This is a genomic window from Sporosarcina sp. resist (assembly GCF_014302295.1).
Classification (GTDB): Bacteria; Bacillota; Bacilli; order Bacillales_A; family Planococcaceae; genus Sporosarcina; species Sporosarcina psychrophila.
The window spans coordinates 57,672-114,610 of the sequence record NZ_CP060287.1; the positions used below are offsets into that span (position 1 = coordinate 57,672).

The 56,939-nt window shown below is 42.6% G+C and carries 62 protein-coding genes, 1 riboswitch and 1 other annotated feature (2 of these 64 cut by a window edge); of the genes, 52 read left to right on the forward strand and 10 right to left on the reverse strand.

Annotation, left to right across the window (positions count from 1 at the left end; genetic code table 11):
* A protein-coding gene (locus H7992_RS00255) for an amino acid ABC transporter permease (protein ID WP_067204259.1) crosses the window boundary here: on the forward strand, nucleotides 1-180 show its end. Its footprint begins 489 nt before the window's first position; only the last 180 of its 669 coding nucleotides appear in the window; the start codon falls outside the window, past its left edge; it ends in the stop codon at nucleotides 178-180.
* A 12-nt stretch (nucleotides 181-192) separates the two neighbouring features.
* A complete protein-coding gene (locus H7992_RS00260) occupies nucleotides 193-918 on the forward strand; it encodes an amino acid ABC transporter ATP-binding protein (protein WP_067204261.1) in 726 nt (241 codons plus the stop codon).
* A gap of 61 nt (nucleotides 919-979) precedes the next feature.
* On the opposite strand, the gene rluF is transcribed toward H7992_RS00260, so the two are convergent.
* Entirely contained in the window at nucleotides 980-1,684 is a 705-nt protein-coding gene (gene rluF / locus H7992_RS00265) for a 23S rRNA pseudouridine(2604) synthase RluF (RefSeq protein WP_067204263.1), read from the reverse strand.
* A 346-nt stretch (nucleotides 1,685-2,030) separates the two neighbouring features.
* Nucleotides 2,031-2,257: a binding site (T-box leader), on the forward strand.
* 67 nt (nucleotides 2,258-2,324) lie between these two features.
* On the opposite strand from rluF, the gene H7992_RS00270 reads away from it, so the two are divergent.
* From H7992_RS00270 to trpA, 6 genes are read left to right on the forward strand one after another with little or no spacing between them, the layout of a single operon-like run.
* Nucleotides 2,325-3,698 carry an anthranilate synthase component I family protein gene (locus H7992_RS00270; RefSeq protein WP_187046323.1) on the forward strand — a complete coding sequence of 458 codons (1,374 nt, stop codon included), beginning with the start codon at nucleotides 2,325-2,327 and terminating at the stop codon, nucleotides 3,696-3,698.
* 50 nt (nucleotides 3,699-3,748) lie between these two features.
* Nucleotides 3,749-4,780, forward strand: a complete 1,032-nt coding sequence (gene trpD, locus H7992_RS00275; protein ID WP_187046324.1) for an anthranilate phosphoribosyltransferase — start codon at nucleotides 3,749-3,751, stop codon at nucleotides 4,778-4,780.
* On the forward strand, nucleotides 4,777-5,565 hold the full coding sequence (trpC, locus tag H7992_RS00280; RefSeq protein ID WP_187046325.1) for an indole-3-glycerol phosphate synthase TrpC: 789 nt from the start codon (nucleotides 4,777-4,779) through the stop codon (nucleotides 5,563-5,565). Before trpD ends, trpC begins: the two co-directional genes overlap by 4 nt.
* Entirely contained in the window at nucleotides 5,562-6,176 is a 615-nt protein-coding gene (locus H7992_RS00285; protein WP_187046326.1) for a phosphoribosylanthranilate isomerase, read from the forward strand. Before trpC ends, H7992_RS00285 begins: the two co-directional genes overlap by 4 nt.
* A 3-nt stretch (nucleotides 6,177-6,179) precedes the next feature.
* On the forward strand, nucleotides 6,180-7,394 hold the full coding sequence (gene trpB, locus H7992_RS00290; protein WP_187046327.1) for a tryptophan synthase subunit beta: 1,215 nt from the start codon (nucleotides 6,180-6,182) through the stop codon (nucleotides 7,392-7,394).
* The gene (gene trpA / locus H7992_RS00295) at nucleotides 7,387-8,175 is read left to right on the forward strand and encodes a tryptophan synthase subunit alpha (RefSeq protein ID WP_187046328.1); all 789 of its coding nucleotides are present in this window, start codon (nucleotides 7,387-7,389) and stop codon (nucleotides 8,173-8,175) included. The genes trpB and trpA overlap by 8 nt, the downstream gene beginning before the upstream one ends.
* 107 nt (nucleotides 8,176-8,282) lie before the next feature.
* Here the strand turns inward: trpA and H7992_RS00300 are convergent, their stop codons facing one another.
* Nucleotides 8,283-9,113, reverse strand: a complete 831-nt coding sequence (locus H7992_RS00300; protein ID WP_187046329.1) for an AAC(3) family N-acetyltransferase — start codon at nucleotides 9,111-9,113, stop codon at nucleotides 8,283-8,285.
* Nucleotides 9,114-9,231: 118 nt separating this feature from the next.
* Here H7992_RS00300 and H7992_RS00305 point away from each other — a divergent pair, with 118 nt between their 5' ends.
* The 14 genes from H7992_RS00305 (at nucleotide 9,232) to H7992_RS00370 (ending at nucleotide 23,088) form a co-directional block, all read left to right on the forward strand.
* Entirely contained in the window at nucleotides 9,232-10,206 is a 975-nt protein-coding gene (locus H7992_RS00305; RefSeq protein WP_187046330.1) for a DUF4003 family protein, read from the forward strand.
* A gap of 449 nt (nucleotides 10,207-10,655) precedes the next feature.
* Complete coding sequence (locus H7992_RS00310) at nucleotides 10,656-11,672, forward strand: ABC transporter ATP-binding protein (RefSeq protein ID WP_187046331.1); 1,017 nt, start codon at nucleotides 10,656-10,658, stop codon at nucleotides 11,670-11,672.
* A complete protein-coding gene (locus H7992_RS00315) occupies nucleotides 11,659-12,591 on the forward strand; it encodes an ABC transporter ATP-binding protein (RefSeq protein ID WP_187046332.1) in 933 nt (310 codons plus the stop codon). Before H7992_RS00310 ends, H7992_RS00315 begins: the two co-directional genes overlap by 14 nt.
* A 5-nt stretch (nucleotides 12,592-12,596) precedes the next feature.
* Nucleotides 12,597-13,559 (forward strand): oligopeptide ABC transporter permease, encoded by a 963-nt coding sequence (opp4B, locus tag H7992_RS00320; protein WP_187046333.1) that lies wholly within the window; start codon nucleotides 12,597-12,599, stop codon nucleotides 13,557-13,559.
* A 35-nt stretch (nucleotides 13,560-13,594) separates the two neighbouring features.
* Nucleotides 13,595-14,497, forward strand: coding sequence for an ABC transporter permease (locus tag H7992_RS00325; RefSeq protein WP_187047742.1), 903 nt, complete (start codon nucleotides 13,595-13,597; stop codon nucleotides 14,495-14,497).
* Nucleotides 14,498-14,515: 18 nt separating this feature from the next.
* Nucleotides 14,516-16,369 (forward strand): oligopeptide ABC transporter substrate-binding protein, encoded by a 1,854-nt coding sequence (opp4A, locus tag H7992_RS00330; protein WP_187046334.1) that lies wholly within the window; start codon nucleotides 14,516-14,518, stop codon nucleotides 16,367-16,369.
* 202 nt (nucleotides 16,370-16,571) lie between these two features.
* Nucleotides 16,572-17,495, forward strand: a complete 924-nt coding sequence (locus H7992_RS00335) for a S66 peptidase family protein (protein ID WP_187046335.1) — start codon at nucleotides 16,572-16,574, stop codon at nucleotides 17,493-17,495.
* A 454-nt stretch (nucleotides 17,496-17,949) separates the two neighbouring features.
* Nucleotides 17,950-18,252, forward strand: coding sequence for an urease subunit gamma (gene ureA, locus H7992_RS00340; RefSeq protein ID WP_067204300.1), 303 nt, complete (start codon nucleotides 17,950-17,952; stop codon nucleotides 18,250-18,252).
* Between the two features lie 15 nt (nucleotides 18,253-18,267).
* Nucleotides 18,268-18,636 carry an urease subunit beta gene (locus tag H7992_RS00345; RefSeq protein WP_187046336.1) on the forward strand — a complete coding sequence of 123 codons (369 nt, stop codon included), beginning with the start codon at nucleotides 18,268-18,270 and terminating at the stop codon, nucleotides 18,634-18,636.
* Nucleotides 18,633-20,348, forward strand: a complete 1,716-nt coding sequence (ureC, locus tag H7992_RS00350; RefSeq protein ID WP_187046337.1) for an urease subunit alpha — start codon at nucleotides 18,633-18,635, stop codon at nucleotides 20,346-20,348. Before H7992_RS00345 ends, ureC begins: the two co-directional genes overlap by 4 nt.
* A gap of 102 nt (nucleotides 20,349-20,450) precedes the next feature.
* Nucleotides 20,451-20,954 carry an urease accessory protein UreE gene (locus H7992_RS00355; RefSeq protein WP_067204309.1) on the forward strand — a complete coding sequence of 168 codons (504 nt, stop codon included), beginning with the start codon at nucleotides 20,451-20,453 and terminating at the stop codon, nucleotides 20,952-20,954.
* Nucleotides 20,896-21,636: an urease accessory protein UreF gene (locus H7992_RS00360; protein WP_255428544.1), complete on the forward strand. Its 741-nt coding sequence runs from the start codon at nucleotides 20,896-20,898 to the stop codon at nucleotides 21,634-21,636. Before H7992_RS00355 ends, H7992_RS00360 begins: the two co-directional genes overlap by 59 nt.
* 23 nt (nucleotides 21,637-21,659) lie before the next feature.
* Entirely contained in the window at nucleotides 21,660-22,289 is a 630-nt protein-coding gene (gene ureG, locus H7992_RS00365; protein WP_067204312.1) for an urease accessory protein UreG, read from the forward strand.
* 67 nt (nucleotides 22,290-22,356) lie between these two features.
* Nucleotides 22,357-23,088, forward strand: coding sequence for an urease accessory protein UreD (locus H7992_RS00370; protein WP_255428545.1), 732 nt, complete (start codon nucleotides 22,357-22,359; stop codon nucleotides 23,086-23,088).
* Between the two features lie 47 nt (nucleotides 23,089-23,135).
* On the opposite strand, the gene H7992_RS00375 is transcribed toward H7992_RS00370, so the two are convergent.
* Nucleotides 23,136-23,528 (reverse strand): hypothetical protein, encoded by a 393-nt coding sequence (locus H7992_RS00375; protein WP_067204317.1) that lies wholly within the window; start codon nucleotides 23,526-23,528, stop codon nucleotides 23,136-23,138.
* Nucleotides 23,529-23,631: 103 nt separating this feature from the next.
* On the opposite strand from H7992_RS00375, the gene H7992_RS00380 reads away from it, so the two are divergent.
* The 3 genes from H7992_RS00380 (at nucleotide 23,632) to H7992_RS00390 (ending at nucleotide 26,659) form a co-directional block, all read left to right on the forward strand.
* The gene (locus H7992_RS00380) at nucleotides 23,632-24,108 is read left to right on the forward strand and encodes an acyl-CoA thioesterase (RefSeq protein ID WP_067204320.1); all 477 of its coding nucleotides are present in this window, start codon (nucleotides 23,632-23,634) and stop codon (nucleotides 24,106-24,108) included.
* A gap of 197 nt (nucleotides 24,109-24,305) precedes the next feature.
* Nucleotides 24,306-24,419, forward strand: a riboswitch (SAM riboswitch).
* A 227-nt stretch (nucleotides 24,420-24,646) separates the two neighbouring features.
* Entirely contained in the window at nucleotides 24,647-25,384 is a 738-nt protein-coding gene (locus H7992_RS00385) for a cyclase family protein (RefSeq protein WP_187046339.1), read from the forward strand.
* A 162-nt stretch (nucleotides 25,385-25,546) separates the two neighbouring features.
* Nucleotides 25,547-26,659 carry a 5-methyltetrahydropteroyltriglutamate--homocysteine S-methyltransferase gene (locus H7992_RS00390; protein WP_187046340.1) on the forward strand — a complete coding sequence of 371 codons (1,113 nt, stop codon included), beginning with the start codon at nucleotides 25,547-25,549 and terminating at the stop codon, nucleotides 26,657-26,659.
* A 47-nt stretch (nucleotides 26,660-26,706) separates the two neighbouring features.
* Here the strand turns inward: H7992_RS00390 and H7992_RS00395 are convergent, their stop codons facing one another.
* Complete coding sequence (locus H7992_RS00395; protein ID WP_187046341.1) at nucleotides 26,707-27,186, reverse strand: immunoglobulin-like domain-containing protein; 480 nt, start codon at nucleotides 27,184-27,186, stop codon at nucleotides 26,707-26,709.
* Nucleotides 27,187-27,376: 190 nt separating this feature from the next.
* Here H7992_RS00395 and H7992_RS00400 point away from each other — a divergent pair, with 190 nt between their 5' ends.
* Both H7992_RS00400 and H7992_RS00405 read left to right on the forward strand, forming a co-directional pair.
* Entirely contained in the window at nucleotides 27,377-28,327 is a 951-nt protein-coding gene (locus tag H7992_RS00400; RefSeq protein ID WP_187046342.1) for a hypothetical protein, read from the forward strand.
* 61 nt (nucleotides 28,328-28,388) lie between these two features.
* Entirely contained in the window at nucleotides 28,389-28,667 is a 279-nt protein-coding gene (locus H7992_RS00405) for a hypothetical protein (RefSeq protein ID WP_187046343.1), read from the forward strand.
* 174 nt (nucleotides 28,668-28,841) lie between these two features.
* On the opposite strand, the gene H7992_RS00410 is transcribed toward H7992_RS00405, so the two are convergent.
* Nucleotides 28,842-29,210 carry a VOC family protein gene (locus tag H7992_RS00410; protein ID WP_067204336.1) on the reverse strand — a complete coding sequence of 123 codons (369 nt, stop codon included), beginning with the start codon at nucleotides 29,208-29,210 and terminating at the stop codon, nucleotides 28,842-28,844.
* Between the two features lie 172 nt (nucleotides 29,211-29,382).
* Between H7992_RS00410 and H7992_RS00415 the strand changes: the two genes are divergently transcribed.
* The 7 genes from H7992_RS00415 to H7992_RS00445 all read left to right on the forward strand — a co-directional run bounded on the left by H7992_RS00415 (nucleotide 29,383) and on the right by H7992_RS00445 (nucleotide 34,717).
* Complete coding sequence (locus tag H7992_RS00415; RefSeq protein WP_067204339.1) at nucleotides 29,383-30,117, forward strand: sulfite exporter TauE/SafE family protein; 735 nt, start codon at nucleotides 29,383-29,385, stop codon at nucleotides 30,115-30,117.
* A gap of 135 nt (nucleotides 30,118-30,252) precedes the next feature.
* A complete protein-coding gene (locus tag H7992_RS00420; RefSeq protein ID WP_187046344.1) occupies nucleotides 30,253-31,035 on the forward strand; it encodes a hypothetical protein in 783 nt (260 codons plus the stop codon).
* Between the two features lie 5 nt (nucleotides 31,036-31,040).
* On the forward strand, nucleotides 31,041-31,811 hold the full coding sequence (locus H7992_RS00425) for a hypothetical protein (protein ID WP_187046345.1): 771 nt from the start codon (nucleotides 31,041-31,043) through the stop codon (nucleotides 31,809-31,811).
* Between the two features lie 2 nt (nucleotides 31,812-31,813).
* A complete protein-coding gene (locus tag H7992_RS00430) occupies nucleotides 31,814-32,182 on the forward strand; it encodes a GntR family transcriptional regulator (protein ID WP_187047744.1) in 369 nt (122 codons plus the stop codon).
* Nucleotides 32,175-32,873, forward strand: a complete 699-nt coding sequence (locus H7992_RS00435; protein ID WP_187046346.1) for an ABC transporter ATP-binding protein — start codon at nucleotides 32,175-32,177, stop codon at nucleotides 32,871-32,873. The genes H7992_RS00430 and H7992_RS00435 overlap by 8 nt, the downstream gene beginning before the upstream one ends.
* 1 nt (nucleotide 32,874) lies before the next feature.
* Nucleotides 32,875-33,798: an ABC transporter ATP-binding protein gene (locus H7992_RS00440; protein WP_067204354.1), complete on the forward strand. Its 924-nt coding sequence runs from the start codon at nucleotides 32,875-32,877 to the stop codon at nucleotides 33,796-33,798.
* On the forward strand, nucleotides 33,767-34,717 hold the full coding sequence (locus tag H7992_RS00445) for an ABC transporter permease (RefSeq protein WP_255428546.1): 951 nt from the start codon (nucleotides 33,767-33,769) through the stop codon (nucleotides 34,715-34,717). The genes H7992_RS00440 and H7992_RS00445 overlap by 32 nt, the downstream gene beginning before the upstream one ends.
* A gap of 923 nt (nucleotides 34,718-35,640) precedes the next feature.
* Here H7992_RS00445 and mscL read toward each other — a convergent pair.
* Nucleotides 35,641-36,027, reverse strand: a complete 387-nt coding sequence (mscL, locus tag H7992_RS00450) for a large-conductance mechanosensitive channel protein MscL (RefSeq protein WP_187046348.1) — start codon at nucleotides 36,025-36,027, stop codon at nucleotides 35,641-35,643.
* Nucleotides 36,028-36,216: 189 nt separating this feature from the next.
* On the reverse strand, nucleotides 36,217-36,546 hold the full coding sequence (locus tag H7992_RS00455) for an MGMT family protein (RefSeq protein WP_187046349.1): 330 nt from the start codon (nucleotides 36,544-36,546) through the stop codon (nucleotides 36,217-36,219).
* Between the two features lie 113 nt (nucleotides 36,547-36,659).
* Between H7992_RS00455 and H7992_RS00460 the strand changes: the two genes are divergently transcribed.
* Nucleotides 36,660-37,157 carry a hypothetical protein gene (locus H7992_RS00460; RefSeq protein WP_187046350.1) on the forward strand — a complete coding sequence of 166 codons (498 nt, stop codon included), beginning with the start codon at nucleotides 36,660-36,662 and terminating at the stop codon, nucleotides 37,155-37,157.
* Nucleotides 37,158-37,447: 290 nt separating this feature from the next.
* Here the strand turns inward: H7992_RS00460 and H7992_RS00465 are convergent, their stop codons facing one another.
* Entirely contained in the window at nucleotides 37,448-38,107 is a 660-nt protein-coding gene (locus H7992_RS00465) for a phosphatase PAP2 family protein (protein ID WP_187046351.1), read from the reverse strand.
* Nucleotides 38,108-38,261: 154 nt separating this feature from the next.
* On the opposite strand from H7992_RS00465, the gene H7992_RS00470 reads away from it, so the two are divergent.
* From H7992_RS00470 to H7992_RS00540, 15 genes are all read left to right on the forward strand, one after another.
* Entirely contained in the window at nucleotides 38,262-38,834 is a 573-nt protein-coding gene (locus tag H7992_RS00470) for a glycerol-3-phosphate acyltransferase (RefSeq protein ID WP_187046352.1), read from the forward strand.
* A gap of 4 nt (nucleotides 38,835-38,838) precedes the next feature.
* Entirely contained in the window at nucleotides 38,839-40,452 is a 1,614-nt protein-coding gene (locus tag H7992_RS00475; RefSeq protein ID WP_187046353.1) for an aminotransferase class V-fold PLP-dependent enzyme, read from the forward strand.
* Nucleotides 40,453-40,471: 19 nt separating this feature from the next.
* On the forward strand, nucleotides 40,472-40,801 hold the full coding sequence (ytxJ, locus tag H7992_RS00480) for a bacillithiol system redox-active protein YtxJ (protein ID WP_187046354.1): 330 nt from the start codon (nucleotides 40,472-40,474) through the stop codon (nucleotides 40,799-40,801).
* Nucleotides 40,802-41,042: 241 nt separating this feature from the next.
* On the forward strand, nucleotides 41,043-41,783 hold the full coding sequence (gene fabG, locus H7992_RS00485; RefSeq protein WP_187046355.1) for a 3-oxoacyl-ACP reductase FabG: 741 nt from the start codon (nucleotides 41,043-41,045) through the stop codon (nucleotides 41,781-41,783).
* Entirely contained in the window at nucleotides 41,780-43,033 is a 1,254-nt protein-coding gene (locus H7992_RS00490) for a GGDEF domain-containing protein (RefSeq protein ID WP_255428547.1), read from the forward strand. The genes fabG and H7992_RS00490 overlap by 4 nt, the downstream gene beginning before the upstream one ends.
* 214 nt (nucleotides 43,034-43,247) lie before the next feature.
* A complete protein-coding gene (locus H7992_RS00495) occupies nucleotides 43,248-44,300 on the forward strand; it encodes a Delta(5) desaturase DesA (protein ID WP_187046356.1) in 1,053 nt (350 codons plus the stop codon).
* A gap of 94 nt (nucleotides 44,301-44,394) precedes the next feature.
* Nucleotides 44,395-45,525, forward strand: coding sequence for a sensor histidine kinase (locus H7992_RS00500; RefSeq protein ID WP_187046357.1), 1,131 nt, complete (start codon nucleotides 44,395-44,397; stop codon nucleotides 45,523-45,525).
* Between the two features lies 1 nt (nucleotide 45,526).
* A complete protein-coding gene (locus H7992_RS00505; RefSeq protein ID WP_067204387.1) occupies nucleotides 45,527-46,138 on the forward strand; it encodes a response regulator transcription factor in 612 nt (203 codons plus the stop codon).
* An 843-nt stretch (nucleotides 46,139-46,981) separates the two neighbouring features.
* Nucleotides 46,982-48,247 (forward strand): kynureninase, encoded by a 1,266-nt coding sequence (kynU, locus tag H7992_RS00510; RefSeq protein ID WP_187046358.1) that lies wholly within the window; start codon nucleotides 46,982-46,984, stop codon nucleotides 48,245-48,247.
* Nucleotides 48,244-48,891 (forward strand): arylformamidase, encoded by a 648-nt coding sequence (kynB, locus tag H7992_RS00515; RefSeq protein WP_187046359.1) that lies wholly within the window; start codon nucleotides 48,244-48,246, stop codon nucleotides 48,889-48,891. Before kynU ends, kynB begins: the two co-directional genes overlap by 4 nt.
* Complete coding sequence (gene kynA / locus H7992_RS00520) at nucleotides 48,888-49,706, forward strand: tryptophan 2,3-dioxygenase (RefSeq protein ID WP_187046360.1); 819 nt, start codon at nucleotides 48,888-48,890, stop codon at nucleotides 49,704-49,706. The genes kynB and kynA overlap by 4 nt, the downstream gene beginning before the upstream one ends.
* A 482-nt stretch (nucleotides 49,707-50,188) precedes the next feature.
* Nucleotides 50,189-50,359 (forward strand): hypothetical protein, encoded by a 171-nt coding sequence (locus H7992_RS00525; RefSeq protein WP_156475935.1) that lies wholly within the window; start codon nucleotides 50,189-50,191, stop codon nucleotides 50,357-50,359.
* A gap of 110 nt (nucleotides 50,360-50,469) precedes the next feature.
* Nucleotides 50,470-51,357, forward strand: coding sequence for a D-alanyl-D-alanine carboxypeptidase family protein (locus H7992_RS00530; protein ID WP_187046361.1), 888 nt, complete (start codon nucleotides 50,470-50,472; stop codon nucleotides 51,355-51,357).
* Between the two features lie 99 nt (nucleotides 51,358-51,456).
* Entirely contained in the window at nucleotides 51,457-52,320 is an 864-nt protein-coding gene (locus H7992_RS00535; protein WP_187046362.1) for an Rpn family recombination-promoting nuclease/putative transposase, read from the forward strand.
* Between the two features lie 149 nt (nucleotides 52,321-52,469).
* The gene (locus tag H7992_RS00540; RefSeq protein WP_370569989.1) at nucleotides 52,470-53,780 is read left to right on the forward strand and encodes a D-serine ammonia-lyase; all 1,311 of its coding nucleotides are present in this window, start codon (nucleotides 52,470-52,472) and stop codon (nucleotides 53,778-53,780) included.
* Between the two features lie 101 nt (nucleotides 53,781-53,881).
* Here H7992_RS00540 and H7992_RS00545 read toward each other — a convergent pair whose 3' ends face one another.
* Nucleotides 53,882-54,619 (reverse strand): YqcI/YcgG family protein, encoded by a 738-nt coding sequence (locus tag H7992_RS00545; protein WP_187046364.1) that lies wholly within the window; start codon nucleotides 54,617-54,619, stop codon nucleotides 53,882-53,884.
* Between the two features lie 132 nt (nucleotides 54,620-54,751).
* Between H7992_RS00545 and H7992_RS00550 the strand changes: the two genes are divergently transcribed.
* Complete coding sequence (locus H7992_RS00550) at nucleotides 54,752-55,603, forward strand: dimethylarginine dimethylaminohydrolase family protein (protein ID WP_187046365.1); 852 nt, start codon at nucleotides 54,752-54,754, stop codon at nucleotides 55,601-55,603.
* 123 nt (nucleotides 55,604-55,726) lie between these two features.
* Here H7992_RS00550 and H7992_RS00555 read toward each other — a convergent pair whose 3' ends face one another.
* Nucleotides 55,727-56,353, reverse strand: coding sequence for a flavodoxin family protein (locus H7992_RS00555; RefSeq protein ID WP_067204408.1), 627 nt, complete (start codon nucleotides 56,351-56,353; stop codon nucleotides 55,727-55,729).
* A gap of 275 nt (nucleotides 56,354-56,628) precedes the next feature.
* On the opposite strand from H7992_RS00555, the gene H7992_RS00560 reads away from it, so the two are divergent.
* Nucleotides 56,629-56,939: the 5' portion of a DUF4183 domain-containing protein gene (locus H7992_RS00560; RefSeq protein WP_187046366.1), read on the forward strand. The gene runs 103 nt beyond the window's last position; 311 of the gene's 414 nt are visible here — the first part of the coding sequence; the start codon lies at nucleotides 56,629-56,631; its stop codon lies off the right edge, out of view.

The following is a 56,939-nucleotide window of genomic DNA, read 5'->3' on the forward strand; positions in this document are numbered from 1 at the left end:
TCACTTGTGTACGTTATTGGTGTTTCGGAAATGTTCGGACTGGCAAACAGGGAAGCGGCAGCATCATTCCAACCATTCGAAACATTCCTAGTCGTCGGGGTTTATTATCTCGTACTTGTACTAATCTTCTCCGCACTGCTGAAATGGTATGAGAAAAAGCTGGATGTTGACAGTATATGAGGAGGAAATTAAATGATTAAAACAAAAAACCTCCACAAGTCATTCGGCGATCTTGACGTGCTGAAAGGAATCGACCTAGATGTGGAGACCGGAGAAGTTGTTGTGCTTATCGGAGTCAGTGGATCGGGTAAAAGTACGTTGCTTCGCTGTCTGAACTTCCTTGAAATGCCGAATGAAGGTGAAATTATAATTGATGGACGACAAGTCGATCTGAAGAAAGATGACTTGTCGAATGTGCGGGCCGAAGTAGGAATGGTGTTCCAGCATTTTAACCTTTTCCCACATAAGACAGTGCTTGAAAACATCACGGAGGCACCCATCATTGTCAAAAAGATGAAAAAGGAACGCGCAGAGAAAGAGGCGCGTGTAATCTTGGAAAAAGTCGGCTTATCTGATAAAGCAGACGTCTATCCAGGTAAACTATCAGGCGGACAAAAACAGCGTGTCGCTATTGCTCGGGCACTCGCAATGGAACCCAAAGCGCTCTTGTTCGACGAACCGACATCAGCGCTTGACCCAGAACTTGTCGGGGAAGTACTTCAAGTAATGCAGGATCTCGCCAATGAGGGTATGACGATGGTCGTTGTTACCCATGAAATGAAGTTTGCAAAAGAAGTTGCCGACCGAATTGTTATGCTGGACGAAGGCTGTATCATTGAAAATACAGATCCGCATACATTTTTCAACCATTCGACCAACGAACGGACACGCCAATTTTTAGAGATGGTTGACGTATAAGGCAGTGAATAAAAAAGATATCCAACACCGGTGTTAGTAGGTGCGGGATATCTTTTTTATATTAGCGTTTCGGTTCATAATTCAACATCTTGAACATTTCCGACAGTTCCTCGTCGGTCAAGTCACGCCACTGACCATTCGGCAAGTCACCAAGATGGATGTTCATAATGCGCGTACGTTGTAATTTCCGAACATTATAACCAAGTGCGGAACACATGCGGCGGATTTGGCGGTTTAAGCCTTGCGTCAATGTCATGTTGAATTTACGTGGTCCTAGTTGTTTTACTTTACATGGTTTTGTTACCGTATCTAAAATCGGGACGCCTGACTCCATCTGTCTGATGAATTCCTTCGTGATTGGTTGGTCGACAGTGACGATATATTCTTTTTCATGGCCATTTTCTTCGCGCAAGATTTCATTGACGATATCGCCGTCATTTGTCAGAAGAAGAAGTCCATCTGAGTCTTTGTCGAGTCGACCGATATGGAAAACACGTAGAGGGTGGTTGACGAAATCGACGACATTACCTTTAATATGGCGTTCCGTCGTGCTAGTAATGCCAACGGGTTTATTGAGCGCAAGATAAACGAGTTGCTCTTCCGTCTTCACTAGTTTTCCATCAGCATGGACTTCGTCGCCATCTTCGACTTTACTGCCGAGCTCGGCAAGTTGCCCGTTAATCGTAATGCGTCCATCTTCTATCCATTTATCCGCGCCACGACGGGAAACAATCCCGGCTTCGCTTAAATACTTATTAATTCTCATGTATGTCATCCTATCTAAGAAAGTTCTTTCTTCTATTGTAGCGCGTCTACGGAAAATGTTCAAAACCGTGGAGTTGGTATTAGAAGTGCAGAGTTGCTATTAGAATCAAGAAGTTGACATTAGAAGTTCGAAGTTGCAATTAAAACCAAAAAGTTGCAATTAGAATTCGGAATTTGCAATCGGCGCAAAAGAAGATGCCCCGATTTTAAATCAGATACGAATGAAACAGAAAAGATTGACAACTAACTCGCCTTGTAATACGATGGGAATAACATTTTACCAAAGACGGGCAGAAGGTACCGAGAGCGGTGCCGCCCACGATAGACGAGTTGAGAAGAGCATAGCTGAGAAATTGATGAATAAGAAGAGTAGCACAGGAGCGCGATTGTAGAGAGTCAGTGGGTGGTGAAAACTGATTCGCGGCCGGTGTGAATGGACTTATGAGAGTCTACTTGAATCGTTTTTCAAGTAGGACGTGAGATCCCACGTTACGGGATGTGTCTTATGGGCACGCTAAGTGGAAGCAGCAATGCTTCAATTAGAGGTGGCAACGCGGTCTATTCCGTCCTCTGCAATCGGACTAATCTGTCCTTTTGCAGAGGACTTTTTTTATACCTAAAAAGAGGAGAGTTGAGCTGAGATGAGTAGAGAACAGACGAGTTTACGGACGACAATGAAGAAGTTAAATGGGGATTCATTAACACCCATATTGATTTTCAGAAGAATGCAGGGGCAGCGAAAGTTTTTATTAGAAAGTTCTTCGAAACATGAGGGATCAGGGCGCTACTCCTTCCTTGGGATGGATCCACTGAAGTCTTATAGCGGACGCGACGGAAAACTTGAAGAACATGTTTATGCTACTGGCAAGAAATATGTACACGAGGGCGATTTGTTTGTGCTGTTGAAACGATTGATGCCGCGAATTACGGATGATATCGATTTTCCTTTCACAGGCGGAGCGGTCGGCTACGTTGGTTACGGAGCGGGTTCCGACAGTGTGACGCGTTCCCATGACGATATGGGATTTCCGGATGTTAATTTTAATATTTACGAAACCATTATTATTTTCGACCATGTGTTGAATGAAGTGACATTGCTGCATACGGAAATTAATCCGGAACAAAGTGCTCCTGATTTGGACGCACTGGCAGAAAGTATGTTATCCGGACCGGAAAAAGAAGAGTTGGCTTTTGCGCTCTCGGATTATAGCTGTTCTGTCACACAACAACAATTTGAAAATTTGGTACGCGAAGCAAAAGGGTATATCGAGCAAGGAGAGGCTGAGCAAATCGTACTGTCTAGACGTTTAGTGGCGGACTTTAACGGCGATCCATTTTCATTATACCGAAAGCTAAGAAAGCGTAATCCTTCACCCTATATGTATTATATGGAATTCGATGATCACGTCGTTTTAGGTACGTCCCCGGAAAGTATCGTAAGTGTATCAAATGGCAAAGTGATGACGAATCCAATTGCAGGGACGCGCCGACGTGGTGTAGATAAAGCAGAAGATTTAGCACTTGAAAAAGAGTTGTTGGCGGATCCAAAAGAACTCGCGGAACACGATATGTTGGTCGAACTTGGCCGTAATGATTTGAAGAAAGTATGCCTTCCAGATTCGGTGCAAGTCACAAGTTATATGGAAGTCGTCCGTTACGAGCATGTTATGCACATTGTATCAGAAGCAGAGGGAACATTGTCGCCAGTGCTACATTCATTGGACGCGTTAACGGCATGCCTTCCTGCGGGTACGGTAACAGGTACACCGAAAAAACGAGCAATGGAATTGATTGATGAATTGGAGAAAATGGACCGGGGTATTTACGGCGGGGCAATCGGGTATATCGGTTTCAACGGTAATATGGATTTTGCGTTGACGATCCGCACGATGGTTGTGAAAGACGGTAAAGCATACGTCCAGGCAGGAGCAGGAATTGTGCAAGCGTCAGATCCAACAGCAGAATTTATGGAAACGGCCAATAAAGCCAAGTCCTTGTTGGAAGTCATTAACTAAATCGATGATGAATTGATTATGAGAAAGAGCAGAGCAGAGGAGAGATTGAGATGAGAAATTTTGTTAGAAGAGTAGAGTTGGGCCAGCATTTGATGTATGAAGAAATGGTGGAAGCTTCTAAGTTGATGTTTAATGAACAAACCGCATCGCAGGACATAGTCGATTTCCTTGTGGCGTTGTCACGAAAAGAAGAAACGGCCCATGAAGTAGCGGCACTTGCTTCGGTTATGAAATCGTTCGCGCTGCGGGTAAATGTTCCACGGGAAACATTTATGGATAACTGCGGAACAGGCGGAGACGGCTCAAATACGTTCAATATTAGTACAGCATCCGCGTTCGTATTGGCAGGAGCCGGCGCATCCATCGCTAAGCATGGTAATCGGAAAGTTTCGAGTGCCGCGGGAAGTTCTGATGTATTGGAAGCCCTTGGCATTCATATAGACTTCAGCTTAGATGAAACCATCGAACTTCTTCAACAGGAAGGAATCACCTTCTTATATGCGCCAAATGTTCACCCGAAAATGAAACGAATTGGTGCAATCCGGCAGCAAATTGGCAAGTCGACTATCTTTAATCTAGTAGGTCCTTTGACAAATCCAATCCCATTGAAAACACAGTTCACGGGTATTAACAGACCGGACTTCACGATGGAATACGCATCCGTATTGCGCATGCTTGGCAGAGAGCGGGCAATTGTCGTATCGGGAGCGGGAGGAATGGACGAAGCGTCACTTGCGGGACAAAATGCATTTGTTCTTCTTGATAAAGGCGATTTGATCCCATTTTCGCTAACCGCAGATGATGTGGGGCTTGCATATGCTCCGATTTCAGCTATACGTGGAGGCGACGCAAAGGAAAATGCAGCAACCATTCGGGCAATTTTCAATGGACGACGCGGTCCTCATTTCGATACAGTCGTTTTCAATGCAGGCATCGGATTATTTGCAAATGGGCGAGCAGCGACAATTCAAGAGGGCGTAAAACAGGCGACTGAAAGTATTTTATCTGGCAAAGCATTGCAAAAGCTTGACGCTGTCGTAGCATTCAGTCAGAAAATCGGTGCAAAGGCGGTGGCAAGATGACGATTTTAGACAAGATTTTACACGAGAAACGGCGTGAAGTACAAGACATGTTGGCAGAGCAGGATGTACGACAAGAAGCACGTCCAGCGCGTCCGTCTTTATTCAACAAGCTATATAAAACAGAGCATTTGCAAGTCATCGCGGAAATGAAGCGCGCATCTCCTTCGAAGGGGCTTATCGCGGAAGGCGCTGATCCCGTTGCACAGGCAATTTCTTACCATCGCGCAGGTGCAGCGTGCATCTCTGTATTGACGGATAGTCACTTTTTCAAGGGGTCATTCGAAGACCTAGCAGCTGTCGCAGACAATGTTCCTATTCCGTTGCTATGCAAGGATTTTATCATCCATCCTGTACAGATTGACCGAGCAAAAAGGGCCGGAGCCTCTGTCATCCTGTTGATTGTTGCTGCACTTACTGAAGATGAGCTCGCTGAATTTCATACCTACGCGCTGCAATCTGGCTTGGAAGTATTGGTAGAAGTACATGATGAGGCGGAACTGAAACGCGCAATCGCCATCAACGCAAAATTGATTGGTGTAAATAATCGTGATCTCCGCACATTTAAAGTGGATTTAAAGAGAACAGAAGAGATTGCAGCCATTTTTCCGTTCGATGAAGAACGTGTCCTCATCAGCGAAAGTGGTATCTGGGAATCGGAAGATGCGTTATTTGTAGCAGATGCTGGTGCAAGTGCAGTGCTCGTCGGCGAATCGTTGATGCGAAGTGGTGAAGTCGCTACAGCTATCCAATCACTGCAAGTCGCATTACCGAGGGTAGTCCGATGACGAAGGTGAAAATTTGTGGACTAATGGAATCACAACACGTGAAAACGGCAGTCGATGCTGGAGTAGATGCAATCGGCTTTGTCTTTGCTCCAAGCCGACGACAAGTGACAATTGCCAAAGCGCAAGAGTTGGCAAAGAATATTCCACCTGGAGTGCTGAAGATAGGGGTATTTGTTGATGCATCACAAGATGATATTGAGCAAACTTTCCGAGAAGTACCGCTAGATTTTGTTCAATTTCATGGTGATGAAAGTTCAGATTTCATCGAAAAAGTCGGACTTCCTTCCATTAAAGTGTTATCAGTTTACAGTGATGAAGATGCAAAGCGATTTGCACACTATGAAACAGACTACTTTTTGTTTGATACACCTGGAACAGACTTTAAAGGTGGAAGTGGAAAAACTTTTGATTGGCAACTAATGAAAGATGCTGGTGTACAATCGGACAAAGTTATTCTGGCGGGTGGACTGAACGCGGACAATGTTGCACAAGCAATCAGGACGGTACAACCATATATGGTGGACGTTTCAAGCGGAGTAGAAGTTATGAGAAGAAAAGATGACAAGTTGATTCGCGCATTCATTAAAGCAGTCAAAGATGAGGAGAGATAAGCAATGGTACAAGAATTGGGTGCAACTCAAACTACACAGGCAGGACGATATGGACGATTTGGTGGGCAGTTTGTTCCTGAAACATTAATGACAGCACTTATCGAACTGGAAGCTGCTTATGATGATGCGATTGCCGATCCAGCTTTCACGGACAAAGTAAATTATTACTTAAAGGATTTTGTCGGACGGGAGACGCCGCTGTACTTTGCAGAAAGACTTACTAAAGAAGCGGGCGGTGCGAAGATTTATCTCAAACGGGAAGATTTAAACCATACCGGCGCACATAAAATTAATAATACGGTTGGGCAGGCACTCCTTGCGATGCGCATGGGCAAAAAGAAAATCGTTGCGGAAACCGGGGCGGGTCAGCACGGAGTAGCGACAGCAACAGTATGTGCTTTGTTTAATCTCGAATGCGTTATTTACATGGGGAAAGAAGATATTCGCAGGCAGGAATTGAATGTGTTCCGTATGGAGTTACTTGGAGCGAAAGTCGTTTCAGTCGATAAAGGATCAGGCACACTGAAAGATGCAGTCAATGAGGCGCTGCGTTACTGGGTGGCAAATGTGGAAGACACGCATTATATATTAGGATCTGCGCTTGGTCCGCATCCATTCCCGAGAATTGTTCGTGATTTCCAACGTGTAATCGGTGTGGAAACGAGAGGACAAATTATGGAGAAAGAAGGGCGTTTGCCGGATGCAATTGTGGCGTGCATCGGCGGTGGGAGTAATGCAATCGGCATGTTCCATCCTTTTATTGATGATGAAGACGTTGCTTTGTATGGTGTTGAGGCGGCGGGAAGTGGTATTGAAACAGGACTTCACGCAGCTGCAATTGCGGATGGCAAAGAAGGCGTTCTACACGGAGCATATATGTATGTATTGCAAGACGCCGATGGATTTATCCAGGAGGCGCATTCCATTTCAGCGGGTCTCGATTACCCCGCAGTTGGTCCGGAACATAGCCATTTATATGATATCGGGCGCGTTACATACTCGTCTGTCACGGATGCGGGTGCATTGGAAGGATTGCAGTTATTGGCGAAAGTGGAAGGAATCATCCCTGCCCTTGAAAGTGCACATGCGGTTCACTATGCAGTCGAATTGGCAGGTACGATGGGGGAGGAAGAAATTCTCGTTATTTGCCTTTCAGGACGTGGCGATAAAGATGTCCAAACGGTACGCGATGCTTTAGGAGGTGGCTTGAATGACTAAGCAAGACTTAACTAACGCGATTACTGATTGTGTAACCCGAGGCGATAAAGCATTTGTGCCCTACATAATGGCGGGCGACGGCGGTCTTGAAACGATTAAGAAAAACATATTATTTCTCCAACAAACAGGTGTGACTGCAATCGAACTGGGTATTCCTTTTTCGGATCCGGTCGCAGATGGCCCAGTGATTGAACAAGCGGGAGAACGAGCACTTGCTAAAGGGGTAACACTTCGTAAGGTATTGAAAGAACTCACTTTATTCAAGGATGAAGTCACTGTTCCGCTTGTAATCATGACTTATTTGAATCCGATTTTGAGCTATGGCATTGATCAATTCGCGAAGGATTGCCAGAACAGCGGTATCAGTGGACTTATTGTGCCTGACTTGCCACACGAAGAAAGTGGACTATTGCAGAATTCTCTTACAAAATCCGAGATTGCACTCATTCCACTAGTCTCGCTAACGAGCCCACCAGAACGGATTAAGAAAATAACAGCGGCAGCTGAAGGCTTTGTGTACGCAGTGACGGTAAACGGTATTACAGGGGTGCGAGATGGATTTGGCGATGATCTTGCTGCCCATTTGGAGCAGCTGAAAGCGGTAAGTCCTGTCCCTGTACTAGCAGGGTTCGGTATTTCAACACCTGAACAAGTCCGGTCAATTGGTGCGCTTGCAGACGGAGTCATTGTTGGAAGTGCAATTGTTGCTGCTTTTCATAGAAATGACTTAACAGCAGTCGAGGCATTAGTAAAAATGTCGAAAAAAGAAATATATAGTTAAGAAAAACGCCCTTCCTTGCGTGAGAAATCACACGAGGAGGGGCGTTTCTTATACAGTGACGTTGCTTTGTCGTATAGTGCTAGAATAGGGTTGTACAGTTTCTATTTTTAGTCAACGACCACTTCTGACATTCTTTTTTCAGTTATCCATACAGTCCCAAACTCAACAAGCGGTTTCATCGGAACGACTTTGCAAAGGGCTTGTCCTAACTTGCCGTCGATAGCAACGCCGGGGTTCATTTCCTCGAACGCGGTACCCAATTCGGGGAAAATATCCGAATCGACATCGACCATATCAAAAGTGGCCCAAATTCGTTCACCGTCTTGCATGATGGCTGCACCTTGAGGAGAGACTGTATATTCAGGAGCTAGGTATTCAGCTAAATGAAGTGCGGTGCATGATTCATAACTGACTCCAATCATAATGACCTTCACATCCACATTCAACATTTTTCCGAGTGGAGAACTCGTTCCGAATGAATCATCGAGCGGATGTTCACTCATCCAGTCATCTGCGTGGCGGCCCCACGCCATGAACGAATGGGCGGGGTGAGAACTTCGAATTGTTTTTGGATGGCGATGGAAGCAGTCAGCGATTTTCCCCATTCCACGTAGATGGGTTAAGTTCGGGTCGTAAGCGGGAATAGATTGACGTATAGGTTCATGCCACGCTTCTGGGACAGGGGGAAGCATCCAGTAAGATGGTTCCGAATTGTCGGCAGACTGCGCGGGCATGATGATTGTCCCGTTTAACGTCACTGTTTCCATCAGCGCTTCGACGACGGCTTGTGCACCACCTGCAATCCACCCCATCAATTTAAGGGATGAATGGACAATAATATGATCACCCGATTTAACACCAAGTAAGTTAAGCTGCTCTTTTAGTGTCTCTTTCGATTGGAATGAATGGGTATCGAGAATCGTTTCAAATTCGGTCATGTGGATCACTCAATTCTATAGATATTTTCGAAAAGCATAGCAAGCAAGAAAGGTTTTGCCAAGTTTTATGAAACCTTTCTTGCGGACGAGCGTACATATATAAAAGGAGATGTGTTCAATGGATGCGAATGTGATTAGACAGGAAGTTGAAACGACATATGAAAAAGTGAAGTCGTTGGCAGGTTGGACGGTGGATAAAAACGTCGTGCTGACAATTACATCGTACTATGTCACATCTGAAAGGGAGTTTGACGCGGAAAGTTTGAGTCGAGTAATGGATGCACTAAAAAGTAAATCCAGCTGGCTTTCTCCACTACGCGGCAATCTACTTCCGATGATGGCTGCATTTCTAGATAAGCCTGGGACAGATATCGACAAAGAGGTGAATCGTTTATTCGCGAAGCAACAAGTCTTAAAAGGTATAGGCTTCCGTAATACAATCCATTCATATTTGGCTGCGCTCCTGTTGACCAACGATACAGAGCTCTATGAAAACGAGGCGCGTCAAGCTAAAAAACTATATGATGCGATTAAGAAACGGCATTTTTTCCTGACGTCAGACGATGATTACGCATATGCAGTATTGTTAGGGAAAAGGGGCGCTGATCCAATGGAGCATGCGAAGTCGATGCGTGCGTATTATGACTCATTGCGAACCGAGGGATTCCGTTCGGGAAATGAACTACAATGGCTGTCACAAGTGATGACTTACATACAGATCAAGTTTGATCCAAGTCTCATAACCAGGGCTGTGGAAGTACTAAATCATTTCAAGCGCAATACGAAAGTAAGACCTGTGCATTATCCGATGATTGGATTTCTTACAGTATTTGGAATAGATGATATAGAACTGCAGAATATTGTCGAACTTACGCATTCATTGGAGGAATCTAAACCTTTTAAATGGAATCGGGAAATGGCGTTGTCTATCGCAATTGGGTACATTATGCATAAATTGACTGAAAGTGCAGAAGCAGAAAGTGTTAGTCTTGCGACGTCTGTGGAATTGATTATACAAGCACAGCAAGCGGTGATGGCTGCGACAATTGCAGCGATGGTTGCGTCTACGTCAGCAAATTCAGCAAATAATTGATTGTGATTCGCTTAATTCCCATCCAGTTTCGATTGGCTTTTCCATCGTGGGAAAAGTAGACCACCAAAACTCGATTTCAACTCCGTGTACCTCGACGATGAACTGGTAACACCTAAAAAGTTTTTAATGATGAACACGTCTTGTTGAACATAAAAAAAGATTTCATTCCAAATCGGAAATGGAATCTTTTTTGCGTTTTATAAATAAAATGACAAATTTTTATTTTTAAAAAGCTAAAAGTATTTCGGGTCAGGAAATGCTTTCAGGTCAACGTTTGTAACCTATTTGTAACCTAATTGTCACACGCGGAGTTTTTTATGTATTTGGTATTCTGGAAAAATAGTGTTGTCATCCATAAATTTGTATAGTATATTGGTGCAAGTGATTCAATATCAGAAAATTTACTATTAATAGTTTGGGATTTTAAGTAATGTAGGGAGGAAGTTTTCTTGGGAAAGCCGGTATTGGAAATTAAAAATCTCCGCACATCGTTTCGAATTAAAGATAACTACTATGCAGCAGTTGATGATGTATCATTGACTGTTGAAAAAAATGAACTGCTAGCCATCGTAGGAGAATCGGGTTGTGGGAAGAGTGCATTTGCCTTTTCAATAATGGGTCTGCATAGTCAAGCAAAAGTGGAAGGGAATATTTACTTTAAGGATCAGAATATAGTGAATATGTCTCCAGCTAAGCTAAATGAATTGCGTGGGAATAAAATGGGGATGATTTTTCAAGACTCGCTTTCCGCATTGAATCCATTAATGACTATTGGCGATCAAATTGATGAGATTATATATATCCATAACAATAAGCTACCGAAAAAGGAACGGAAAGAAAGAGTCATTGATTTGCTGAATAAGGTTGGAATTGTCAATCCAGCATTTACTTACGATCAATACCCCCATGAATTATCAGGTGGAATGAGGCAGCGGGTAGTGATCGCGATGGCGATTGCCAATGAACCGGAGCTATTGATCGCCGACGAGCCGACGACCGCCCTGGATGTGACCATTCAATCTCAAATACTTGATTTAATAAAAAAGCTCAAAGAAGAGATTCACGCGGGGATTATTTTGATTACCCATGATTTAGCGGTTGTTGCTGAAATGGCGGACCGAGTTGCTGTCATGTACGCAGGTCAAATTGTTGAGATTGCAGATGTTTATACGTTATTCGAAAACCCTTTGCATCCTTATACAAGGTCGTTACTGAACTCAGTTCCGAATTCAAATGAAGAGCAATCTGAACTTCATGTAATTGAGGGTATTGTCCCGTCCTTGCAGAAGTTGGTCCGTAATGGTTGTCGGTTTAGCCCTAGAATTCCTTGGGTGGATGAGTCAGCTCATGAGGAGAATCCGGTATTGCACGAAGTAACCCCGGGTCACTTCGTACGCTGTACCTGTTACCGACAGTTTAGCTTCCCTGATAAAAGCAAGGAGGATCAGTACCATGGCGTTTCTTGAAGTAGAAGATTTAAAAGTCCATTTTCCGATTCAAGGTGGCGTATTTGGTAGGACTATTGACCATGTCAGAGCAGTTGATGGTGTCTCATTTTCGATTGAAAAAGGGAAAACATATGGGCTTGTTGGTGAATCTGGGTCCGGTAAAACAACAACTGGACGGGCAATCATCGGTTTAAATAAAATTGCTTCAGGAAAAGTTACTTTTGACGGACAGGACATAACTGATATGAGCCGTTCAAAAGTGGGTGCACGTAGGGATATACAGATGATTTTCCAAGATCCCTATTCCACATTGAATCCCAAAAAACGAGTACTTGATATTGTATCTGAACCGCTTCGTAATTACGAAAATCTTTCAAGAAGTGAAGAAAAGAAGCGTGTCGGGGAACTATTAGAGCTTGTCGGTTTAAGTCCAGAAAGTATACATAAATACCCGCATGAATTCTCAGGTGGACAACGCCAACGGATTGGGATTGCTCGGGCAATTGCTCTAAAGCCAAAGCTAATTATTGCCGATGAACCTGTGTCAGCGCTTGATGTTTCCGTTCAAGCACAGGTCTTGAACTTTATGCAGGAGATTCAGAAAGAGTTGGGTCTTACTTATCTTTTTATCAGCCACGATCTTGGAATTATCAAGCATATGTGTGATCGAATTGGGATTATGTATAAAGGACGTTATGTGGAGGAAGGGACTCCGGAAGATATCTTTAAAAATCCACAGCATATTTACTCAAAACGACTGGTTGCTGCAATCCCTGATATTGATCCTAGAAAACGTGAACAACAGGTACAATTCCGCCAAGCGGTAAAAGAAGAATATGAGCAGTCGTACGACAATTATTTCGATGACTTGGGCTTGGCCTATAAATTACAGCCTGTATCGGACACACATTTAGTGGCTTTGCCTGGGAAAGGGTGAATGGTATGTGGAAATTCACTGTACGTCGAATTGGAATAATGATTCCGCAAATTGCATTACTCAGTATTTTGATATTTATCATGGCAAAAATGATGCCTGGTGATGCGTTAAGTGGTTTGATCGATCCGAATATTGATCCAGCTACGATTGAAGCGATGAGACAAAGACTTGGCCTAGATAATCCTTGGTATATTCAATACATGGACTGGGTTAAAGCGTTGTTTCAAGGAGATTTAGGACAATCCTTCCGCTTTAAAATGCCAGTCACCGAATTAATTTCTCAACGACTTGTTAATACATTTTGGCTGTCTCTAGTTACGTTAATTTTGACTTATTTAATCGCGATTCCTCTTGGCATAACAAGTGGACGGTATAACGATTCATGGGCCGACCGATTAATAACTGGTTATACGTACGTAGGATTCGCGGCTCCATTATTTATCTTTGCTCTTGTTATGGTTTGGGTCTTTGGTTTCCAATTTGGTTGGTTCCCTACTGGTGGTAGTGTAACTCCGGGGCTTAGTCCAGGTTCGTTCGAATATGTACTAAGTAAAATAAATCATTTATTGCTCCCTTCATTATCAATGGCTCTCATCGCAACGGTTTCGACCGTTCAGTATTTGCGAAGTGAGATTATTGATACAAAACAGAAGGAATTTGTGGTGACAGCACGGGCGAAAGGTGCATCTGAGTCAAGGGTCTATAACCGCCATATTTTAAGGAATTCATTATTGCCAATTGCTGCATTTTTCGGATATGAAATTACGGGATTAATCGGAGGAACTATTTTTATTGAAAGCATCTTTGGGTATCCAGGAATGGGTCAGCTGTTCCTAGAATCAATTTCACTACGTGACTTCAGTGTGGTGACATCAGTTGTTCTAATATTTGGGATTGCAGCGATTTTAGGTGCTTTGCTTTCAGATATTATATTAAGTATTGTTGACCCACGTATTCGTATAAAATAAGAACTCGATAGACTTTGAGGTGGTTAAGGTTGGAAATGAAAAATGTCCATTTACCCGACAGTACACTGGATGCAGATAGAAGCCCATCCGGTTGGAGTATTATCTGGCGCGAAATTGTTCGAGATAAACTAGCTTTTATATCATTAGTTTTTCTTACACTCATTATGGTATTTGTATATGGTGTATCCCTGTTTTTAGATCAGAAAGAAATTGTGACAGTAGACTTGTTTTCTATTCATAAACCTCCGTCCAAGGAGTTTTGGTTAGGCACAGATTATGGGGGACGAGATGTTTTTGGGCAGCTGATTATCGGGACACGGAATTCACTTTCGATTGGGATTCTTGTAACAGTAATGACAGGCGTCATTGGAATTACTGTTGGCTTAGTTTCAGGTTATTTTGGCGGGAAGATTGATAATATAGCCATGCGGATTGTTGACTTTTTCATGATTTTACCGTTTCTGATGGTTGTTATTGTGTTTGTATCAGTTTCGCCTAAATATACCATTTTGACGTTTTCCTTGATTATGACAGCCTTTTTATGGATGGGAAAAGCGCGTTTAATCCGTTCGAAAGCATTACAAGAAACAGAACTAGATTATGTGCAGGCCTCGAAGACGCTTGGTTCCTCTAATCTGAAAATTATGTTTACGCAGGTGTTACCGAATTTAAGTTCAATTATTATTGTTTCGATGACATTGAGCTTAGCTGCAAACATTGGTTTGGAATCCGGGCTGTCATTTTTAGGCTTTGGTTTTCCGGAAAGTACGCCAAGCCTTGGGACACTTGTCAGTTATGCAAGAAACCCACAAACTTTGGAGTATAGATGGTGGATCTGGTTACCTGCATCACTGCTGATTTTGGTGCTGATGTTAAGTATAAATAATGTCGGTCAAGCGTTAAAGCGTGCGACTGATGCAAGGCAAAGAAGAGGATAAGAAGGGGGAGAAATTTATATGGTAGGGAAGAAAAGTGTAAGTAAAGTTCTATTCGCAATGATGCTTGTTCTATTACTTGCGTTAGCCGCTTGTAATAAAGCAGAAGACGCGGAACCAGCGGATTCTGGAACTAAGAAAGAAGAAGGTAAGAAGGAAGAGACCAAGAAAGAGGAAGTCGCAGATGATGGACTCTATTCGATCGATGATTTTAGTAACATTAAAACCAATGAAGGTGAGGCAATCGATGGGGGTTCATTTACATTCGGACTCGTTTCGGATACCGCTTTTGAAGGAACGTTGAACTGGAATTTCTATTCAGGCGATCCTGACTCACAAGTTCTTGAATGGTTTGATGAAGGCTTATTAACATGGGATTCAAGTTTTGTGTATACACAGGATGGTGCTGCAACATATGAGCCATCTGAAGATGGAAAAACATTCACGTTTAAGATTCGTGATAATGTAAATTGGCATGATGGTAATCCAGTTACAGCTGAAGACTGGTTATTTGCACATGAAGTTCTTGGTCATGCCGACTATGATGGTCCGCGTGCTGGAGATGTTCTTAACATTGTAGGTATGGATGAATTCCAAGCAGGTACATCGGAAACAATTTCTGGTATTGAAGTAGTAAATGATAAAGAATTAAAAATCACATATAAAGAAGCAACACCATCACTTATCACAGGTGGTATTTGGACATACCCACTTGCTAAGCATATCTTTGGTGAAATGGATGTTAAAGATATTTCTTCTTCTCCAGAAGTACGTCAGAACCCAATTGGTTTTGGTCCATTTAAAGTTGACACAATCGTACCTGGTGAATCAGTTACGTTTACTAAAAACGAAGACTATTGGCGCGGGGCACCAAAGCTCGACACAGTTACTTTAAAAGTAATCAATCCAAACGTCGTTGTTCAATCACTTGAAAAAGGTGATGTAGACACAGTAAGTGATTTCCCAGTACCTCAGTTCCCTGATAATGCTGAGATGTCAAACGTCGAATATTTAGGCGCTGTAGATCGCGCGTATTCGTATGTTGGCTTTAAACTTGGTACTTGGGATAAAGAAAAGAAAGTAGTGAAACCTAATCCCGATGCGAAGATGGGGGATGTGAATTTACGTAAAGCAATGTGGCATGCGGTTGATAATAATACGGTAGGTGAGAAGTTCTATCACGGCCTACGTTGGTCTGCAACAACATTGATTCCACCATCACACCCAGAATATCATGATGCTACAAATCCTGGTACTCCTTATGACCCTGAAAAAGCGAAACAATTGCTTGAAGAAGCTGGATTTAAAGATGTTGATGGTGATGGTATCCGTGAAGATAAAGAAGGAAAACCATTGGTTATCAATTATGCTTCTATGTCAGGCGATGACATCGCTGAACCATTGGCACAATATTATATTCAAGCATGGGAAGCTGTTGGCTTGAAAGTAGCACTGTTAGATGGTCGTTTACAAGAATTTAATACATTTTATGAAGGTGTTGGCCAAAATGGAGATGACAATCCTGAAATTGATATTTATTCAGCTGCTTGGGGTGTAGGTATCGACGTAGATCCAAGTGGTCTATACGCTAAAAACGTATTATACAACTTCGCGCGTTGGGAAAATGCAGACAATGAGCGCCTGTTAGCTGAAGGTATCTCTGAAGATGCATTCGACGTTGAGAAGCGTAAAGAAATATACAATGAGTGGCAACAACTGATGACAGATGAAGTTCCTGTATTCCCTACGTTGTATCGTGCAAAATTAGTACCAGTTAACAACCGTGTGCTAAACTATGCAATTGGTGATGGAACGGAAATGTATAAGAGTGATATCGCAGTAACGCAAGACAAGCCTATGTCGGCGAAAAAGTAAGTTAAGACGTATATCTGTAACTTGTAGAGGAAAAGAGTCGTTTTTCTTCTACAAGTTTTTTTATTGTTAAAAGAAAGTGTGAATACACTTGAAAGTAACCTGAATCTGAACAGGAAAACATGATTGGATAGCGGAATATGATAAGCTTATAAGGACATTAAAAATAGGCGTAACAGCTTCTTAATGAAAGGAAGTTAGCAATATGAAAATAAGACCACAGCGTCTCCAAAAAGGAGACACAATTGGCATTATTGCACCGTCGAGTCCGCCTAATCAGGAAAACTTAGAGCGCTCACTCGCGTTTCTTGAACAGCTAGGATTGAAATGGAAGTTTGGGCAACATGTCTTGAATGTGCACGGATATCTGGCAGGGACGGACGAAGAACGACTTCAAGATTTGCATGACATGTTTGCCGATCCTACTATTAAAGGAATCATCTGTGCGGGCGGAGGATACGGCTCAGCTCGCTATACGGATAAAATCGATCTGCAGCTTATGAAAGAGAATCCGAAAGTCCTTTGGGGATTCAGTGATATCACATTCCTTCATACAGCGATGGGTCTGTATTCCAACCTTGTCACATTCCATGGCCCGATGCTTGCATCATGTGTTGGGAAAGACACGTTCCACGAATTGTCTGCGAAAATGTTCCAGCAGTTATTTGAGCCCATGGAACTTCATTACACGGAAGCGATTTCACCCCTTGAAACCATTACAGCGGGCGTCGCACAAGGTGAACTTGTTGGTGGGAATCTGTCGTTGCTCGCCAGTGGAATCGGCACTAAGTTTGAAGTGGACACGAAAGGCAAGCTTCTCTTTATAGAAGATGTCGGAGAAGAGCCATACAAAGTCGATGGTCTTCTCAATCAATTACGCATGGCTGGAAAACTTAAAGATGCAGTGGGAATTGTCATAGGCGACTTCTCGGATGCGGAACCCAAAAAACGAAAAGAAACACTAACTCTTGATGAAGTATTCGCAGATTACACGGCTAATCTTGGAATACCGGTTGTCAAAGGATTCAAAATTGGCCATTGTCAGCCGCACTTTGCCATACCACTTGGTGTCGGTGCAAAGCTCGATGCTGATAACAAGACGCTGACGATATTACCTGGCGTCGAGTGAAACTAGATACGAAAGCGGTTTACGCAATTCAATCACATGGAGATTTGCCGCTAAATTGAGGCGGCTCTATGTGTTTGGGCAATAATGCTTTTGGGTATCATATAGGAGAGCGGAACCAAGTAATGAAGCTGAAAATACAAGTATTTATTTGTGATAGTTAAAAGTAAAGTTTCCAGTAGAATTGTAAAAAAACAATTCCATTTTCCTATGCCTTTTTAAGTCATTAAGTTGAAAAAAAAGCCATAAACCATTATAATAGTTTAGTCATCGACATTCTTCGACACATTCCGCAAAAGCCCGATTTAGAAGGGCCCCAATCCACTGGACGGTTGTCCAAAATGGCATATTCATGCAAACTAAGTTTAAAAAAGTAACAGAGAACATTAATTCAATTAATTTTCTGAATCGTACAAGATTTGGTTTTTTTATTAATTAAAAAAAGAGGTGCTTTGAATTGAAATTATCACCGGTCGAACAGGAAAAATTGCTGTTGCATGTTGCAGGAGAACTGGCAATTAAGCGTAAGGAACGCGGAGTTAAGTTGAATTATCCGGAAGCTATCGCACTAATTTGTCACTACATTATGGAAGGTGCGCGTGACGGAAAGACTGTTGCACAACTGATGAGCGAAGGGAAACAAGTGCTTACGGTTGAGGATGTAATGGAAGGCGTCGGCGATATGATTAGTGATGTGCAGATTGAATGTACATTCCCAGACGGAACAAAACTCGTGACGGTCCACCGTCCAATTCAATAATAGGAGGCTTTAACAATGATTCCAGGAGAAATTAGAACAGCTGAAGGCTTGATTGAAATAAATGCCGGACGCCCCGTGAAAGCGGTACGCGTTGCAAACACTGGCGATCGTCCGATACAAGTCGGATCTCATTTCCATTTCATTGAGGTTAATAAATTTCTTGAATTTGACCGTGAACAGGCAGTTGGAATGCATTTAAATATCCCATCTGGTACCGCTGTGCGTTTTGAACCCGGCGAAGAGAAGGAAGTTGAATTAGTTGAGTTCGGCGGAAAACGTCACGTGTTCGGACTGAATAATTTGACGGAAGGTTCGACGCATAATAAGGACGAAATTTTAGATAGAGCAGCAGAAGCAGGATTTAAAGGAGCCGAGGATAAATGAAAGTAACACACGAACAATATGCGAAAATGTTCGGACCGACAGTAGGCGATAAAGTGCGTCTTGCTGACACGGATCTTTGGATTGAAATTGAAAAAGATTATACATCATACGGTGATGAAGGTGTTTTCGGTGGAGGAAAATCACTTCGCGTATCGATGGGCCAAAATGGTAAAAATGTTCGCGCTGAAGGTGTTCTCGACACAGTCATTACCAACGTAATGATTATTGACCATACAGGTATTGTGAAAGCAGATATTGGTATTAAAGATGGCCGTATCATCGGAGTCGGAAAAGCAGGAAATCCGCTTTCGATGGATGGTGTAGATCAGGATATGATCATCGGCGTGGGAACAGAAGTGTATGCGGGTGAAGGATTGATTGCAACAGCGGGTGCTGTCGACACGCATATTCACTTCATTAGTCCTCAGCAAGTCGAAACTGCACTTAACGCTGGTACAACTACATTTATCGGTGGTGGGACAGGCCCGGCCGCAGGTTCGAAAGCGACGAGTTTGACGGCGGGCGAGTGGCATCTTCATAGAATGTTACAAGCAGTTGAAGATTTACCAATCAACGTTGGGTTACTTGGAAAAGGGAGCGCATCTACAACGGAACCAATTATTGAACAAGTCCGTGCAGGTGCAATCGGTATGAAAATTCATGAAGACTGGGGTGCGACTCCAGATGCTCTTAATCAGAGTCTTATCGTTGCAGATGAATTCGATATCCAAGTCGCGCTTCACTCCGATACGCTCAATGAAGCTGGATTTGTTGAAAATACGATTGAGGCAATTGACGGGCGTGTTATCCATATTTTCCATACAGAAGGAGCAGGCGGCGGACACGCGCCAGACCAACTGAAATTGGCTGCATACCCAAATATTTTGCCGGCATCGACGAATCCGACAAAACCATTTACGACAAATACAATCGATGAACATTTAGACATGCTTATGGTATGTCACCATTTGAAACACGATGTACCTGAAGATGTAGCGTTTGCAGATTCACGTATTCGTCCTGAAACAATCGCTGCAGAAGACATTATGCAAGATCTAGGTATTCTTAGTATTATGTCATCCGATTCACAAGCAATGGGACGTGTAGGTGAAGTTACAATGCGTACGTTCCAAACAGCAAACAAAATGAAAATGCAACGTGGTCCACTTCCGCAAGACGAGGGAAAAGACAATGATAACTTCCGTGTAAAACGTTACATTTCAAAACTAAATATTAACCCAGCGATTGCACACGGAATTAGCCATGAAGTCGGTTCACTCGAAGAAGGGAAACTGGCGGATATTGTCCTTTGGGAGCCTGCGTTTTTCGGTGTGAAAGCAGAAGTTGTTATTAAAGGCGGAATTGCTGTTTACGCAATGACTGGTGATCCAAACGCGTCTATTCCAACTCCGCAACCGATGATGGGACGCCGTATGTTTGGTTTCCACGGTCAAGCACCACAACACGCGGCAATGACGTTCCTTCCTAAAATTGCAGTAGAAGAAGGCCTACCTGAAAAATTGGGTCTTAAGAAAATGATTGGTACTGTTAAAAACTGCCGTAACATTGGTAAAGCAGACATGAAACATAACAGTGAAACACCAGAAATTGACGTCAATCCAGAAACATATGAAGTGAAAATTGACGGTGTACTTGCTACGTGTGAACCAGTAAGCGTTCTCCCGATGGCACAACGTTACTTCCTGTTTTAATTACTAAAAATAATGAAGGGGAAAGCTCGAAATGGTTGAAAAGATATTTTACAGCCATTTCGGCCTCATCCTATTGAACATGCCGATAAAGGAGGATGCCAAATGCTTATAACTAAAGTCATTGGTAACATTGGAACGGAAGAAGAAATTGCTGGTAAACAGACAGAGTGGATTGAACTTGACTGGGAAGAATTGAGTAAACGCATTCTACGCAAAGAAACAGATCAAGGTACAGATGTCGCGTTGTCACTTGAACAACAAGAGCACCATGAGGACCACGAACATCATGACCACGACGATCATCATCATCATGAACACCAGCCGTTACAATATGGCGATATCTTATTCGAGGATGACTCACGTCGTATTGCCGTTCGCACAAAAATGGAGCCGGTTATCGTGATTAGCCCGAAAAACATGACGGAAATGGGTAAAACGGCTTTCGAACTTGGAAACCGCCATACACCGGCATTAATCGAGGAAAACGAAGTCATCGTGCGTGCAGATCATACGTTGAATAAATTGCTAGATGAAGTGGGTGTCGCATATGAAACAACTGAAAGACGATTCAAACAACCATTCAAATACCGAGGACACTCTCACTGATCTTGCCCTTTTACGATTAATTCAAATTCATGATTCCGCGTTTCCGATTGGGTCCTTTACGCAGACGTATGGCATGGAGACGTATATTCAGGAAGATGTGATCCGGACGAAAGAGGATTTGGTCGCTTATTGTACGTCGTTTCTTTTTCAAAACCTGGTGCGTGGGGATGCGATTTTAATTCAAGAAGCGTATGCTGCGGCTCGGGAACAGGATATCGAGCGACTTCTCTATTTGGAGCAATTATGCGGGGCAATCAAACTTGCGAAGGAATCACGTGAGGCAAGTGTGAAACTTGGAAGGCAGTTTATTAAAACTGTGTCTCCACTCGGAACAGATGATTTCCTTGCGGACTGGAAAGCCCGTATTGATGCAAAAGAGATTAAAGGTCATTACGCCATTCTTTATGGTATTTACAGTGCGACGACAGGCGTCAGTGCGCATCATGCGGTCATGACGTATTTGTTTGCATCGCTTAACGGACTCGTCCAAAATGCGGTCCGTGCTGTGCCGTTCGGTCAAACAACTGGCGTCCAAGTAACGTATGAATTGATCGGACATGTGACGGAAGCGGCTAAATTAGTTGCTACGTTGACAGAAGCCGATATTAGTAATAACGCGTTAGGTATTGAACTTGCTTCTATGAAGCATGAGTATTTGTTCTCAAGATTATTTATTTCATGATGGATTGAAAGGAGTTTTTATAAATGAAACCAGTACGTATTGGCATAGGTGGACCAGTTGGATCGGGCAAAACATCGCTCGTCGACCAACTTACACGTGCGATGCACAAAGAATATAATGTAGCGGTTATTACGAACGATATTTACACGCGTGAAGACGCTCAATTTTTAATAAATAGCGGTGTACTTGAAGCGGATCGCATTTTAGGTGTTGAAACGGGAGGTTGCCCTCATACGGCAATCCGCGAAGATGCTTCTATGAACTTCGCAGCAATTGATGAGCTGAAAAGTCGTTTTGAAGACCTCGATATTATTTTCGTGGAAAGCGGCGGAGACAACTTGTCCGCTACATTTAGCCCAGAGCTTGTCGACGGCTATATTTATGTTATCGACGTTGCAGAAGGTCAGGATATTCCGAGAAAAGGCGGACCTGCTTTGACGCGTTCTGATCTTTTATTGATTAATAAAACGGATCTTGCTCCATACGTTGGCGTTGATCTTGAACTAATGGATAGCGACGCGAAAAAAATGCGTAACGGACGTCCATACATTTTTACAGATGTAAGAACACAGAAAAATGTTGACCAAGTCGTTGCTTGGATCAAGCACAATATGCTATTAGAAGGTGCGGGATCCGCTGGTTCAAATGCTTAAGCCGTCTCGCGCCATCCACCACGGAAAACTTGACTTGGAATTTGAGCCAAGAAGAGGCTACACACGGATGCCTCATGTTTTCCAACAGCCTCCATTGAAGGCGAGTCGTGAACTGTACGAAGGGAAAAACCCGACAGCGACTGTCTACATAATGGAGTCCTCTGGAGGCATGGTCGCCGGGGATCGAAATGACATTACAGTGAAGCTTGCTCCAGATAGTAGCGTAAGGTTGGTTCAGCAGTCCGCTTTAAAGATCTATCCATCGTATACCGGAGACACTTGTGTACAGACCATTAACATCGAACTCGGAGAAGGGGCACGCCTTGAATGGATGCCAGAAGTAATTATTCCGTTTGTAGATGCAAAATTTCGAGGTGACACGACACTTCGAATCGCACGCGATGCAACCATATTATGGGGTGAAATCGTTGCCCCAGGACGTGAAAAGCGTGGCGAGATATTTGATTATCAATCATTCCATACGAATTTCAAAATTTTTGTCGAGGATGAATTAATTGCTTTTGACTCTCTGCATTTCTCACCAAAAGAAACGGCACTTGGTGATATCGGTGTACTGGAAACTGCAATGTATATCGGTTCAATCTGGCTCGTATCGCCGAAAGCCGCAGATGTAGACGTCCGCGCAATACAAGAAACATTGCGGGTCGAAGAAGGTTTAAAAGCTGGTATGACAAGGCTTGAAGGAAATGCAATCCATTGCAGATGGCTTGCAGTTGATCAGTGGACCATGCAGGAAGAGATGAAGCGTGTATACGCGTTGTTGGCAGAAATAGTTTAAGAGGACACTCCAATGAGGGGTGTCCTCTTTGGGTTTGAAGTTTTACATCACTTCGATACCCTTTTTTTATTCCATTTTTTTATTAAAAAATCCATCAACCAGGTATAGAGAAACATCGAACCGACTAGGACAACAGCAATGTAAATGTATTGCAAGAAAACTGGAATGTTATACTCCTTTATGAAATCCCCTGAATAAAGCATGATGAAAACCAGCGCTATAAGAAGTACAATCATACCTATCGCATAAATAACCATAGTACTTAGAGGCGTTGTCCGAAGTGTCTTACGGATGGAATCCCTAGATTTTAAAGCTCTTATAAGTAGATATAAAAATAAAACGAGTGATAGATAGTCATTTGCTACAAACAATAAAATAAGTCCAAGTAATATAATCGACCAGGTGATTTTTTCATAGTATTTATCAATAAATTTCAGCATTAATCTTCCCCCAGTATGTGTATACTATATATACGGAATGATTGATGGAAAAGTTTCCTTTTATCACAAATTGAATATGTTCTACTACAAAGGAGTTTGTCGTATGCAAGAAAAAAGACCAATGGGCCAATCACGAACAATCCAGACGAAGCTAGTACTGCCGCCAGATACCAATCATCTGCAGACAATTTTCGGCGGAAAAGTTCTCGCGTATATAGATGAAATCGCTGATATCACGGCAATGAAACATTCAAAAACAGCGGTTGTAACTGCTTCAATCGATTCAGTCGATTTTGTATCGTCGGCGCGTGTTGGAGATGTACTTGAACTTGAGGCAATTGTCACGTCAACTGGCCGTACATCGATGGAAGTATTTGTATCGGTCCATTCAATGAACCTGCTTACGGGCGAAACAAAACTAACAACCGAATCCTTCCTAACGATGGTTGCCATGGATGAAAATAACAAGCCTACTCCAGTGCCGGGCATTTATCCGGAAACAGAAGCTGAAAAGAGTCTATTTGAAACAGGCCCCGCACGCCGTGAACATCGGAAATTGCGGAGTGAGATGAAACATTAAATAATTTGTTATGGAAAAGCCCACGGCAAGTTGTGGGCTTTTTTACATTGTGTCGCGTATCATTTCAATGCCATTTCTACTTTTCACATAAAATGTTTCATTGTAAAAACGAGTATAATCTAAATAATTCATGTTTTGTGTATTGACAATCTATTCGGAAGACTGTATTGTACTCATTAACAACTAAATACGTAACTTTCTTATCCAGAGAGGTGTAGGGACTGGCCCGATGATACCTCAGCAACAGACTTTTAAAGTACTGTGCTAATTCCAGAAGCGTAAGTGTAATGCTTACTGCTTGGAGATGAGAAGAGCAAATAGCGAATTCGCCAAAACCTCTTCTTGAAATTTAGAAGTGGTTTTTTGTTTCGTCTAGGCTCCGGGCGCCAGATGCTTGGGTCATAAGTTAAAGCTGCTCTGCGGCAAAGAACGCCGCTACGCATCTTCATCTTATGCCTGACGCATCTAAGCGGGCGCCCTTCGCTTTTGTTACTTCTGGAGACTAAAGTTACCTTCAAAAAATGAAGGGAGAATTATTGTGTCAAATGAATTAATCAATGCAATTGCTTTATTAAAAAAGAAAGAATGGGTTGATTTAACACATACTTTCGGGCCTGACTCACCCCGTTTTTCAGCATTTGATGCAGCAGAGTTTACAACATTATTTGATCACGATGATGGATTTTTCGCACAGAGCTTTAAATTTGCGGGACAGTACGGCACACATATTGATGCACCAATTCACTTCGTTCGTGATACAAGATACTTGGATGAATTGGGTTTGAAAGAATTGGTATTACCGCTGGTGGTCATCGATAAATCGAAAGAATCTGATGCAAACCATGATTTTACATTAACTGTTGAAGACATTCTAAAGTTTGAAGCTCAGCACGGGCAAATTGAGGCAGGTACATTTGTGGCATTACGCACAGATTGGAGCAAACGCTGGCCGGATAATGAGGCATTTTGCAATAAAGATGCCGATGGGAATAACCGTATACCGGGTTGGGGCCTTGCTGCTTTGAAGTTTTTATTTGATGAAAGAAAAGTAAAGGCTGTCGGTCATGAAACATTCGATACGGATTCAGCCATTGATTTTCAAAAGAACCAAGCTCTGTTAGGTGAATATTATGTTCTTGAACAAGATACCTACCAAATCGAGCTATTAACAAACTTAGATAAAGTGCCCTCAAAAGGCGCGGTCATTTTTAACATCGTTCCGAAGCCGGAAAAAGCATCGGGATTCCCAGTACGCTCATTCGCGATCCTGCCGTAAGAAAAGAAAAAGGGCCCGCTCATTCGCACTCCCGCCGTAAGAAAAGAAAAAAGGTCCGCTCATTCGCGTAATAGCCATAAGAAAAAAAGAGGATTTGCTCATTTGCACTCCTGACCTAATAAAACCGTAATTTACTCCTAAAACAGAAAGAAGGAATATACCATGACAAATCAATCGACAACACTAACGCAAGCACCATTCAGAGCGGATCACGTTGGAAGTTTACTACGACCAGATAATTTGCATAAAGCACGCAAAGACTTCAAAGAAGGCATAGTTACTGCACAACAATTACGAGAAGTAGAAACACAGGAAATTAAACGGGTGGTTGATAAGCAAATCGAAGTTGGCTTGGAACTTGTAACAGACGGTGAATTTAGACGTACGTGGTGGCATTTAGACTTCTTGGAGCATTTGAACGGAATTGAAGGATATGTGCCAGAGACTGGCTACGTATTTGATGGTATTGAAACAGAACGATATAACGTTCGAAACACAGGGAAAATATCTTTTGACTCTAATCATCCATTCATTCAAGACTTTGTTGAGTTTAATGAAATCGTAGGCGGCCGTGCCGTTGCGAAACAAACGATTCCAAGTCCGAATCAGCTCTTTAATATCGGAATTCGTGATGAAACGATTTACCCTGACATTGAAGAATTTGCCAAAGATGTTATTCAAGCATACAAAGATGCTTTGAAAGCATTTTACGAAGCTGGTGTACGCTACTTGCAGTTGGATGATGTCTATATTGCGGGGCTTTCTGCGCCGAATATTCCGTTTAACGACGGAGCCTATTCAAGAGAACAACTAATCGACTTGGCACTACGCGTCATTAATGGCGTTTTGGAAGACAAACCTGAAGATCTTTTCGTAACAACACACCTATGTCGTGGAAATTACCAATCGACGTGGGCGTTTGAGGGAAGCTACGCACTGATTGCACCCACACTTCTTGCAAAAGAAAAAGTGGATGGCTTCTTCCTTGAATATGATGACGAGCGTTCAGGAGACTTTAAACCGTTGGATCATGTGCCAAACGGCGGAGCGAAGGTTGTCCTTGGTGTTGTTACTTCGAAAAATGGAGAAGTGGAAGACAAGGATGCGGTCATTGCGCGTATTCAAGAAGCCGCACAATACGTGCCACTTGAACAACTATGCTTAAGTCCGCAATGCGGATTCGCTTCAACGCATCACGGCAATAAGCTAACAGAAGAGCAGCAATGGGAAAAGTTGAAATTCATTGTGGACGTGGCAAAGGAAGTTTGGGGTTAAACTGATAAACCGGAACAAGGCTCATATGCTTTGTCCCGGTTTATTTCTTATTCCACTGAAAATGGCACAGCAACGGATAATTCGTGCATGGGCTCGCCTGTTGAAATAAATGTTTTCACAAGACGGTATTCACCTGGAATCAGTGTCACGCCGAGCGCGTCAACCGAAAAATTCTGGCGTGCTTCACTGCCGGCTGACAACACGTTTCCATAGTCTTTGAAGGACGGGTTTTTTAAGAAGACGGCATCTGAATACGTAATAATATACCACTGGCCATCTTTATTTACTTCAATATGATAAAATTCGCCCAACTGGTAATCGGATGAGCTGTTATTTCGTACAAGCGTCTTAATGATGGATGGCGAACCAACGAATGAATCTTCGTCCAATACAAGTGATAAACCTTCTTCTGATGAAAACATTTCCTGGTCAGGCACGGGATCGGGCAGTGTAGAAACTGCGGGTTCTTTTCCGCAGGCGGAGAGGGGGAGTATAAGAACGATTGCAATTAACAGCAGTTTATTCATGATGGAAACACCTCCACTTCTAGCATATACCTTTAAGGGTGGATAAACCTTGATTGATAGCAATAAATAGATGTGGATAAGTTAATTCCCATGAAAATTCATTGATTGTTATCCACATGTGGGTAAAATATAATGTGTAAATGAAACTTCATCCACTTATTTTCGTATAACAGAGAAAGGGGTGGAGTCAATGAGACAGGAATTACAAGAACGACAAATGGAATTGACGATGATACGTACTGAGCGCAACCGAGTGAAAAGGCGTCTTGAGGGCGCGGAGTTAAAACTTAAAGATGCGATTATACAACGTGATAACTTGCATGAAAAACTGACAAAAGAACAACAGGATGTAGTGAAGCTTGGCAAGTTTTCTTTTATGAATAAGATAAGTGAGTGGACAGGCAAGTGGGATGAAAAAATGGAGAAGGAGATTTCAGAAGCAGCGGATGCGGAGCTCCATTATAATGAAGCAGAAAAAGTAGTGACGGACTTGGAAGCGGAAGCGGTCCGATTACGTGAAGAGATTAAAAATCCAGAATTCGACTATATCGAGGAAGAGTGGGCGGATTTTCTGAAGGAGAAAGAGACGTGGATTCGATTCAATGACACAATTGCGAATGGGACGTTACAAAAAATAGCAGATGATAGAGTAAGACTGCGTTCAATGCTGCGTGAAATTGACGAAGCCTGCGATGCAGGTAACAAGGCAAATCGGGCACTCGATGCGGCGCTGGAGAAGCTTGGGGCGGCAGAAGGATTGTCGGTATGGGATACATTCCTTGGCGGTGGCTTGCTAGTATCGGCTCTTAAATACTCCGAAATTAATAGCTCCGATGATCTTGTCCATCGGGCACAACGTGCTCTCCGCCATTTTGAGACGGAACTGATGGATGTCCAAAATGCCGCGACGGAATCATTCACGGTGAACAAAAATGACATCTTTACATTTACAGATCTGTTTTTCGATAATATTTTTTCAGACTGGATGATTCATTCCCGCATTACAGACGCGAAAAGTAAGCTGAACGATGTGCTTCAAGATGTGCGCAAGGTTCAAGACCGACTTGCGAGAAAGCGTGATGAATTGATGCATGAATTAGAGAGGCTAGATGTACAGGAGCGAGAAATTATTGAAGCGTAATGGATTGCAAAGGTAATTAGGACGATTGTCATGGCAACCGAAGAAACTGTGAGGACAATCCATGGAACAGTCATGGCAAGCGCTAACTGTGAGGGCAAAGCGTCAAACTGTCATGGAAAGCGAAGAAACTGTGAGGACAATCCGTGGAACTGTCATGGCAAGCGCTAACTGTGAGGGCAAAGCGTCAAACTGTCATGGCAACCGAAGAAACTGTGAGGACAATCCATGGAACAGTCATGGCAAGCACAAACTGAGAGGACAACGCGTCAAACTGTCATGGCAACCGAAGAGAAACTGTGAGGACAATCCATGGAACAGTCATGGCAAGCGCAAACTGTGAGGGCAAAGCGTCAAACTGTCATGGCAACCGAAGAAACTGTAAGGACAACCCATGGAACTGTCATGGCAAGCACTAAAACTATAAGTGAAAACCACCTCATTCTTGAAACAGCAGGACGCAGCTTATGCATCCTGCTGCGCTATGAAACGAATTTTGAGCAACTTCCGTATTGCTTCATTCAAATTCCAAAAACTCAATTCGGTTGCCAAAAGGATCATGTGTAAAAAAGCGTGATCGCCCTTCGATTGGAAGTTCTTCACTAAACGGATAATTAGCTTCTTCCAACCGTAATTTCAATTGCTCCAGTGCATTCACTGTAAAACCGGGATGCGCTTTTTTCGCAGGCATGAAATCCTGCTGAATACCGATATGCACTTCTTGTGAGCCACAAAGGAACCAGCAACCCCCGCGCCCCTTCAAGTTTTCTGGTTTTGGAATCTCCTCCATACCGAGCAATTCCCCGTAAAACTTCCGTGCTTTATCTTCAGACTCGGGCGGCGCTGCAATTTGGATATGATCAATTCCTGTTAGAAACTTGCTCATTGCTCAACACTCCTCTGAACGTAATACCTTCAGTATAATCTCCATTCAGCTGTTTCACTAATACCATTTTCCGAGACTAGTACATAAGGAATCCTTATCAGCTTGAATGAAAGTGATTGATTTTCCCAATTGGTTAAATAATCGTATACTATAAATGAAGGAAGTGTGGGGAATGGATTACATACTTATATTTTTCATTGGAATGGCTGCGATGACACTTGGAACGCTTGCAGGTGGGGGTGGCCTGATTACGGTCCCGGCTATGTTGCTCATGGGTATCCCAATTCACTCTGTCCTTGGGGCTGGGAAGATTTCAACAACAGTTAGTTCGTTTTCTACTTTTATAACAGTCCTACTGAAAAAGCAGGTTACATTTAAAGAATCATTTTGGATTATACCTATATCACTTTTCGGTGGATTTACAGGTGGTTTTATAGCAACACGCTTGACGGAAAGTACAATGTACATTATAGCGGTTATTCTTCTTATCATTGCTTTTCTTACATCATTCCTTTCCAAAGTAGACTTCTCAGGGGAAGAAAGCTTAAGGCCGACGAAAGTAGCGATTCCGGGATTACTCGGAATTGGAATATACGATGGGATGTTTGGACCGGGGCAAGGCACTCTACTTCTGTATTTGTTCGGTCACTTACGAATTGCGTACATTCGGGCAATTGGCTTTGGCCGTCTTGCAACGTTTTCAAGTGGATTTGGTGCAGCCATCAGCTATATTGCCATGGGTAAGATTATTTGGCCAATTGCCTTTGTACTCATGGCCGGTTCCTTATCGGGCGCACAAATCGGTGTGCGACTTGCTGAAAGGTTGAATCCGGATCACGTTAAAATATTATTGCGCATTATCACGATAGCGTTGATCATCCAGCTTATCGTCAATAGTTTTCTTTAACTAAAACACCTCATCCGCTTGAAAGGAAGAGGTGTTTTTTGAATGGGTGAATTTATCCCAACAAATCCCTTTACAACATCCTTGCATATAGTGTACTATTTAACTAATACACCGACATGTAGAGGGGGAACGCTGATGAAGCAGTGGAATGGATTGTTGAAAAAAGAATGGGTGACGTTGAAGTGGCCGTTACTCGTTAGTGCATTGCTTGGGATTATTGTAATGTCGTTTGTTCCACATCTAATAGCCAACATTTTTGGTCTTGAAGTACATGTTTTTGAAGTGGTGCTTGTTATCTGTTTTATTTGGGCGGGTGCAAGTGTATTAGCACCGGTTATTGCATTGTTTATAATGCTGGAAAGGGAAATAAAACGTCCGGATGTGTGGTTTCATTCGACGGCGTCCATTTTTAAATTGGTTGGAGCGAAAGCATTTTTTGCATCCCTTATTGGTGCTGTGGGATTGTTAATTCCAACACTGGTTCTTGCCGTTCAACACGTATTATTCAGCTCTACGATGGCTACATTTGATGATTTGTTTTTCTTTGGAAGTATTTTTATAGTCATGATTTTTGCAGTATCGATAATATTCATGAGTATCGGGTTTTTCTTCTGGGTCATAGACCGACTTATGAAGCCATATTTAAAGGGATTTTCAATTGTGGCTACGATTATTATATTCCTTGTTGCTTCTCGGCTATATAGTTTATTTGTCCTCTCCGAACTATATGAGAAACTAATTCTAATAGGCCCTATTGATTTAATGAAAATCAAAAATCCGAAAATTAATGTGGATTTTATTTACCTCGAGCATGCTGAAACTTTTTTTTACACGGGTGAAATTGTATTCGATATTTTCTTCACGTTCATAATGTTCATCATTGCAGCTGTCCTTTTTGAGAAGAAAGTGAGGTTGTAGACTATATGAAAAAATGGAAAGGATTATTGCGAAAAGAATGGGCGCAAATGAAATGGAGACTTGTTATCTTTGTATTAATCACTAGTGTGATTCAATACTTGGGAGTAAATCGCATAGCTTATGGGTTGCCGGAAGACTTTTACGCTTCAATTCAACCGATGATTGCCCTTTGTTTCATGCTCCACTTGATTATGGCGGTATCGTTATTTTTCGATAGCCTTGGAAAGGAAATGGGGCGTCTAGACATTTGGCTTCATTCCCCAGCATCAATACGGCAGCTTGTTTACGCAAAGTTCTCACTCATTGTCCTAACTGTTGGCTGTTCGCTTTTGTTGTGCGGGACGATTGGAGCTATCTCCAATTACGCGCGCGATGGGGCGGTTCCTCTTGTAGATGATCTGTTTTTATATCTTAGTGTGGGTGTTGTCATTTTGTTGAACGCTATTTATGTAATGGCAATCGTTTTTTTCTTCTGGTCGACATACCAAGTGTTTCGTTCCCATATTGGCTTGTTCTCAATCATCGTGATTATTGCCTTGGTCAACATATGGATCATTGGTTGGGGATATGTCTGGTTTACGGAAATACTCCAACTAGTAATGGAAATGGGGCCAATGCACGGCCCGATTAAAACGGTAGACATCTTAATGTTTAACAATTATATTGTCCCGAGCGGATCGATTTTAACAATCGGCAGTCTTATCCTCTACGGTTTGTTGACGGCACTCTATTTCGTTGCTGGAGCAATGTTGTTTGAAAAGAAAGTGAGGTTGTAATGATGGGCATAGATTTTCTTCCAGACAAACCAATTTATCAGCAGCTCATCGACCTGATTACGGGCGATATTATTCGTGGAACGCTGAATCCTGGGGAGAAATTGCCATCCGTTCGTGATTATGCTGTTGAAGCCGGTGTGAATGCCAATACGATGCAACGCGTCTATAAGGAGCTGGAGCAGATGGAAATCACCGAAACGAAGAGGGGCCAGGGATCTTTTGTGACGGAAGATGAATTGAAGATCGCTATGCTTCGTAATGAAATGAAGGAACAGCTTGTGACGTCATTCATTCAAAGTGTTGAAGCACTGGGTTTTACGACGACTGAAATGCTGCAGCACCTACAAGAACGGGGTGGAAAAGATGATTGAACTGAAGAATATAACGAAAAAGTACGGCCGGAGGAAAGCACTTGAAGACCTTACGCTTTCCTTGCCGCAAGGAAAAATCATCGGCCTTGTCGGAGAGAATGGTAGTGGAAAAACGACGCTGTTGAAACTGATTTCTGGGTTAGTGACGCCGGATTCGGGAAGGGCAACGTTCAGCGGAAGTCGCATTACACGCAAAGTGGCAAGCAATATTGCTTATATGCCAGACGCGGATCTATTCTATCCGTATTTTACGGTAGGTCAGCTTATTGAGTTTTATGAATCTCAGTTCGTTGATTTTAATACGGCGAAAGCTAAAGAAATTGCGCAGTTTTTGAATTTATCTCTGGATTCGAAAATAAAAAATTTGTCAAAAGGGAACCGCGGACGTGTCAAAATTGCAGTGACTCTTGGGCGTGAAGCTGATTACTATTTGTTAGATGAACCGTTCTCCGGCCTGGATCCGATGGTGCGTGATGATATCGCGAAAGGGCTTATCCGTTTTACTGATCCGGAGCGACAAACCGTCCTTTTGTCGACGCATGAATTAAAAGAAGTGGAACCATTGCTCGATGAAATCGTAGTACTAAGAGGGGGACGAATAATCGCGCACGAAGCGGTTGACGTAATCCGCGATACGTACGGGAAAGATGCCACCTCATGGATGGTGTCACTGTTTAGGGAGGGAAGTTGACATGGAAATGAAACCGATAGTCGAATTGAAGAATTTATCGAAAACGATTGGCAAGAAAAAAATTATCGACAACTTGAGTTTGTCACTGTATCCGGGACAAATTACAGGATTCCTCGGTCCAAACGGGGCGGGGAAAACGACGACAATTCGTATGATGGTTGGACTGATGGAGGCGACGGGCGGAGATATCATCATCGACGGAAAATTACTTGCTGATGATTTTGAAGAGGGGCTTTCCAAAGTCGGCGTTATCGTTGAAAACCCGGAAATGTATAAGTTCATGTCCGGCTATAAAAACTTATTGCATTTTGCACGTATGCACGATGGCGTTACGAAGGCACGAATCGAAGAAGTTATTAACCAAGTGGGCATGCAGAACCGTATCCATGAAAAGGTCTCGACGTATTCACTTGGGATGAGGCAACGACTGGGGCTTGCGCAGGCACTTTTGCACCGTCCGAAGTTTCTGATCCTCGATGAGCCGACGAACGGACTGGATCCTGCGGGAATTCGCGAGTTCCGGACGTATCTCAAAATGATTGCGGAAGAAGAAGGTGTTTCTGTTTTTGTTTCGAGCCATATGCTGTCGGAAATTGAACTTATGTGTGACCGGATTGCGGTCATTCAGAATGGCAAACTAATTGATATTCGTGATATGACAGAGGAACAGGAATCGCATTATTACATTGAAGCATTCCCAGCGGAAACAGCGGAAAGTATGCTAAAAGCTGAAGGGTTCAATGTGGAAGCGCACAAAGAAGGATTTATCATCAATGCAGAGAAAACACAAATTCCAGGGCTCATCCAGCAGATTGCGGCACATGAGATGCAATTGTTTGCAGTTCAGCCACACCGCAAGACGCTCGAAGATCAATTCCTAGAAATGACTGGAGGTGGCCAGATTGCTGAAGCTCATACAAAATGAATGGATGAAACTATGGAGTAAAAAAGCAACTTGGATTATGACCGGTCTACTCGTTGTTGCGATTTTAGGAATGTTAGGTCTGACGAAATGGATCGACACGATGTCTAATTACGATGAACCAGATTGGAAAACATCTGTGCAAGGCGAATTGACCATTACAAAAGAGCAGCTCGGAACCACAACACTTGTGGACAGCGAACGGGGACGTCTAGAAGACAAAGAGAAAGTTCTTGAATACCGCCTTGCGAATTCAATAGAACCGCTGAACGGCAATAGTCGGGAAAGTATGATTATGAATTCAAGTGGTATCGGCTCCATCGCTGTTTTACTGACGGTTATTGTTGCTGCGGGGATTGTCGCTTCTGAATTTACGCAAGGAACGATTAAGATGTTATTATCCCGTCCTGTAAAAAGATGGAAAATATTAACGTCGAAGTATGTGACAGTCATCTTGTTCGGTATTCTACTTATGCTCATCGGGTTCATTGTATCTATACTTGGCGCATATCTCTTCTTCCAATCCGGCCAAGGGCAAGAACTTGTTTGGAATGGTAAAGAAGTTGTTGAAGTATCTGTTTGGGGGAAAGGGCTCTATATACTGCTCCTGTCATTCGGTAATGTTTTTGTGACAGCAACGTTTGCATTCATGATTGGTAGCGTCTTCCGTTCCAGCTCACTTGCAATCGGGCTGTCATTATTCATCTACTTTATGGGCTCGACATTGGTTATGCTGCTGGCAAAATATGAAGTCGTGAAATACATTGTCTTTACGCATATGGATTTGACAATCTATGAAACGGACTTTCGGATTGTAGAAGGCATTACGATGTCGTTTTCACTCGCCGTTCTTGCAGTTTATATCGTGATTTTCCTCATTATCAGTTATACAACATTCATCAAACGCGATATAACCGCGTAACATGCAAAAAAAGCCCTCCGATAATGGAGGGCTTTTTTCATGTACTTATTTATGGCTGCTGAATGTACGAATTAGACCTGCGATATTACCAACGAGTACGAATGCAAACAGTGCGAACATGATGTATATGAACCACATTGACTATCACTCCTTTTAGACAATAAATCCTGTTTCCATTATACCACCACTGAGATTGACAGGCAATGTTATCTAGGGCGTAGTGTTGCCAATTGTGGCGGATTGGTTGTTGGATTAAATCTGTTCCTGCTTGGTGAGTGATTATATTATCTACCTTGACCGAGCATATCCATGCTAAACCAATCATATATTTAGCCAATCGATCATATCCTGCTCCCGCCGAGCATATCCATTGCTAGACCAATCATATATTTAGCCAATCGATCATATCCGGCTTTAACCGATCATATCTATTGCTAGACCAATCATATATTTAACAACTCGAACATATCAGGCTCCAACCGAGCATATCCATGCTAGACCAATCATATATTTAACAACTCGATCATATCCGACTCTAACCAATCATATCTATTGCTAGACCAATCATAAATTTAGCCAATCGATCATATCCGGCTCTAACCGATCATATCCTGCTCCCGCCGAGCATATCCATTGCTAGACCAATCATATATTTATCAAACCGATCATATCCAGCTCCCGCCGATCATATCCATTGCTAGACCAATCATAAATTTAGCCAATCGATTATATCCGGCTCCAACCGAGCATATCCATCTGCCAACCGATCATAAATAACCTCAAACCGATCAAATGCCTGACAATCTGTTGTATGGAGGAAGATTTTTTGGCTTTTGATAATTGGAATCGTAGAACACTATCTCTCACTATAATCAAAAAAAGGACAATCCCACCGTCAGGGTTGTCCTTTTTCAAAATAAATCTTAAAGTGTTTTTCCTTCTTTCAGCAAGTCGCGGATTTCTATGAGTAGCGCTTCTTTAGGGTCCACTTCAGGTAATGCTTCTTCAACTACTGGGTCTTCTTTTCGTTTAAATTTCATCATTAATCGGATTGCCATAAAGATTGCAAATGCGACGATGATAAAGTCGAAAACAGATTGGATGAATACGCCGTACTTGATTTCAGCTTTAAGAAAAGTATAACTGAGTCCGGAGAAATCGACGCCTCCTGAAAGTAGTCCAATTAAAGGTGTAATAATATTTTCTACCAGGGATGACACGATTTTTCCGAATGCTGCCCCTATTACAACTGCAACGGCAAGGTCGATAACATTGCCTTTGAGTGCAAATTCTTTAAAGTCTTTCAACATATGTCTCACTCCTAATCCATTAAACCTTTCATAGAACGGGCAAGCCGTATATCGACAATACCCCCTATGGAAACAGTATAAGTTAGTTCCATAGAACTTTAATGTAGATAAACGAAAGTTCCCTAACACATCCTATCATATCGATTACAGATTTACAAAAAGGGATGCTGAGAATGTACCAATCCCTCTTTAACCCTCTTCGCCGTCAAGAGGAAACCAGCGATATACAGTTAAATCTACCTTTCCATCCTCATTAAATTTAATTCCTTCCATCTCGAGAAATACCCGTTGATCATACCCTTTGCTTTCCGCATTGGCGGGAGCTGAAATACCGCCTTGCACATTGATGATCCGATGCCAAGGTAACTCATATTTTTTACTCATTGAATGCAATACCCGCACGACTTGTCTAGCACCGCGTGGACTTCCAGCTGCAGCTGCAACTTGGCCGTACGTCATGACATGGCCAGCAGGTATACCTTGGATGATTCTGATGACACGTTCTGTGAATAAATTCATAAACAACAGCCTCCTCGCGTTATTTTCATTGTACCAAAATTCGAATGAAACTAATTCCATTAACGTACGTATAGTTACATAGAAGAGTTCGAAAATGGAAGGGATTGACTTGTATGGGCGAATTATTCGCAAAGCGCACAGGTATTGGGTTCGCGTTAAAAGTTGTCGGACTGGCTGTGATTGCATGGGGCATTATTCAGGGATTTGTATTTATCATGACGTTCGGTGGGGTATTTTCGAATGGAATCGGGATAGGCAGTTTTCTGTATCGCATTTTCACATATTCTATTTACGGGATTCTAATCATCGGTTTCGGGGAGGTTATTGATTTATTGCAAAAGATTCATGACCAGAATGACCCGAAAGCGCAGGCGTTACAGTCTATTGAAGATAACTCGGTCACTATTGCTAATGCGTCAATCCCTTTATCTATCGCGCAGGAAATAAAAGATTATTATTCGAATAAAAATATCTGGGCCGACTCGATATCGCCTACGAAAACCAGTAATATTTTCATTATAAAAATAAATGGGCGCACAGAGTACATTGAACTTGGAGGGCTTACGCCAAAAATACTTTCAGAGGAAGAAACAACCAGGTATTTTGGATAGATTGTAGTAAAGCTTTCCTAATCGGAGTTTAATACGATTTTTATGGGGATAGCGAGTTTTATAGTAGGTATTAAAGCAATTAAATCAAAAGAAAGCAGTTCCTTAAAATATATTGGAATGGGAATTATTTCGCTAATTATTATAGGCTATGTATTGCTAATTGTCATAGTTGGGGTAGGTGGTTTTGGAGCATAGTACTACCTTATGGGGATTTCCCAGGAAATGAATTAAAAAAGGCCAGTCTCTTCAACTGACTAGTCGTGCAGCTTAAATAGACAGCTTCACGTCATTCATCGACGTGAAACGGTCTTCTTAAGTTTGTTCTGAAAATACGCGTACGCTGAAATGGCAATCGTTACCCAAAGTGCACTTACTGCGTATCCTCCAACAATATCGCTTGGATAGTGGACGCCAAGGTAAATACGACTTGTGCCGATCATGATGATCATAACGGCAGTGAATAGAACAAGAACAACACGGCTCGTTGTTGTTTTTACATTACGCCAAGCGATATACGCAATAATTGCGTAAAGAGCGAATGCCATCATCGAATGACCACTCGGAAAGCTAAAGCCGTTTGCATCCATAATGCGATGAATTTCCGGTCGTTCTCGCTTGAAATAAATTTTGAGCGCGCTGTTTAACAAGACGGTTCCGGCAATCACAGCAATCAGTAGAAACGCCTGATGACGATAGCGCAGGACAAAGTATAATACGATAAATCCGATCAAGGCAATTGGAGCAACGACGTAACCTGAACCAATCCACGTAAACACTTTCATAATAGATGTCAGCCATGGTGCTTCCAGTCCTTGGACAAATCCAATAACAGCAGTATCGAAATGTACAATCGATTCATTCCCGACAGCGGCAGCGATATATCCAAAAGCTATACCGAAGAAGATGCAAAGAACAAATGCTACTAGAAGACGAAATGATAGTTCCCGCACTGAATGCACTCCTTTCAATTAACTATAATTGTATACTACTTCTAAGTGAAAACGACAAAGAATAATCAAGACGGACAAGTTGAAAAGTTTTTATAAAAGTTCAAGAAAGATGCTACACTAGAAAGAACCTATCATTTACCATAAAGGATCGATTATGACACTCATACTTTTAGTAGTTGGCTCGTACATATTGGGAAATGTGCTGACAGGCTCGATTATTAGTAATTTCTTTTTTAAAAAGGATATACGAATAGAAGGAAGCGGAAATCCTGGAGCACGTAATGCCGGGAGGGTGCTTGGCAAAAAAGCATTCGTTGCGACATTCATCGGAGATGCATTGAAAGGGGCGCTGGCTATTTTCGTTGCCAAGTGGCTTGGGTTCGGAGTGGCCGTAGAACTTTGTGCGCTATTCGCTGTGACTTTGGGACATGTGTATCCACTATTCTTGAAGTTTCGCGGCGGGATGGGGGTATCCACTTTCATAGGCGGTATGCTTGCATTCAATCCACTACTGTTTGCTGTGTTTGTGGGCTTATTCTTCGTATTCTATCCGTTCCTAAAAAGCTTCACATTAGCAGGACTAACAGCGGTCCTATTGATGCCGATTTTAGTACTAGCATTTTCATATGGAATTCCTGTATTCATTGCAGCCTGCTTATTATCGCTACTTCTTTTATTTACACATCGAGCTGACTTGAAGCAGAAACTTATGCCAGAAAAGGGTTGATAGAATGAGTTTTATTTATAAAATTGCAGAAACGGCTTTGGAATTCGAACAGATTCATGAGTTGAATTACCGTACGTTTGCCGAGGAGATTCCTCAGCATGACCAAAACGAATCAAGAAAGCTTGTCGACAAATTTCATGATGAAAATACATATATTATTTGCAAGAAAGATAATCGGGTCGTCGGAATGATTGCGATACGAAGTGAACGTCCATTCTCGCTCGACGGTAAAATTGGTCCAGTTGAACATCACTTACCGTTTCAATCCAAAAACCCTGTAGAAATCAGGCTTCTTGCGATTGAACAGGACTATCGGAATGGCAGGGCATTTCTTGGCCTTACCCAGGCGTTAGTCCAATATTGCCTTAAAGCGGGCTATGATGCTGCGCTCATCTCGGGAACGGTTCGAGAACAGAAATTATATGGACAACTAGGGTTTTTACCATTTGCACAATTGACGGGGACAGCGGAAGCCGCCTTCCAGCCGATGTATTTGACGAAAGAAACATTTAAAGCGGGCGTTGCGGGAAGGATTTCAAAACCACCCGTCAATTTCCTACCAGGTCCTGCAACAATTTCTGAAGACGTAAGAAAGGCCGTGATGGCAGAACCATTCTCACATCGTTCATCTGAATTTGAAAGTGTTTTGCAACGCGTGAAGGACAAGCTGACCGCGCTGACTGGTGCAAAGTACGTCCAACTCCTTCAAGGGACAGGTACGCTTGCGAATGACGTTGTTGCGGCTCAGTTAAGTATGCACAGTGGTAAAGGTCTTATACTTGTGAACGGGGAATTTGGCTTTAGACTCACTGATCATGCCCAGCGTTTTGGAATGGGGTTTGACACAATGGAAATCGAGTGGGGGACCCCTTTCGATGCCGTTGAAATTGAAGCTGCATTATGCTCGGGTCGCTACAGTTGGTTATGGGTTGTCCATTGCGAAACGTCGACAGGTGTGCTGAACGATTTGAATTCATTCAAAAAGTTCTGTTCACAATTCGGCATTACACTCGCTGTGGATTGTGTGAGTGCGATTGGGACAACAGCAGTTGATCTCACTGGAGTTGCTTATGCAACAGGTGTCAGTGGCAAAGGGCTATTAAGTTATACAGGTCTATCTTTCGTATTTCATAATGAAGAAATTCCCGCAAATGATAACTTGCCGCGCTATTTGGACCTAGGTACTTATGCAGCAGCACGAGGGATTCCGTATACCCAATCATCCAACTTGGTATCTGCGCTCGACATGGCTTTACTGACATTTGAGCAACCGACAGAAGTCTTTGCGGCTATTTCAAACCGTGCGCGTAAAGTCAGGAACGCCGTTGAACAGGCAGGTTTGACAATTTTGGCGTCGGAGAAATATGCTGCAGATGCAATTGTTACGATTGCTTTACCGAAAGGTTTATCCGCAATGCAGCTGGGGGATAACCTGTTTTTGAATGGTTTCAATGTTCATTACGAGAGCGCTTATTTACGCGAAAGAAATTGGCTTCAAATTTCATGTATGAACAATGTAGCGGAAAAAGAGTTAAACAGAATGCTTGAACTGCTCTCTTGGTTAACATCCGTAGATGAGCAAGTGTTTACGACTAACTCTAACGGGAAAACATATTAAATAGAAGGAGCTGATGATCATGAAAGAATTACGCACTGTTAATGAGTGGTATGACGTATTGGAACAATCGAAAGAGAATCCTTTGTTCGTTTTAAAACATAGTACGACATGTCCAGTTAGTGCAGCAGCCTACAATGCATTTGAGTCATCCGCAGAGGAGGTACCGAAATACTTCCTTAAAGTACAGGAAAGTCGGCCCGTTTCCAATGAAATCGAAAGTAATCTGCACGTTGAACACCAATCGCCGCAACTGTTTTTATTGAAAGACGGTGCAGCAGTCTGGCAGGCGACTCATTACTCGATTAGCGGCCCCCAGATTAAAAAAGCAGTGGAAAACTACGGAAGTTAATAATGTGGAACAGGTACTCCATTCGAGGGGTATCTGTTTTTTATTGTCTAGGAAATTATACAATCTCGTCCTGTATGAGGCTTTCCAGGAGAGATTGAGCTGCATCCTTACTATTAGATAGGGTTGAACAAACGCTTGCGCTTATGTTCTTGGAAATTTCCTTATGGCGTGCTAATAAATATGGTAATATAAGAGTTATTAAAATAGTCTATTAAATCATAAGCGAAAGTAGGTTCTTTACATGCGTTTACAATATAAAACAGTGGTCATAACAGGTGGAGCAAATGGAATTGGTGCAGTCGCTGCCAAGCTTTTTGGGAAAAATGGAGCACAGATTGCTATCGTTGATTTTGATAAAAAGGCTGGAGAGGCGAAAGCGCAACAACTGCATGAATTGGGAATCGAGGCCGCTTTCTTCCAGGCGGATGTGTCCGATAGTGAAAATGTCAAAGAGATGGCCACAAAAGTGATTGAACAGTTTGGCAAAGTGGATATCCTCATTAACAATGCTGGTATTACAAAAGATGCGATGATGCTGAAGCTTGAAGTGGATGACTTTAAGCGAGTGATTGACGTGAACTTGACGGGTGTTTTTAATTGTACGCAAGCGTTCCTTCCGACAATGCTTAGCCAAGGGAAAGGGAAAATCATTAATACGTCTTCGATTGCGGGAACGGGTGGTAACATCGGTCAAACGAATTATGCCGCAGCAAAAGCGGGCGTCATTGGTATGACAAGAACGTGGGCGAAGGAATTTGGTCGACAGGGCATCAATGTAAACGCTGTCGCTCCCGGTTTCATCGAAACAGATATGATTGATACGATTCCAGAAAAGATCTTAGGGCAAATTAAGATGATGACGCCGTATACTCGACTTGGTACGCCAGAAGACGTAGCGAATGCTTATCTGTTTTTAGCTTCCGATGAATCTGATTTTATAAACGGGACCGTCCTAGAAGTAGATGGTGGTATGTTGAAATGACGGTGAAGAAAAAGAGATGGGGCGTGAAACCGAATGCTATTTTCAACCTATCCCTTTTTCTAGCTGCAGCTGCTTTGTCTCTCACCGCGGAAAAAGTGGAGATTGAAGCGCAGCATTTCTACTTCGGCCTTTTCTTATTTTGGTTATTTTCGATATTGTATAATCATTTACAAACCTGGACGAAAACAGGGAAACTTAATATTGAATATGGCATCAGTTATGGCTTGGCATTCGTTCTTTTTGCTGGTCCATATGGTGTATTTCTCTATCAGGTCGTATACAGGACGTCTGTCTATCTGCTAAGGAAAATAAAGAATGAAAAACGCTCAGATTCAGTCATTGATACACTGTACAATATCGGGGCGTTCACGTTGTCGAATGTGGCAGGGTATTATTTGTTTTATGCATTCATCCCTTATTTTACCCCGTTCCCATTTGGCTTCTGGTTGCTCATCCTTTTACTCAATGGCATAACGATGTATATATCGGATTTGACGTTAATAATTTTGCTGTACTTGGAAAAAAGTATTCAAACCCGTCAAGCTGCATGGGCGTTCCTAAAGGATCGGAGTATACTTGATCTTTGGAAAACGGGTTTTACAAATGCCCTGCTATTCGTTTTTCTGATAGAAGGACGATGGGAATCACTCATCGCACTGTTCATGCTGAATTACATCGTCAGTCGTTCGTTTGTATTGAAGTCGCAAAATATGCAAGACAAATTGGAGCGCAACCAATTTGAAGAAATGGCATACACAGATTTTCTGACAGGGGCTAGAAATCGGGCGTTTATGGATAAACAAATGGGACAGCCTAAATTGTACGATGCACCATTCGGGGTAGTCGTATGTGATATCGATCAGTTCAAAAAGGTGAATGATACGTTTAACCACGCGGTCGGTGATACTGTAATCATCCATTTTGCAAAGCTGCTGCAGAATCATCTAGAAAAAGATGATTGCCTGTTTCGGACGGGTGGTGAAGAATTCACGCTCTTTATACGCAATCGTAACTATGACGGGGTAAAGGAACTTGTTGAAAGTTTGCGTCTGGATGTGGAAAGAAGTTTTGTAGAAGCTGAGTTCAAAGGCGAGCTACAACATATCTCATATACTGCTTCGTTCGGCCTTTTCTACAAGCGTTTTACAGATCATACAAGCATCGAAAAGGGCCATACATATGCAGATGACTTATTGTTCGATTCAAAACGGACAGGACGTAATCGTGTGACTGCTGAAGATGGTAGTTAAATAAGGACAATGTAAGAAGGGCTTAACCCGGAAATCTAGGTTAAGCCCTTTTGTATCGAAAATCTATCCTTGTGAATTAATTCACAATAAGTGACACCTGTCATATCGAAAATCATGACAGTTATGTCTTCTGTGAAGTCCGAAAGTTCTTTATCATTAGATTCAAGATAGCGAATCAGAAAAAGAACATAAGATTGAAGGAGGATAATACAACATGTCTAAAGAAAAAACAAAACAGCTACACAAAGACGTTGCCCCTTTTGCTAAGTCAGATAAAAAGAAAAGTATAATGCAGCTTATCAATACTGTTATACCGTTTATAGTCCTATGGTTCTTGGCGTACCAAAGTTTGTCGGTGTCAATTTGGTTAACGCTTGGACTTTGTGTTATTGCAGCAGGATTTGTCATTCGGACATTCATCATCTTCCATGATTGCACGCACGGTTCATTCTTTAAAAACAAAAAAACAAATGATATCGTCGGTACCATTACTGGTGTTCTTACACTGTTTGCCTATGAAAAATGGAAACGTGAACACTCGATTCACCATGCAACAAGCTCGAATCTCGACAAGCGCGGTACAGGTGACATTTGGGTCATGACGGTTGAAGAGTACGTTGAAGCATCAAAATGGCAGCGTTTTGCTTACCGTTTATACCGTAACCCAATCGTTATGTTTGGTTTCGGCCCGCTTTTCCTTGTACTTATCTCAAGCCGTTTCAACCGTAAAGATGCACGTAAGAAAGAGCGTAACAATACGTATTTGACGAACGCAATACTTGTTGCCCTTTACACAGGTATGATTTTACTTATCGGCTGGCAGGCATTCGTTCTTATACAAGGAACAACCATGTTCGTTGCAGGAGCACTAGGTATCTGGTTATTCTACATTCAACATACATTTGAAGACTCGTATTTTGAAGAGGAATCTGAGTGGGATTATGTGAAAGCTGCTATTGATGGCAGTTCATACTACAAGTTACCGCGTGTGTTGCAGTGGGCGACAGGAAACATCGGTTTCCATCATGTCCATCACTTGTCACCACGTGTTCCGAATTACAACTTGGAAATAGCACATGAATCGACACCACCTCTTCACCAAGCAACAACGATTACGATTAAAGAAAGTTTGTCGTCAATCCGTTACCGTTTATATGATCCTGAGAAAAAAAGGTTTATTGCGTTTAAAGACGTGAAGCATATGCTGAAATCAGCAAGTTCTTCAATCGATTTGAAACCGAAACGCACAAGTTTCGACGCAGAATAATACTTAAAACAGCCATCTCTTTTGAGGATGGCTGTTTTTTTCGTCTCACTATTTGGTACAATGGAAAGTATAGACAGGACGGTGAAACAAAGATATGCAAAGTTGGTATAGTATTTTCCCGAAAAACCCTTGGCTTAGTATTTATGCGTGGGCAGTATTTTGTTTTCTGCCATTCTTTTTCATATTCAGATCATCGTCGCCCATTGAAATTTCCATTGGAATTTCATTGTTATTCTTATTTTTCCTGTCGTATCGATTTTCATTCAAATCGAAAAGCGGACTTGTTTATATGTGGATCAGTTTTGAAATTGTGATTAACGTCGTTATGACACTGTTATTTGGCTATGTGTATTTATCCATATTCACTGCATTTTTCATAGGTAATATTCGCAATCAAGTTGGATTCTTCATTATATACGGGCTACATATTGCCATTACAATCATTGCGATTGTCGCAGGTTTTTTCATCGAACTCGAGTTATTTCTTCCGCAAGTTCATTTCATCCTCATCTCGGTGATTGGTATTGTATTATTGCCATTCAATTTATACAACCGAAATAAGCGTGAAAACTTGGTAGGTCAATTGGAACATGCCAACGAACGGATTTCGGAGTTAATTATAGTGGAGGAGCGGGAACGGATTTCTCGTGATTTACATGATACACTTGGCCAAAAGCTATCATTGATTGGCTTAAAGAGTGATTTAGCTGGCAAGCTAGTGTCTCGTGATCCTAGAGCTGCCGAAAGAGAGTTACAGGATATAAGACAGACAGCCAGCACAGCGCTGAAGGAAGTTCGGGAGTTAGTGGCGGGCATGCGGGCAACGAAATTGGAAGATGAAGTGATTCGCATTAAGCAGATGTTGAAGGCAGCTGAAATGGAGTACACCATTAAGGGGAATCCATCGTTCACCAACATCCCGGCCATCGTTGAAAGCGTGCTAAGTATGTGTTTGAAAGAAGCCGTGACAAACGTTGTGAAGCATAGTTTTGGCAAGACTTGCTGCGTGTCGTTTGAACAACTACCGAATGAATTTGTCATCAATGTGATAGACGACGGAATCGGCATTACTAGGGGCGGAGAAACGTCACCTGGCAATGGCTTGACTGGCATGCGCGAGCGACTTGAATTTGTTAATGGAAGCCTTCGAGTCGAAGGTGGCGAAGGAACGAAATTATCGATTCGTGTTCCTGCGGTCATACAACATATTATGGAGAGTGATTGATGTGATACGTATTGTCATAGCGGAAGACCAAGGGATGATGCTTGGAGCACTTGGATCATTATTGAATATGGAAGATGATATGGAAGTCGTCGGAAAAGCAAAAAATGGGGAAGAAGCGGTTGCGCTGGTGAAAGAACATCAGCCGGATGTCTGCATCATGGACATTGAAATGCCGGTGATGACGGGGCTTGACGCAGCAGAAGCGCTGCATGATGAACCTTGTAAGATCATTATCCTGACGACATTTGCCAGAACAGGTTACTTCGAACGTGCGAGGAAAGCAGGCGTACGCGGTTATTTATTGAAAGACAGCCCGATTGAAGAGCTTGTCAGTTCAATTCGAACGATAATGGACGGCAGACGGATTTACGCACCAGAACTCGTTGACATTGCCTACGGGGACGGGGATGAGACGGTAAATCCGCTGACGGAGCGTGAAAGCCAAGTGCTTGGGCTTATTGCTGAAGGGAAGACCACAAAAGAAATCGCTGGCGAGTTGTATTTGACGCCTGGTACAGTGCGAAATTACATCTCCACAATTTTAGATAAGCTCGGCGTTGGAAACCGAATTGAAGCAATATCTCGGTTTAAGGAGAAGGGCTGGTTTAAGTGAATTGAGTATATAAGAAGACGGTAAGCCGACAGTTATGTCGGTTTTTTGTCGTTTGGTTTTGGTGTGGTGGGGGTGAAGTATGTATACCGAGCATAAATTCGTCGAACCGATCATATCCCACTGGCAATCGAGCATAAAATCGTTGAACCGGTCATATCTCGCCTGCACCCGAGCATAAAGCCGGGGACCCGATCATATCCCGCCGGCAATCGAGCATAAAACCGTTGACCCGATCATATCTCGCTTGCACCCGAGCATAAAACCGTTGACCCGATCATATCTCGCTTGCACCCGAGCATAAAACCGTTGCCCCGATCATATCCGCAGGCAATCGAGTATACCCGTTGCCCCGATCATATCTCGCCGACACCCGAGCATAAAACCGTTGCCCCGATCATATCCCGCTGGCCCCCGAGCATATACCCGTTGCCCCGATCATATCCGCAGGCAATCGAGCAAATCCGCGCCGCCCCGATCATATCTAGCCGACACCCGAGCATAAAACCGTTGACCCGATCATATCCCACTGGCACCTGAGCATATAACCGTCAACCCGATCATATCCCACAGGCACCCGAGCATATAACCGTCAACCCGATCATATCTGCCGGCACCCGAGCATATAACCGTCAAACCAATCATATCCGCCGGCACCCGAGCATATAACCGTCAACCCGATCATATCTCGCCTGCAACCAAGCATATCCCCGCCATCCCAATCATATCCCACCCCAAACCAAGCATAACCCCACCCTTATTCCGGCGATAAACCTCGTTACGAGCACAACCAAATATGTTACACTTTCACTAAAGACGGAAAGTTCACGCAAGGGGGAACGGAACATGTTTGGCATTGATTACGCAAGAAAACTCGACAGAAAAGACAATCTCGCAAAATATAAAGACGAGTTTTATCTACTCGAAAACATCATCTATATGGATGGTAATTCACTCGGATTACTGTCAAAACGAGCGGAGCGAACGCTGCATAATTTACTCGATTCATGGAAAACACTGGGCATCGACGGCTGGACAGAAGGTGATAATCCGTGGTTTTACCTATCGGAGTCGGTCGGAGAAAAGTTGGCGCCACTTGTTGGGGGAACAAAAAGTGAGGTCATTGCAACGGGCTCGACAACGACGAACCTGCATCAGCTTGCCGCGACATTCTACAAACCATCAGGGACTAAAACAAAGATTCTTGCTGATGAACTCAATTTCCCTTCAGACATTTATGCACTAAAAAGCCAGCTAGCACTGAAAGGTTTTAATCCAGATGAACATCTTGTCCAGGTGAAAAGCAGGGATGGTCGATTTTTAAATGAAGACGATATCATCGAAGCAATGACAGAAGACATCGCGCTCATCGTTCTTCCAGCCGTTTTATACAGGAGTGGGCAAATACTCGATATGGAGAAACTTTCGAAAGCTGCGAATGAAAAAAGTATCCCGATTGGCTTTGATTTATGTCATTCGATTGGTGCAGTTGAACACGCCTTGCATGATTGGAGCGCGGATTTCGCTTTCTGGTGTACATATAAGCATTTGAACGGGGGGCCAGGGTCCGTCGCAGGACTGTTCGTCCATGACAAGCATTTCGGCACAATGCCAGGTTTGGCAGGATGGTTCGGTTCGAAAAAGGAATCGCAATTCGATATGGATCATACAATGGATTCGGCACTGGACGTCGCTGCCTATCAAATTGGGACGCCTCACGTACTCAGTTTAGCGCCGGTCATTGGTGCGCTGGAATTGTTTGAAGAAGTAGGCATTAAAAAAGTCCGTGAAAAGTCACTTCAGCTGACGGACTATATGCTGGCGTTAATTCAACAGGAACTGTCTGACCACGACTTCACAATTGGCAACCCAGTAGACGAATCACGTGGGGGCCATATCTTGCTTGAACATGTCGAGGCTGCACGTATTTGTAAAGCGTTGAAAGAAGATGGCGTCATCCCGGACTTCCGTGCGCCAAATGGTGTTCGACTTGCGCCGGTTGCGTTATACAATTCCTTCGAAGACGTCTGGCATACTGTGCAGAAACTAAAACGGATTATGGATGAAAAACGCTATGAAAAATTTGAGAATAAAAGAGGTGTCGTCGCATGACGGGGAAATGGATTGATATTTCACAACCGCTGCAAAATAATATTGCCGAATGGCCTGGTGACACACCATTTTCATATGAAGTTGCCTACTCTAAAGCAGAAACAGGTTCAGTCAATATTGGTAAGTTAACGACAAGTACGCATATGGGGACGCATATCGACGCACCGTTTCACTTCGATGATAACGGATTAAAAGTGCTCGATTTACCAATTGATTTATACATCGGACGGGCGCGTGTACTCGATGTTTCAGGAAAAGAGAGTATTGGAAGGGCTGATCTAGAGGACCTTGATTTCGGTGGAGCAGAACGGATTTTATTGAAAACTGGGAGCCGTCCTGATCCGAATGTATTTCCGGAAAATTTTACGTATTTGCGTGAGGATATCGGTCCTTTATTGAAAGAGAGAGGGGTTCGGCTCATCGGTATTGACGCGCCATCTGTTGACCCTGAAACAAGCAAAACAGTCAGTACCCATCATTCCCTCAATGAAAACGGCGTGATGATTTTAGAAAACATCGTCCTCAGCGCAGTGGAACCGGGCTATTATGAACTGATTGCATTACCGCTTCCGCTAAAAGACGGCGATGGTAGCCCAGTTCGTGCCGTATTGCGATCAATGGCAGGGGGGGCATATCAATCATGACTGAAAAAGGAATTCACACGGATTTTAAAGATAATATGACATATAGCGAGTATTTGAATCTCGATAAATTGCTGTCGAGCCAGCAACGTTTGTCTGGACATCATGATGAGATGCTGTTCATCGTCATTCATCAAGTGAGTGAGTTATGGATGAAACTCATTTTGCATGAGCTCAATACAGCCATCGACTTAATCGAAAAAGATGAATTGCCGGAAGCATTCAAAATGCTGGCACGCGTGTCAAAAACACAGACGCAAATTATCCAGGCGTGGGATGTGCTGTCGACATTGACGCCTGCTGAATATATGGAGTTCCGGGACAGTTTAGGTCGTGCATCTGGCTTTCAATCCTACCAAAACAGGCTTATTGAGTTCGCGCTTGGTTATAAGCAACCGCATATTTTGAAGATTTACGAGAAAGATCCCGAGCTCGCAAGTGATTTAGAGGCCGCATTCCGTTCACCGGGGATTTACGATGTGGCAATACGTGCGCTGTCACGTGCCGGCTTCGCGATAAACCCAGAACTACTCGAACGCGATTTCTCAGTTACATACAAAGGGGATACGACAGTGGCGGATGCGTGGCTAGAAGTATACCGCAATGTCGATGATCACTGGAATTTATATCAGCTGGCGGAGAAGCTTGTCGATATCGAAGACAGCCATCAGCAGTGGCGCTTCCGTCATATGAAAACTGTTGAACGGATTATCGGCTTTAAAATGGGGACGGGCGGTTCGTCAGGTGTGAATTATTTGAAGTCTGTCCTTGATCATCAGTTCTTTCCGGAGTTATGGGATGTTCGGACGAAGTTATAATCAAGCAAAGAATGATGATCAAAAAAATAGCCCTAGAAACTCCGCCAACAAATATAGTTGGCGGAGTTTTAGTATTGTATTTATAACAACTTCAAATCTAATTTTCTTGTTCACTAATTGGAGGCAAGTGTGCCAGCAATAAACCTGTCGAACTGATTGCCCGTCGACAGTAGTTCCCCTCCGCGAACCGCTGTGGTTCATTGCCACAACCTTGAAATATCCAGTAAGCGAACTATGTGCTTGAATTTATGTTTTCCTATCGATGTTTGCGAATGAAATTACCAATCATCGATAGGTGGACTCATTGTTAATTCCATTAATAAGCACCACCATTACTGAGTTGTTATAGTAGCATATTCCGGAAGGACGGGGGTTGTGTGTGCGTTCCAAATTATGGGCAGTCGCCTGCAATCAATGATAGAATTAGCGCATTGGATTTAATAATCGGGGATCATGATTACAGTAGAAATGGGGGAATAAACATGCGTTGGATACTAATTATTATCTTGGCAATTGCGGTAGAGTTATTTGTACGTTTTCTGACGAGAAATATGGAAGATAAGCAGAAGAGGGAAAAATTGCTTGCACGTATTTGGTTTGTGTTCGGTGCAATTTTAATAATAGTTTGGTTAATTAATCGTTTTTATAAGTAACCCGTGTACTAAAACTTAAGAAATTCTTCATGTTTATACTAGGCAATTCTTCATTATTATCATTCATAATTAAGGTAATGAACTCTTATTACTGCAAAGGTGTGGAAAACATGAAGAAATTAATCTTTATACTAGTGATCATTATATTGAGCGTTACAGTTGTGATGAATAACAAAGAAAAAACCTTGGAGACAGTAGATTTAGCAACTGCTGCAAAAGCGATCATTCTTATCGATGCGGATACGGGTAAAGTAATTTACGAAGAAAATAGTGCAGAACCATTACCAATCGCAAGTATGTCCAAATTGATGACGCAGTATCTCGTGCTGAACGCCGTCAACAGCGGTAATTTAGCATGGGAAAACACATACAAGCCAAGTGAGGCGCTACAACAAATTGCAGGACAATCAGCTGCCGTCAAACTAGGAATGACAGCGGGAAACGTTTATACATTGAAAGAATTGTTTACTGCGATGACGGTCAACTCTGCAAATGACGCGGCGATGGCGCTTGCCGAAATGGTTAGCGGAACGGAAGAAGCGTTTGTGGAATTGATGAATAAACAGGCGAAAAGTTTCGGTCTGAAAGAGACGACTTTCTTCAATGCCAGCGGACTTGACGGCGATTATATTGGCAAAGGGTATGAGCAAACGAATCATGCCTCTGCAAGTGATGTGTCAGTAATTGCACAAAAGCTCATTGCCAAGCATCCCGAAGTGCTCGACTATACAAAGTTGCCGAGCTTCAAAACGGGTAATGGCACTACGTTGTGGAGCACCAACTTGATGTTGGCGGGTATGCCTCAAGCATTGGCGGGAATCGACGGATTGAAAACCGGCTTCACAGATCAGGCGGGTTCCTGCTTCGCTAGTACTGGAGTCTTTGATGGCCGACGCATTATTTCAGTTGTCATAGATGTTGCAGCAGAGGGCGGAGATACCGCAACTCCTCGATTTGATTTGACGAGAGAGCTGATTGAACGATTTGTGTTGAATTAATAGATATGTGCTTAAAGTGGAATATAAATTAACTAAATATTTGAACACATATAACCTACGTTCTATAATGAAGGGAATACTAAAACAGGAGGCGCTTAAATGGTCGCACTTGTAAGGGAAGAGCCGGAGAAGTATTCAGGTAGGTTATTAGACGTAAGGAATGATCTTGTGTTTAAAGCAATTTTTGGGAAGGAAAAAAATAAGAGTCTTCTTATTCTTTTGCTGAATGCAATATTGACTGAAGAAGTAGAAGAGATTATGTTCCTAAATTCATACCTCGGGGCAGAATATGTGGACGAGAAATATTCGATTTTGGATATTCGGGTTCGAACAACTGAAAATGTAGAAATTGATATCGAGATGCAATTGGAGTATCATAGCGGTTTTGAAAATCGTATGCTGTTGTATTGGGCAAGAATGTATCTTGGACAATTAAAGTCTGGTGAGGCTTATGAAAAACTTAACAAAACAATTCAAATATCTATTACAAATTTCAAGTTCTTGCAAAATGACCATTTTCATAGTACGTTTCATTTAATGGAAAAAGAAAAGCTTATCAAATTTACAGACCACTTAGAAATTCACGTTTTGGAGCTGCCCAAAGTGCAGATGACTGAAGAATTGACTGATGAAGATCTATTAACCAAGTGGATGTTATTTCTGTCTGGAGATGATAAAACAAAGGAGGAGGTTGCGATGACTGACATGGGAATCGAAAAGGCCTATGATGAATTGCATCGGATTAGTGAAGATGAAGTAATGCGTGAACGTGCAATAGCACGCGATAAATGGCTATCGGACCAAGCGACGAGAAGGGAGCAAGCTAGGAGGGAAGGTAAAGAGGAAGGTGAAAAAGAAACTGTTCTCAGCATGCATGCAGAAGGGTTTTCAGTTGAAATGATTACGAGGGTTATGAAAATGCCCGAAGAAAAAGTACATGCTATCATCAATCAAATACAATGAAAAAAGTGTAGCCTTACCGATACTCTTGGTAGGGCTGTATTTAATTATTAGAGGTATTCATGAAGGGATACGACGAGGAATATGATTCTAAATCACCTCACATGTTATACTGTTCATACAACATTCAAAAAAATGAGGCGATAAAAATGATGGAAAAAACACAAGTAAATGAATGGAAAGAGAAGCTTCCGCTCATCGGACAGATGACAGCACGTGAAGAAGTGCTCTGGCTCAATCCCTTAGTTGAATCAACATCAACTGGTCTTCAAAAAACAGGTGTGACTGCAGAAAACGTCAAAGATGCATCAGACCGTCTGAAACGTTTCGCGCCATATATCGAGCGTGTCTTCCCGGAAACAAAAGTTTCGAACGGTATTATCGAATCACCGATTACTGCTATTCCAAACATGAAAGAAGCGCTTTCCAATCAATACAAAGCAGCTATTTCAGGTGAACTTCTCCTGAAAGAAGACAACGCACTGCCAATTTCAGGTTCAATCAAAGCGCGCGGTGGCATTTACGAAATCTTAAAACATGCCGAAACACTTGCGATTGAGCACGGATTGATCACAATTGCTGACAACTATACTAAATTTGCAGAGCCGGAATTCCACAACCTGTTCTCGAAACATAAAATCGCTGTCGGCTCGACAGGAAACCTGGGCCTAAGCATCGGCATCATGAGCGCCAAGCTCGGTTTCGATGTCACTGTCCATATGTCTGCAGATGCGAAACAATGGAAAAAGGATATGCTGCGTGAAAAAGGCGTCACAGTTGTTGAATACGCCGACGACTACAGTAAAGCTGTTGAAGAAGGGCGTCGCCAAGCGGATGCAGATCCTTCCTGTCATTTTGTTGATGATGAAAACTCACTCGACTTATTTTTAGGCTATGCAGTGGCGGGGGAACGTGTTGCGGCGCAGTTGAAAGCGCGTGGCACAATCGTTAACAAAGACAACCCGTTATTCGTTTATCTGCCTTGCGGAGTCGGTGGCGGTCCTGGTGGTGTAGCATTTGGATTGAAGCTTGCATTCGGCGATGCAGTCAGCTGTTTCTTCGCGGAGCCGACGCATTCCCCGTGCATGATGCTCGGCATGATGACTGGTCTTCACGACAAGATTTCAGTTCAAGACTTCGGTCTAGACAATAAAACCGTTGCAGACGGACTCGCAGTTGGTACAGCATCTGGTTTCGTTGGCAAGACAATGGAACCGTTATTATCCGGCTGTTATACGATTGCGGACGAAACGATGTTCAAGTTATTGAAACTGATCGCAGACACAGAAAATATTCGACTCGAGCCGTCCGCACTCGCGGGGATGACTGGTCCAGTACAAGCTATCCATGGAAATGTGAAGGATGCTAATTCAGCAAAAGCTACCCATCTTGTCTGGGCAACAGGTGGCAGTATGGTGCCTGAAGCAGAGATGAATTCGTATTATGATATGGGCGGGAAATAATCCCGTTATTTCCCGGGAAATCGACATTAAGTTGGGAAATAATTGCGAATAATAAAAAACCTCACACTTGTGTGAGGTTTTTTGTCTTTATTGGGTACCAACTAGCTCATCTTCTCTTTATGTGAAAATGGACATTGTCCTTGAATCGGTTCCACATCATCCCCAATGAAAAACTGTTTCCATTCGTTATGCTCTGGATCTCCGAAATGGCTAATATCCGGATGCTTTGGTAACTGATCCCACACTTCGACGCGTTCACGAACTTTTTCCCGCGACATGACCCCGCCTTTTTCCGTTCCTTTCAATCCCTCGAATATGCGACGAGGCTGAAAACCGAGTACCATTGCATTGCCAAGATTCCGCGTCTTCCGTTGCTTGTAGGCCGGTGCATTGCCAAACACAAAAATCGGCTCGCCATGAAAACGGAAATCCCATAGATGATGAGCAGGATCGTGGGGACTATCGGCAGGCCATTCAATTTCATCCACTCCGTGCAAGTACTGCAACATTTCCCAGAACTGCTGCCGATACTCATCCAAAGAACCTTCTGTTTCAAATGGCTCAACAAACACGAATAATCCATGCCGCTTATGCGCGGGGTTGTCGAAAAGCGCCAAAAACGACTTCAACGTTTCCGGCAAATTGGACCAGTCATTCTGTGTCACATATCCATAGCGTAATTCGCCCTTGAGCTCTCCTCCCATACCGAAATAACAAGGAAACGTCTTATCCGTCACCGTCTCATGGAACGTTTGGTATTCCTTCAACAGCCAATTAGGCAGATCGGTACGCTCTGTAAAATCCTCTTTTGTCAATAAAAACTTATCTTTCAGAATCATTGTTTCCCCTCCATTTATCTCAATCTCTATATATACTCATTCCCCTTAGGCGGGGGACAAAACCATTAAAATGTTTAAATAGAATTTGATGGGGAAGTGTAAAGAAGACAAAAAATAATTGGAGGATCCAGCATGAATTCCCCTATAGAAAATTCAGACACTACAAAATGCAATACAGAGTATGATACGCTACGCCGTGTAATCCTATGCCAGCCTAGGTTTATGGCTATTGAAGAAGTGATTAACGACGTACAGAAAGAATACGAAGATGAAAATATAAATGTTGAATTGGCAATGAAACAACATAAACAATTTGAAGAACTCCTTAAAGAACACGGAGTTGAAGTCATCAAACTGCCATCATCCAAAAAATTCCCGGAACAAGTCTTCACAAGGGATATCGGATTTACTGTAGGAGATGACATTTTTGTCTCCGAAATGGCAAGCGATATTCGTAAAGGGGAAGAAGAAGCACTCGAGGAATGGCTTGAAGACGAGGATATTTCATTCCAAACCACAACTGATCATGTAGAGGGTGGAGACGTCATCGTCGATCGCGGCACATTGTTTGTTGGCATTAGTAGCCGGACATCCATAGAAGCAGCTGAAAAGTTAAAAGATGATCTTCCAGATTACACGATTATTCCTGTTCCTTTCGATGAAAAATACCTGCATCTAGACTGCGTATTTAACATCCTATCACCCGAAGTAGGACTTATTTTTTCGAAAGCATTTGATCCAAGCATTGTCGATATGCTGACAGCAACATACAAGCTCATTGAGGTTTCCGAAGAAGAACAATTCACAATGGGCACCAATGTCTTGTCAATCGGCGAGAAAAAAGTATTCAGCCTTCCTCAAAACAAACAAGTCAATGCACAAATACGTGCGCACGGATTCGAAGTTATTGAAGTCGAATTCGATGAAATCATTAAATCCGGTGGCTCTTTTAGGTGTTGTTCAATGCCTGTCAATAGGGAATAGAACGATTGTGAACCTCGCTGTGAAGTGGGGTTTTTTGATTGTTAGGGAATATAAAGGTATTCCTACATAGCCATTGTCTTAATATCAAAAAGAAAGCACCCATCGAGGGTGCTTTCTTGTGCATCAGCTATCAAGCAAATTCCCTTGTGCCGGAATTGGATGTTCTTTCAGCATTCTAGCAAGATGGATCGTATTATAAGCAAGCAATTCAACATGCTTTTTTGTGAAATCATTTGTTTGACCTGCAGCGATATAAGATGGTCCTGGTCCTGCTTCTCCAACCCAATATGTATCGACATTCGGAGGAATGACAAACCCAATATGCGATAACCCATAAAGAATGGAAGCGGCGGCATGCTTTGCTCCGTCTTCGTTACCTGTTACAACAACACCGCCTACTTTATTATAATAAATGGCTTGTCCTTTATCATTTGTCTCTCCGCTACTTCCATACAATCTTTCAATGGCAAGCGTTGCTATACTACTTTTTTCTCCAAGCCAAAGCGGTGTACCAATAATAAGAATATCGGCTTCTTTGACCTTTTCAAATACTTGTGGCCACTCATCGCCATCTCCCATATCAGGACTCATTCCGTAGGAGATCGCGTAATCTGCCAGTCTAACGACCTCTGCCACGATATTTTCATTGTCATAAATTTGGCAGACCTTCTTCGCAAGTGCCTCCGTATTCGATTCCTCCTCCGAACTTTTCAACGACGCATTCAAAATTAGTGCTTTCAACGGGCGCATCAAAATCCTCCTCTGTAATTTTGTCTTCTACTCTATGAGTACCCTGTAGGGCCAATCAAAAACGTCTTGAAGAAAAATCCATAATAGGCGCGAATGTCCTACCCATTGGGCAAAAAAAGGATCATAAACGCCACAGCTAAGCGGGATTTTAAATTTTGAGCGATGATAAAGATAGTACTTCAAAGTAGCCAATAATAATTGTCTGTCGAACAGGGCGAAACGGTCAGTCGGCTAACTACCTATCATCATATAGTATGGTAGGGGGCAATAAGATCATGGAGAGACATAAAAAGTGTAAAAAAGTAGTAAGAATGATTGATTACAAAAACTATAGCAAAAAGATTGTATGCCAGACACCTATAGAAGTTATCCCAACAAATAACTCTGAATTTAGTATCATACCGACTGTGAAAAGATATTTTTATATTCCCGTAGCTAACATTAATGTGACTAACGGGGTAACTATTCCAGCAAATCTATTTTATAACGATGATGGAAGTCCAACGATTGAATTTATGAATTTCAGCCCAAATGGCTATGCTAATTTATACATCAATGCATTAATGCAAGAAGGTGGAATGTATGA

Excerpts from the sequence above, each read along its gene's own strand:
- H7992_RS00420 (WP_187046344.1), top strand. The coding sequence starts at position 30,253 with ATGAAGCAGTGGAATGGATTGTTGAAAAAAGAATGGGTGACGTTGAAG.
- H7992_RS00360 (WP_255428544.1), top strand. The coding sequence starts at position 20,896 with ATGAAACAACTGAAAGACGATTCAAACAACCATTCAAATACCGAGGAC.
- H7992_RS00500 (WP_187046357.1), top strand. The coding sequence starts at position 44,395 with ATGCAAAGTTGGTATAGTATTTTCCCGAAAAACCCTTGGCTTAGTATT.
- H7992_RS00525 (WP_156475935.1), top strand. The coding sequence starts at position 50,189 with ATGCGTTGGATACTAATTATTATCTTGGCAATTGCGGTAGAGTTATTT.
- H7992_RS00415 (WP_067204339.1), top strand. The coding sequence starts at position 29,383 with ATGGATTACATACTTATATTTTTCATTGGAATGGCTGCGATGACACTT.
- H7992_RS00460 (WP_187046350.1), top strand. The coding sequence starts at position 36,660 with ATGGGCGAATTATTCGCAAAGCGCACAGGTATTGGGTTCGCGTTAAAA.
- trpB (WP_187046327.1), top strand. The coding sequence starts at position 6,180 with ATGGTACAAGAATTGGGTGCAACTCAAACTACACAGGCAGGACGATAT.
- trpC (WP_187046325.1), top strand. The coding sequence starts at position 4,777 with ATGACGATTTTAGACAAGATTTTACACGAGAAACGGCGTGAAGTACAA.
- H7992_RS00550 (WP_187046365.1), top strand. The coding sequence starts at position 54,752 with ATGAATTCCCCTATAGAAAATTCAGACACTACAAAATGCAATACAGAG.
- H7992_RS00395 (WP_187046341.1), bottom strand. The coding sequence starts at position 27,186 with ATGAATAAACTGCTGTTAATTGCAATCGTTCTTATACTCCCCCTCTCC.
- H7992_RS00440 (WP_067204354.1), top strand. The coding sequence starts at position 32,875 with ATGGAAATGAAACCGATAGTCGAATTGAAGAATTTATCGAAAACGATT.
- kynA (WP_187046360.1), top strand. The coding sequence starts at position 48,888 with ATGACTGAAAAAGGAATTCACACGGATTTTAAAGATAATATGACATAT.
- H7992_RS00540 (WP_370569989.1), top strand. The coding sequence starts at position 52,470 with ATGGAAAAAACACAAGTAAATGAATGGAAAGAGAAGCTTCCGCTCATC.
- H7992_RS00375 (WP_067204317.1), bottom strand. The coding sequence starts at position 23,528 with ATGCTGAAATTTATTGATAAATACTATGAAAAAATCACCTGGTCGATT.
- H7992_RS00260 (WP_067204261.1), top strand. The coding sequence starts at position 193 with ATGATTAAAACAAAAAACCTCCACAAGTCATTCGGCGATCTTGACGTG.
- H7992_RS00490 (WP_255428547.1), top strand. The coding sequence starts at position 41,780 with ATGACGGTGAAGAAAAAGAGATGGGGCGTGAAACCGAATGCTATTTTC.
- ureG (WP_067204312.1), top strand. The coding sequence starts at position 21,660 with ATGAAACCAGTACGTATTGGCATAGGTGGACCAGTTGGATCGGGCAAA.
- ytxJ (WP_187046354.1), top strand. The coding sequence starts at position 40,472 with ATGAAAGAATTACGCACTGTTAATGAGTGGTATGACGTATTGGAACAA.
- H7992_RS00335 (WP_187046335.1), top strand. The coding sequence starts at position 16,572 with ATGAAAATAAGACCACAGCGTCTCCAAAAAGGAGACACAATTGGCATT.
- H7992_RS00270 (WP_187046323.1), top strand. The coding sequence starts at position 2,325 with ATGAGTAGAGAACAGACGAGTTTACGGACGACAATGAAGAAGTTAAAT.
- H7992_RS00535 (WP_187046362.1), top strand. The coding sequence starts at position 51,457 with ATGGTCGCACTTGTAAGGGAAGAGCCGGAGAAGTATTCAGGTAGGTTA.
- H7992_RS00545 (WP_187046364.1), bottom strand. The coding sequence starts at position 54,619 with ATGATTCTGAAAGATAAGTTTTTATTGACAAAAGAGGATTTTACAGAG.
- H7992_RS00475 (WP_187046353.1), top strand. The coding sequence starts at position 38,839 with ATGAGTTTTATTTATAAAATTGCAGAAACGGCTTTGGAATTCGAACAG.
- fabG (WP_187046355.1), top strand. The coding sequence starts at position 41,043 with ATGCGTTTACAATATAAAACAGTGGTCATAACAGGTGGAGCAAATGGA.
- kynB (WP_187046359.1), top strand. The coding sequence starts at position 48,244 with ATGACGGGGAAATGGATTGATATTTCACAACCGCTGCAAAATAATATT.
- H7992_RS00425 (WP_187046345.1), top strand. The coding sequence starts at position 31,041 with ATGAAAAAATGGAAAGGATTATTGCGAAAAGAATGGGCGCAAATGAAA.
- H7992_RS00495 (WP_187046356.1), top strand. The coding sequence starts at position 43,248 with ATGTCTAAAGAAAAAACAAAACAGCTACACAAAGACGTTGCCCCTTTT.
- H7992_RS00410 (WP_067204336.1), bottom strand. The coding sequence starts at position 29,210 with ATGAGCAAGTTTCTAACAGGAATTGATCATATCCAAATTGCAGCGCCG.
- H7992_RS00300 (WP_187046329.1), bottom strand. The coding sequence starts at position 9,113 with ATGACCGAATTTGAAACGATTCTCGATACCCATTCATTCCAATCGAAA.
- H7992_RS00435 (WP_187046346.1), top strand. The coding sequence starts at position 32,175 with ATGATTGAACTGAAGAATATAACGAAAAAGTACGGCCGGAGGAAAGCA.
- H7992_RS00345 (WP_187046336.1), top strand. The coding sequence starts at position 18,268 with ATGATTCCAGGAGAAATTAGAACAGCTGAAGGCTTGATTGAAATAAAT.
- H7992_RS00400 (WP_187046342.1), top strand. The coding sequence starts at position 27,377 with ATGAGACAGGAATTACAAGAACGACAAATGGAATTGACGATGATACGT.
- H7992_RS00315 (WP_187046332.1), top strand. The coding sequence starts at position 11,659 with ATGGCGTTTCTTGAAGTAGAAGATTTAAAAGTCCATTTTCCGATTCAA.
- H7992_RS00355 (WP_067204309.1), top strand. The coding sequence starts at position 20,451 with ATGCTTATAACTAAAGTCATTGGTAACATTGGAACGGAAGAAGAAATT.
- trpD (WP_187046324.1), top strand. The coding sequence starts at position 3,749 with ATGAGAAATTTTGTTAGAAGAGTAGAGTTGGGCCAGCATTTGATGTAT.
- H7992_RS00390 (WP_187046340.1), top strand. The coding sequence starts at position 25,547 with ATGACAAATCAATCGACAACACTAACGCAAGCACCATTCAGAGCGGAT.
- H7992_RS00305 (WP_187046330.1), top strand. The coding sequence starts at position 9,232 with ATGGATGCGAATGTGATTAGACAGGAAGTTGAAACGACATATGAAAAA.
- opp4A (WP_187046334.1), top strand. The coding sequence starts at position 14,516 with ATGGTAGGGAAGAAAAGTGTAAGTAAAGTTCTATTCGCAATGATGCTT.
- H7992_RS00325 (WP_187047742.1), top strand. The coding sequence starts at position 13,595 with ATGAAAAATGTCCATTTACCCGACAGTACACTGGATGCAGATAGAAGC.
- kynU (WP_187046358.1), top strand. The coding sequence starts at position 46,982 with ATGTTTGGCATTGATTACGCAAGAAAACTCGACAGAAAAGACAATCTC.
- H7992_RS00555 (WP_067204408.1), bottom strand. The coding sequence starts at position 56,353 with ATGCGCCCGTTGAAAGCACTAATTTTGAATGCGTCGTTGAAAAGTTCG.
- rluF (WP_067204263.1), bottom strand. The coding sequence starts at position 1,684 with ATGAGAATTAATAAGTATTTAAGCGAAGCCGGGATTGTTTCCCGTCGT.
- H7992_RS00430 (WP_187047744.1), top strand. The coding sequence starts at position 31,814 with ATGGGCATAGATTTTCTTCCAGACAAACCAATTTATCAGCAGCTCATC.
- trpA (WP_187046328.1), top strand. The coding sequence starts at position 7,387 with ATGACTAAGCAAGACTTAACTAACGCGATTACTGATTGTGTAACCCGA.
- H7992_RS00470 (WP_187046352.1), top strand. The coding sequence starts at position 38,262 with ATGACACTCATACTTTTAGTAGTTGGCTCGTACATATTGGGAAATGTG.
- H7992_RS00380 (WP_067204320.1), top strand. The coding sequence starts at position 23,632 with ATGCAAGAAAAAAGACCAATGGGCCAATCACGAACAATCCAGACGAAG.
- opp4B (WP_187046333.1), top strand. The coding sequence starts at position 12,597 with ATGTGGAAATTCACTGTACGTCGAATTGGAATAATGATTCCGCAAATT.
- H7992_RS00370 (WP_255428545.1), top strand. The coding sequence starts at position 22,357 with ATGCCTCATGTTTTCCAACAGCCTCCATTGAAGGCGAGTCGTGAACTG.
- H7992_RS00405 (WP_187046343.1), top strand. The coding sequence starts at position 28,389 with ATGGAACAGTCATGGCAAGCGCTAACTGTGAGGGCAAAGCGTCAAACT.
- H7992_RS00530 (WP_187046361.1), top strand. The coding sequence starts at position 50,470 with ATGAAGAAATTAATCTTTATACTAGTGATCATTATATTGAGCGTTACA.
- H7992_RS00455 (WP_187046349.1), bottom strand. The coding sequence starts at position 36,546 with ATGAATTTATTCACAGAACGTGTCATCAGAATCATCCAAGGTATACCT.
- H7992_RS00285 (WP_187046326.1), top strand. The coding sequence starts at position 5,562 with ATGACGAAGGTGAAAATTTGTGGACTAATGGAATCACAACACGTGAAA.
- mscL (WP_187046348.1), bottom strand. The coding sequence starts at position 36,027 with ATGTTGAAAGACTTTAAAGAATTTGCACTCAAAGGCAATGTTATCGAC.
- ureC (WP_187046337.1), top strand. The coding sequence starts at position 18,633 with ATGAAAGTAACACACGAACAATATGCGAAAATGTTCGGACCGACAGTA.